Origin of the sequence: Actinopolyspora biskrensis, assembly GCF_013408175.1 — a bacterium.
Classification (GTDB): domain Bacteria; phylum Actinomycetota; class Actinomycetes; order Mycobacteriales; family Pseudonocardiaceae; genus Actinopolyspora; species Actinopolyspora biskrensis.
On sequence record NZ_JACBYW010000002.1, the window covers coordinates 461,372 to 519,042 of the forward strand.

Consider the following 57,671-nt stretch of genomic DNA (forward strand, 5'->3'; position numbering starts at 1 on the left):
ATCGACATGGACCCTCCCGGGCTGGTGATCGAGGACTTCAACATGACCTTCGAGGTCTACCAGAAAGGGCTCGGCAAGGTGGGGTTCACGCCGAAGGCGGTGGCGATCACCCAGGACCCGGACAACCTCGGGGACTACGTGCGTCAGACCAGGAGGTGGGCGCTGGGGCTGTGGCAGACGGTGCGTCGTCACCGGCCGCGGGTCAACCTGTTCAGCTGCATGCTGTTCCTGCTGCTGGTGGAACTGGTCACCAGCAGCCTGATGATGGTGCTTTTCCCCGTGGTGCTGCTGGTGCTGTTCCTGCCGAGACTGTTCCCCGTCGTGACCGGGGTCCCCGTGCTCGGCCCGCTCTACGAGACGGTCACCGGACACGTCTCTCCGCTGGGGCTGGTGCTCGGGGTGGTCGTGGTCGATCTGTCACTGAGCCTGCTGGTGGCGGTGGTGATGCGGAAACCGCGCTTCCTGCTTTTCGGGGGCTTCTTTCTGGTGCTGCGCGTGTTGGACTGCTCGCTGTCGCTGTACACCCTGCCGATGGCCTGGCTGACCAGGTCCACGGGGCGTTGGCGCAGTCCGGGACGGCGTGCTCCGGTGCGGAGGGGAGCAGCCGCGGCCGGACCGGATCCCACGGCGGGGGGCTGAGCACCGCCGGAGCGCCTCGGCTTGCCCGAGCCGCCCACTCGGGACCGAGACGCGGGTCCCGGAACGGGGTCTCAGGGGGCGCAGCGGAGCGCGGGGCCTCCTGCGGCGGCCCCTAGCACGTCGCCGCCGTCCGTGGCGACGTCCTGCGATCGTGGGTCACCTGCGGCAGAATCCGTTGTGTGACCGCTGCGAACGCGGGTGTTGAGCCTTCCTGGGGGCGAGAGAATGCTGCGCCTGTTGCTGTTGGACGAACAACGGATGTTCGTCGAGGCACTCGGGCAGTGTCTGTCCACCGTGCCGGATCTGTGGGTGGCCGGTAGCGCCGATCCGGCCCAGGTGGACCTGCCGGGTAAAGCGGCCGCGACGCGTCCGGACGTGGTAACGATCGACGTCGCTCCGTTCGGCGCCCGAGCGCCCGAAGTGCTGCGTTTCCTGGGCGAGACGTTCCCCGGGACTCCCCTGGTGGTGCTGGCTTCGCACTCGCGGCCCGCACTGGCCGTGGAGGCCGCACGCGCGGGCGTGGCCGCGTGGGTGCCCAAGGAACGCGGGATCACCGAGTTGGTGACGGTGATCCGTGGCGCGCACCGCGGGGAGGGGTGGTACCCCCCCGAGGTGCTGGGGATGGTGCTGCGCTCGTTGCGCGAGGACGTCAGGACCGCAGCCGCGGGCGGTGGACCGTTGGACGTGCTCAGCTCCAGGGAGCGCGACGTGCTGGACGGGATGGTCGAGGGGAAGCGTGCTTGGCGGATCGCCGAGGAGCTGTTCATCTCGGTGCAGACCGTGCGTACGCACACGCGCAGCATTCTGGGCAAGCTGAATGTGCACAGCCAGCTGGAAGCCGTGACGTTGGCCCGCTCCGCGGCGGACACCGCCGCGAAACCGAAGCCCGTTCAGGGGGCCGCCCGCGGGGACCCCGTATGAGCGGCGGACGTCTCGTGCGGGGGGTGCCCGGACGAAGGTCGAAACGCGTTCGGCGGCGGATTCCCGTGCCGGAGAACGGTGTCGCCACGGTGATCACGCGACTGGAGGGCGGGGCCGGGGTCGTGGCACTGCGTTCGGCGGTGGCCTTGGTCGAGAGGCACTGCCCGGTCACCATAGTCACCGGTGGGGGCGGGGCGTTGGTGGAACAGGCGCGGAAGGCGGGAGTTCCGGTCGTGATCGAACCGGCGCTGTGCAAACCCGTCCACCCCGGGTGTGACCTGTTGGCGCTGTGGCGCCTCCGCACGCTGTTCGCGGAGCGGGGGTTCGACGTCGTGCACACCCACACGGCCAAGGCCGGAGCCGTGGGCCGTGCGGCCGCGTGGTGGGCGGGGACGCGGCGCGTGGTGCACACCTACCACGGCTTTCCGTTCCACCCCTTTCAGAGCGCGCTCCGCCGGGGGAGTTACGTCCTCGTCGAGCGGGCCCTCGGTGGGATCACCGATGTGGCCCTGTGCGTCGGTTCCGCGGTGACCTCCGAGGCGCTCCGACGTGCTCTGGTCGGACCGGACCGGGTGCGCACCATCGGCGTGCCCGTTTCCCGGGCTGCTCCCCGCGCCGATCCGGTGTCCGGACGACGTGCCCGCCGCGCTCTGGGGATCTCCGACGACCGTCTGCTGGTCGGGGCGGTGGGGAGGCTCACCTACCAGAAGGCCCCGGAGGACTTCGTCACGGCGCTGGCCCTGCTGGGCCGCGACGACGTCAGCGGCGTCTGGGTGGGGGACGGGGACCGGCGCGCGCCGGTCTCCCGGTTGGTCGAGAGCGAACTCGCCGGGGACTTCATTCTGCTGGGGCAACGTTCGGACGTTCCGGAGCTGCTTCCCGCCTTCGACGTGTTCGTCCTGCCGAGCAGGTACGAAGGACTTCCGCTGGCCCTGGCCGAAGCGATGCGGTGCGGGGTTCCCGTGGTGGCCACGGACGTGAACGCGGTCCCCGATCTGGTGACGGCGGGAACCACGGGGCTGCTCGTCCCACCCGAGCGCCCGGAACTGCTGGCCGGGGCGTTGGCGAGGTTGCTGGACTCCCCCGCCGAGCGCGAGGCGATGGGGGCGGCGGGGAGAAAGCGGGTCGACGAGCGCTTCGACCTCGACACGCTCGTCCGGGTTCTGGAGGGGGTCTACGTGGACGGCGGACCCGAACACCGAACGAAGTGAATAAGTAACATAAAGTGCATGCGGTTCCGTGAACAGGTACAACTGGGGTATCGAATCCAACGAATCCGGTACGGACGGATCGATGCGCGGATGATCAGCTCGGCGCGTCGGTGTGGGAGGTCCGCCGGTTACGCCGGAACACGTCCGGTGCGGCTCGCTGGTGGAGTCGGTGGAGATCGGTTCCTCCGCGTGCGGTGTCGAGCCGCCTCGTGGAACGTGGCCTACGGCGCTGAGGGGGTAAGCGATGGCTCGACTGGTTCTCGGGGACGATCACACGGTTTTCGTGGACGCGTTGACGACCGTGTTGCCGCAACGAGGTATCGAGGTGGTGGGCACGGCGGACACCATCGAGGGCACATTGGAGATGGTGCGTGGGAACCGGCCCGATGTGTGCCTGCTGGACAGGTTCTTCGCCGACGGAGACGTGCTGGACTCGCTGGACGAGGTCGTGAAGGTGGGCGGCCCGCGGATGCGCCTGGTGCTGCTCACGGCTGACCGCGAGACCGCGGCGATTCGGCGTGCGATGCGCACGGGAGCCGCGGGGTACGTCAACAAGATGTGCGGACTGACCGCTCTGGTGGAGGCGGTTCGCAAGGTCTCGGCCGGAGAACCGGTGACCCGGCTGCCCGCGCTGGCGGTGGAGCGCAACGCGGACGGCGTGGCGTTCGGTGACGAGGTGCTGTTCGAAGAGCTCACTCCTCGGGAGCGGGAGTGCCTGCGGTTGCTGGTGAGCGGGGCGCACACGAAGACCATGGCCAGGGACCTGGGGGTCTCCGATGCGACGGTGCGGACTCATGTGCAGGGACTGCTGACCAAGATGGGAGTGCACTCGCGCCTGGAGGCGGTCAGTCTCGCCGTGCGCCACAGCCTGGTGGACGAAACCTAGTCGACCGGGAATCGGAGGAGTTTCCGGACGGGATCAGCTCCGGTGGCCCCCGATGTGCTCCAGCAGCAGTTCGTTGACCTGTTCGGGAGCTTCCTCCGCCATCCAGTGCGAGACGCCGTCCAGGATCTCGAACCGATACTCGCCCGCGACGTAGTCGGCGGTCGCCTCGGCCGCCCGTGCGCCCACGGCACTGTCCTCGGTGCTCCACACGTAGAGGGTGGGAACGGTGATACTGCCCACCGCGCCGCTGTGCCGCACGGCCCGGTACCAGTTCAGCGCCGCCGTGAGCGCCCCGGGCGTGCGCATTCTCTCCAGGTACGCCGTTACGTGCTCGTCGGGAACCCTGTCCCCGAACAGCTCGCGGATCCTGGCCGCGTCCTCGTCCAGCAGAGTGCGTTCCGCGTCCTCGGAGCGGAAAAGACGCATGTAGGCCGACCTGCGCTGTTGGTCCGGGTCGTGTGCGAGGGCCTGTCCGAAAGCCTCCGGATGGGGGATCGACAGGGCGGACAGCGTGGTCACCCGCTCCGGAACGGCCCCGGCAGCCGACCAGGCCACCGCGGCTCCCCAGTCGTGGCCGACCAGGTCGAAGCGCTCCCATCCCAGTCGGTCCGCGATGGCGAGAACGTCGCCGACGAGCTCCTCCATCCGGTAGTCGGTGACGCGTTCCGGCCGCACGTCGGGAGAGTAACCGCGCTGGTCCGGGGCGATCGCGTGATAGCCGGCTTCCGCGAGGGCGACGAGCTGCCGCTGCCACTGCAGCCCCGACTCGGGGAAGCCGTGCAGCAGCAGCACGCCGTGTTCGTCCGGGGGTCCGGCTTCGAGAGCGTCGAACTTTCCCGCGGCGGTGGGGATCGTGACGTGATCGGGCACACAGCCACCTTACGCGTGCGGGGCTCCGGAGATCCAGCAGCGGTCTCGGGGGGCCGGACCGGGTGTAGTGCCCGGTGGAGCCGCGGGCGCGAGACCCCGTGCCCGGAACGCCCCGGAACCCGCTCGTCCGCCGTGATCGAACGTGTCCGCACATGCGCGGAGAGTGCTGGTTTCGTCCGCCGGTCGGAGCGGTATGGCTCCGAAAGGACGGCGCGGTTAACTTGTGAGATCCGCCGCACGATCCGGTGCGGAAACGTTTTCGACTGTGGAGAGTGGTTGGGAATGGTCGAGACCACCGCGTTCGGGCCGTCCGACGTCGGAGAGGGGGAAGACAGCGACGACACGGCTACCGAGCAGTTCCGCCGGGCCAGGGACTTCCTGCTGCGGAACGGAGCGGACCACGAGGCGGCCCGCGCCGGGTTCCGCTGGCCCAGGCCCGAGCGGTTCAACTGGGCCCTGGACTGGTTCGACACCATAGGGCGGCGCACCGACCGCTTGGCGCTCTGGATCACACGTCCGGACGGCGGGGAGGACGGGGTGACCTACGCCGAGCTGACGAAGCGTTCCAACCGGGTGGCGAACTGGTTGCGCGGGCTGGGAGCCGTGCGCGGCGACCGGTTGATACTCATGCTCGACAACAGGGTGGAACTCTGGGAGACCCTGCTGGCCGCCATGAAGCTCGGTGTGGTGACCATCCCAGCCACACCGTTGCTGGGGCCGGGTGAGCTGCGGGACCGGGTGGAGCGCGGCCGGGCGAACCACGTGGTGACCGGTACCGAGCACGTCGCCAAGTTCGCCGACGTCGAGGGCGACTACACGCGGATAGCCGTCGGCGAGGAGACGAGCGGTTGGGTGAACTACGCCGACAGCGCGGGTTCCGACGAGCGGTTCGTCCCGGAAGGGGTCACCCACGCGGACGATCCGCTGTTGCTGTACTTCACCTCGGGGACCACCGCGCTGCCCAAGTTGGTCGAGCACACCCACGTGTCGTACCCGGTCGGACATCTCAGCACGATGTACTGGATAGGGCTGCGTCCGGGTGACGTGCATCTCAACATTTCCTCCCCCGGCTGGGCGAAGCACGCCTGGAGTTGCGTGTTCGCGCCGTTCAACGCCGAGGCGACCGTGTTCGTGCACGGTTACGAGCGCTTCGACCCCGAGCGGTTGCTCGACGAGATGTCCCGCTGCGGGGTCACGAGCTTCTGCGCGCCGCCGACCGTCTGGAGGATGCTGATCCAGTCCGACCTCGGACGTCTGAGCCGGCCTCCGCGTAGCGTCGTCAGCGCGGGCGAGCCCCTCAACCCCGAGGTGATCGAACAGGTCGCCCGGGAGTGGTCGGTGACGATCAGGGACGGGTTCGGTCAGACCGAGAGCAGCGTGCAGGTCGCGAACACCCCGGGGCTACCGGTCAAGGAGGGGTCCATGGGCAGGCCCCTTCCCGGCTTCGACGTGGCCCTGGTGGACCCGGCGACCGGGGAGCGCGCCGCGGAGGGGGAGATCTGCCTGGCGCTCGATCCGCCTCCCGTGGGGCTGATGAGCGGTTACTCCGACGAGGGGCAAACCGCCGAGGTGATGCGCGACGGCTACTACCACACGGGTGACGTGGGGCACGTGGACGAGGACGGATACATCACTTACGTCGGACGCACCGACGACGTGTTCAAGGCTTCGGACTACCGGATCTCGCCCTTCGAGCTGGAAAGCGTGCTCCTGCAGCACCCGGCCGTGGCCGAGGCCGCCGTGGTGCCCGCTCCCGACCCGGTTCGACTGGCCGTCCCGAAGGCCTATGTCGTGCTGACGGCGGGGTACCCGGGCGACAGTGACACGGCCCTGAGCGTGTTGCGCTACGCGCGGGAGCAGCTGGCCGCCTACAAGCGGATCCGCAGGCTGCAGTTCGACGAGCTGCCGAAGACGATCTCGGGCAAGATCCGTCGCGTGGAGCTGCGTTCGAGGGAGCGGGACGGCCCCGCGGAGGAGGGACGCGCCGCGGGCGCCGAGTTCCGGGAAGAGGACTTCCCCGAGCTGAAGGGGTGAGGCCGGCCGCCGTTCTCCGTGTCCGGCGCGACCGTGACGCGGGGAACGGTCCCCGGGGCGACGCCCGTTCGGCCCACGAGTAATCACGCACGAATCCAGCACAATCAATTATGCGGATTGTCGACAATTGAAAAGTAGAAAAGGAGAAGTCGTGGGCCGTCCGAAGAATTTCCTCAGGGGGCGCGAAGGGGGAGTCGCACGCCGGGACCGCCCCGGAAGTGCCGTGACCTGCGCGAAAGTCGGGCGCCGCGATTGGTGGTGGGGTGTCTCACCGTCATCGGAGCTTGAGCGTAACATCCGTGCTCTCGCTGCCGATGGAACGGGCAGCAGCGAATAAAGAATAGGGCGTGAAGTCGCGGTCCGGGGGCGTGATTCATCGAATCGTACGCTTGCACCCGGCGTGTCGCTTATGGTATATGCTGCGCACGCGCATTGTACGACAACTATCGGGCGATTGCCTTTGTCGGATCGTGACCCGGGAAGTGAATGAGTGAATCCTTCCAGGTGAGAGCGGATTTTTTCACCCTGGGTAACTGCTCGAATCACGCGATCATCCCATTTTTATGATTAGGGTCACAGCTATTTGCTGTTGCATTTTTCGTGAATGCGCCTAAGTTGGGTTCTCGGCGTACGGAATCTGCGCCGGGATCGGACGGCAAAGGTGCCGACCGAGTGTGCTGATCGATGCCAGCGCGCGGCCCGCTAGTCCGGCTGCCCGCATCGGTCCGGCGTGCCCCTTGTGTGAGGTGACCCGGCGCGCCCGTGAGAGCTCGGGGCGGCGAATTCGCCGCGGTTCCGAGCGATGCAGTGGCGCTTGACCAACGCGAGTGGGAGCTGAGTATGACCAAGAGCGTGGACGATCTTGTCCGTGGTGACCAGGAAGGGGACGATCAGGACCCGGTGCGCCGCGAGCAGCAGACGTTCGGCGACAATCCGTTGGAAGTACGCGACACTGATCACTACACGCATGAGTACGTCGGTGGTTTTGTCGACAAGTGGGACGATCTGATCGATTGGAAGAAGCGCTACGAAAGCGAGGGCAGCTTCTTCATCGATCAATTGCGCGCACGCGGTGTCAAGACCGTGCTGGACGCGGCGGCCGGGACCGGTTTCCACTCGGTCCGGCTGCTCGAGGAGGGGTTTGAGACCGTCAGCGCGGACGGCAGCCCGCAGATGCTGGCCAAGGCCTTCAGTAACGGACTGGCCTACAACGGTCACATTCTGCGTGTGGTCAACGCGGACTGGCGTTGGCTCAACCGCGACGTGCACGGCGAATACGACGCGATCATCTGCCTGGGCAACTCCTTTACCCACCTGTTCTCGGAGCGGGACCGGCGCAAGACGCTGGCGGAGTTCTACGCGATGCTCAAGCACGACGGTGTCCTGATCATCGACCAGCGAAACTACGACTCCATTCTTGACACCGGCTTCTCCAGTAAGCACACGTATTACTACGCCGGTGAGGACGTTTCCGCGGAGCCCGACCACATCGACGACGGACTGGCGCGGTTCAAGTACACGTTCCCGGACAAGTCCGAATTCTTCCTGAACATGTATCCGCTGCGGAAAGACTACATGCGGCGGCTCATGCGTGAGGTCGGTTTCCAGAGGATTGACACCTACGGTGACTTCCAGGAAACTTACGGAGAAGACGAGCCCGACTTCTACATCCACGTCGCGGAGAAGAGCTACCGCACCGAGGACGAGTTCGTCGACATGTACTCGAACGCGGTGCACACCGCGCGGGACTACTACAACTCCGAGGACGCGGACAACTTCTACTACCACGTCTGGGGCGGCAACGACATCCACGTCGGGCTGTACCAGACGCCGCAGGAGGACATCGCCACCGCCAGTGAGCGCACTGTCCAGCGGATGGCGAGCAAGGTTGACATCAGCCCCGAAACCAGGATTCTGGATCTCGGTGCCGGCTACGGCGGAGCCGCGCGGTACCTGGCCAGGACCTACGGCTGCCACGTCACCTGCCTCAACCTCAGCGAGGTGGAGAACCAGCGCAACCGCGAGATCACTCGTGCCGAGGGGCTCGAGCACCTGATCGACGTGACCGACGGTTCCTTCGAGGACCTTCCCTACCAGGACAACGCGTTCGACGTGGTCTGGTCGCAGGACTCCTTCCTCCACAGCGGTGACCGCGGCAGGGTCATGGAAGAGGTGACCCGGGTCCTCAAGCCGAAGGGTTCGGTGCTGTTCACCGACCCGATGGCCTCCGACTCGGCGAAGAAGAACGAGCTCGGTCCCATCCTGGACAGGCTGCACCTGGACTCGCTCGGCTCGCCCGGTTTCTACCGGAGGGAGCTGACGCGCCTCGGGTTGCAGAACATCGAGTTCGAGGACCTCAGCGAATACCTGCCCGTCCACTACGGCCGGGTTCTGGAAGTGCTGGAGAGCCGGGAGAACGAGCTTGCCGACTTCATCGGCGAGGAGTACCGAGCTCACATGAAGACCGGGCTGCGCAACTGGGTGCAGGCCGGCAATGGCGGGAGCCTGGCCTGGGGCATCATCCACGCCAGGGCATGACAGCCGTCGCGTACGAAGAACGATCCGAAGCAGTTAGCAGTGAGGTGAAGATCAGCCGTGACTGAGATGAACCGCAGGTTGTTCACCAGTGAGTCCGTGACCGAGGGCCACCCGGACAAGATGGCCGACTCGATCAGCGACGCGATCCTGGACGCGATGCTGGCTCAGGACCCCCGCTCCCGCGTGGCCATGGAGACCATGATCACCACCGGGCAGGTGCACCTGGCCGGTGAGGTGACCACCGAGGCCGACGTCGACCTGCCCGCGATCGTGCGGGAGAAGGTCCTCGAGATCGGCTACGACAACTCGGCCAAGGGCTTCGACGGAGACTCCTGCGGCATCAACGTCTCCATCGACGCGCAGTCGCCGGACATCGGGCAGGGCGTGGACTCCGCGCACGAGTCCCGCGTCGAGGGTGCTATCGACGAGATCGCCAGTCAGGGCGCCGGCGACCAGGGGCTGATGTTCGGCTACGCCACCAGCGAGACCGACGAGCTCATGCCGCTGCCGATCGCGCTGGCTCACCGCATGTCGCGTCGGCTGACCCGCGTGCGCAACGACGGCACGCTGCCGTACCTGCGTGCCGACGGCAAGACCCAGGTCACCGTCGAGTACGCCGGTGACCAGCCGGTGCGCCTGGACACCACGGTGCTGTCCAGCCAGCACGCCGAGGACGTCGACCTCGACAAGCAGCTGATCCCCGAGGTTCGGGACAAGGTCATCAACCCGGAGATCGAGAAGGTCGGGTTGGACACCTCGGACATGCGTCTGCTGGTGAACCCGACGGGTCGGTTCGTCACGGGTGGCCCGATGGGTGACTGCGGCCTGACCGGCCGCAAGATCATCGTCGACACCTACGGCGGGATGGCCCGCCACGGTGGTGGCGCGTTCTCGGGCAAGGACCCGTCGAAGGTGGACCGCTCGGCGGCCTACGCCACGCGCTGGGTGGCCAAGAACGTCGTGGCCGCCGGGCTGGCCGACCGCGTGGAGGTGCAGACCGCCTTCGCGATCGGCAAGGCCGCGCCGGTGGGCCTGTTCGTGGAGACCTTCGGCACCGAGAACGTGGACCCGGACAAGATCCAGGCCGCGATCAACGAGGTGTTCGACCTGCGTCCGGCGGCGATCATCCGGGACCTGGACCTGCTGCACCCGATCTACGCGCCGACGGCGGCCTACGGCCACTTCGGTCGTACGGATGTGGACCTGCCCTGGGAACGCACCAACCGCGTCGAGGCCCTGAAGAACGCCGCTGGCCTCTGACAGCCGAATACGCGACGTATCGTCGACGCCGCGGGGCGCGGGGGAGCCGCGCCCCGCGGCGTGGCGAGCAGTACCAGGTTCGCTCACCCCAGATGACCGCCGGCCGGTGGCGGACCACCGACATCGGCCTTGGTGAAGGAGTTTCGCAGTGCAAATTGCGGTGACCGGCTCGATCGCCACCGACCATTTGATGTCTTTCCCCGGCAAGATCGCCGACCAGCTCATCGCGGACCGGCTCGACCAGGTTTCGCTGTCGTTCCTCGTGGACGAGCTGGAGGTCCGCCGTGGTGGTGTCGCGGGCAACATCGCGTTCGGCCTCGGCCAACTCGGCGTGAAGTCGCTGTTGGTCGGTGCGGTCGGCGAGGACTTCGCCGAGTACCGCACCTGGTTGGAACGCCACAGCGTCGACACCAGCACGGTTCACACCTCGAAGACGGCCCACACGGCCCGCTTCACGTGCACCACGGACGAGACGCAGAACCAGATCGCCTCGTTCTACCCGGGCGCCATGTCCGAGGCGCGCGAGATCGAGCTCAAGCCGATCGCCGACCGAGTGGGCGGCCTGGATCTCGTGGTCGTCTCGGCGAACGATCCCGAGGCGATGCTGCGGCACAGTCAGGAATGCCGCGACCGCGGCTACGAGTTCCTGGCTGATCCGGGGCAGCAGCTCGCCCGCATGGACGGTCCGCAGATCCGTAAGCTGGTGGAGGGTGCCAAGTACCTGTTCACCAACGAGTACGAGCACAGCCTTCTGCTGCAGACCACCGGGCTCTCGCACGCCGAGGTGCTGCAGCAGGTCGGCATGTGGGTCACTTCGCTGGGCGAGAACGGTGTGCGCATCGAGTCCGCCTCCGCGAAGACGATCGAGATCGCGCCGGTGAAGCCGAAGCAGGTCGGCGACCCGACCGGTGTCGGCGACGCGCTGCGCGCGGGCTTTCTCGCCGGGTTGTCGAACGGGCTGGACCTGGAGCGTTCCATCCAGCTCGGCTGCACCCTCGCGACCACCTCCCTGGAGACGGACGGTCCCCAGGAATACGACGTGGAGAAGGGCTCGTTCGTGTCCAGGTTCGCCGAGGCTTACGGCAACCAGGCCGCGGGTGAAATCGAGTCCGTGCTTCGCTGAAGCGTTCGGAAGGCAGCGTGATGACGACACAGGAAGAATCGGGCCGTCGGGACAACGACCCGAGTGGGTTCCTCACGGCCATCGCCGAACGCGTGCTCGTCGGGGACGGCGGCATGGGTACGGCGTTGCAGGAGCACGACCTGACCCTGGAGGACTTCAACAACCTCGAGGGCTGTAACGAGATCCTCAACGAAACGCGTCCCGACGTCGTTCGTTCGGTCTACCGGGGCTTCCTGGAGAACGGCTCGGACGCCATCGAGTCGAACACGTTCGGCTGCAACCTGCCGAACCTCGGCGAGTACGGGATCGAGGACCGCATCCGGGACCTCGCCGAGAAGGGCGTGGCGCTGGCGCGGGAGTGCTGCGACGAGTACTCCACCCCGGAGAAACCGCGCTTCATACTGGGGTCGATGGGACCGGGGACCAAGCTCCCCACCCTCGGGCACGCGCCGTACGCCGATCTGCGGGACGCCTACCACGAGCAGGTGCTGGGCATGCTCGACGGCGGCGTCGACGTGATCCTGGTGGAGACCTCGCAGGACCTGCTGCAGACCAAGGCGTCGATCACCGCGGCCAAGCGGGCGATGGAGCAGCAGCAGAAGTGGGTGCCGATCATCGCCCACGTCACAGTCGAGCAGACCGGCACGATGCTGGTCGGCTCCGAGATCGGTGCGGCGCTGACGGCGCTGGAGCCGCTCGGCATCGACATGATCGGTATGAACTGTGCGACCGGCCCGGCCGAGATGACCGAGCACCTGCGGGTGCTGGCCGACCACGCGACCGTCCCGATCTCGGTGATGCCGAACGCAGGCCTCCCCGAACTGGGTCCGAACGGCGCCGTCTACCCGCTGCAGCCCCACGAGCTGTCCGAGGCGCTCGTCGACTTCGTCAACAACTACGGTGCCCGCCTCGTCGGCGGTTGCTGTGGTGTGACCGGTGAGCACGTGCGCCAGGTCGCCGAGGCGGTCCGCGGGATCAGCCCGACTCCGCGCGAGCCGGAGGTGGTTCCCTCGGTCTCGTCGATGTACCAGGCGATCCCCTTCGAGCAGGAAGCCTCGATCTTCAACGTCGGCGAGCGCACCAACGCCAACGGTTCCAAGGCGTTCCGCGAGGCGATGATCGAGCAGCGCTACGACGACTGCGTCGAGATCGCCAAGGGGCAGACCCGCGAGGGTGCGCACATGCTCGACCTGTGCGTGGACTACGTGGGCCGGGACGGCACCCACGACATGCGGGAGCTGGCCTCGCGGCTGGCCACTTCCTCCACACTGCCGGTCATGGTCGACTCCACCGAGCCCGCGGTGATCGAGGCCGGTTTGGAGCACCTCGGCGGTCGGTGCGCGATCAACTCGATCAACTACGAGGACGGCACCGAAGAGGGCGGGCGCTACGACCGGGTCATGAAGATGGCCGTCGAGCACGGCGCCACCATGGTCTGCACCTGCATCGACGAGGACGGCCAGGCGCGTGACGCGGAGTGGAAGCTGCGCGTGGCCGAGCGACTCATCGACGACCTCACCAACAACTGGGGTCTGGACAAGTCCGCGATCATCATCGACACCCTGGTCTTCCCGATCACCACGGGCCAGGAGGAGGTCCGCAAGGACGCCATCGAGACGATCAACGCGATCCGGGAGCTCAAGCGGCGGCACCCCGAGGTGCAGACCACGCTGGGGCTGTCGAACGTCTCCTTCGGGCTCAACGCCGCGGCCCGGCAGGTGCTCAACTCGGTCTTCCTCAACGAGTGCAGGGAAGCCGGGCTGGACAGCGCGATCCTGCACGCCTCCAAGATCCTGCCGATGAACAGGATCGACGAGGAGGCCCGCCAGGTCGCCCTGGACCTCGTCTACGACCGGCGCACGGAGGCCACCGAGACCGAGCCGGCCTACGACCCGCTGCAGAAGCTCATGGCGCTGTTCGAGGGCAAGTCGGCCGAGTCCAGCGGTGCGTCCAAGGCCGAGGAACTCGCGGCGATGCCGCTGTTCGAACGTCTGCAGCAGCGCATCATCGACGGTGAGATGAACGGTCTCAACGCCGATCTCGACGAGGCGATGAAGGAGAAGAAGCCGCTCGAGATCGTCAACGACACCCTGTTGGCGGGGATGAAGGTCGTCGGTGATCTCTTCGGCGCCGGGCAGATGCAGCTGCCGTTCGTGCTGCAGGCCGCCGAGGCCATGAAGACGGCGGTGGCCCACCTCGAGCCGCACATGGACAAGGACGACTCCGGCGGCAAGGGCAAGCTGCTGTTGGCCACGGTCAAGGGCGATGTGCACGACATCGGCAAGAACCTGGTCGACATCATCGTGTCCAACAACGGCTACGACGTGGTCAACATCGGCATCAAGCAGCCGATCAACACCATCCTCGAAGAGGCCGAGAAGAACAACGTCGACGCGATCGGCATGTCCGGACTGCTGGTCAAGTCCACGGTGATCATGAAGGAGAACCTGGAGGAGATGAACTCCAGGGGAATCTCCGAGAAGTACCCGGTCCTGCTCGGCGGTGCCGCTCTCACCAGGTCCTTCGTCGAGAACGACCTCGACGAGATGTACGAGGGCGACGTGCGTTACGCCAAGGACGCCTTCGAGGGGCTCAAGCTCATGGACCGCGTCATGCAGTCCAAGCGTGGCGACGCCCCGGAGGAGGACGAGGCGGAACAGGCGAAGAAGGCCGAGCGCAAGGCCAGGCGCGAGCGCTCCAACCGGATCGCCGAGAAGCGCAAGGAGGAGCAGGGGCCGGAACCCGACGAACGGGACGACAGCGTTCGCTCCGACGTCGACCCGGACGTGCCGGTGCCGACCCCGCCGTTCTGGGGTCCCAAGGTCGTCAAGGGCCTGTCCAGCAACGAGTACCTCTCGCTGCTCGACGAGCGGGCCACGTTCTTCGGACAGTGGGGGCTGCGCGGCGCCAAGAAGGGCCAGGGGCCGAGCTACGAGGAGCTGGTGGAGAGCGACGGACGTCCGCGGCTGCGTGCGTGGATGGACGAGCTGGCCACCAAGGGCATCCTCCAGCACGCCGCTCTGGTCTACGGCTACTTCCCCTGCGTGTCCGAGGGCAACGACCTGATCGTGCTGGACAAGGACGCCCCGGACGCTCCGGAGCGCTACCGCTTCAACTTCCCGAGGCAGAAGCGTGACCGCAGGCTGTGCCTGGCCGACTTCTACCGTTCGCGGGAGAAGGCGGAAGCAACCGGACAGGTCGACGTGCTCCCGCTGCAGCTGGTGACGATGGGACAGCCCATCGCCGACTACGCGAACGAGCTGTTCGCCTCCGACGCCTACAGGGACTACCTGGAGATCCACGGGCTCGGTGTGCAGCTCACCGAGGCGATGGCCGAGTACTGGCACCGCCGCATCCGCAGCGAGCTGCAGTGGTCCTCCGGTGAGACGGTCGCCTCCGAGGACCCGGCGAACGTCGAGGAGTTCTTCAAGCTCGGTTACCGGGGCGCCCGGTTCTCGCTCGGCTACGGTGCCTGCCCGGACCTGGAGGACCGCGCCAAGATCGTCGATCTTCTCGGTTCGGAGAACATCGGGGTCGAGCTCTCGGAGGAGTACCAGCTGCATCCGGAGCAGTCCACGGACGCGATCGTGGCCCACCACCCCGAGGCCAAGTACTTCAACACCTGAGCGGCGAAGGCGATACTGGCCGAAAAAGCTGCCCGATAGAGGAAACTAGGAAGGGAAATCATGAGCCCGAAGTTGCAGAAGGCAGGCGGCATCGAGTTCGCCATCGCGGATCCCAAGCTGGCCGAGTCCGGCCGTCACCAGATCCGTCTGGCCGAGCACGAGATGCCGGGCCTGATGGCGACTCGCCGGGAGTACGCGGACAGCAAACCGCTGAAGGGCGCGCGCATTGCGGGCTCGCTGCACATGACCGTGCAGACCGCGGTGCTGATCGAGACTCTCGTTGAGCTCGGCGCCGAGGTGCGCTGGGTTTCCTGCAACATCTTCTCCACCCAGGACGAGGCCGCCGCCGCGGTGGTGGTCGGTCCGAACGGCACTCCGGACAAGCCTGCCGGTGTCCCGGTGTTCGCCTGGAAGGGCGAGACGCTGGAGGAGTACTGGTGGTGCACCAACCAGCTGTTCCAGGGCTTTTCCAACGACCAGGGCCCGAACATGATCCTGGACGACGGTGGCGACGCCACCATGCTGGTCCAGAAGGGTGTCGAGTTCGAGACGGCCGGTGCCGTCCCGCAGCCCACGGAGGACGACCCGGACGAGTTCAAGGTCGTGCTGTCGGTGCTGCGCGAGAGCCTCGCCAACGACAAGCAGCGGTTCACCAAGGCGGCCAAGGAGATCAAGGGCGTCACCGAGGAAACCACCACCGGTGTGCACAAGCTCTACGAGCTGGTCAAGTCCGGTGACCTGCTGTTCCCGGCGATCAACGTCAACGACTCGGTGACCAAGTCGAAGTTCGACAACAAGTACGGTTGCCGCCACTCGCTGGTCGACGGCATCAACCGCGCCACCGATGTGCTCATCGGCGGCAAGGTCGCGGTCATCTGCGGCTTCGGTGACGTCGGCAAGGGCTCGGCCGAGTCGCTGCGCGGACAGGGCGCCCGGGTCATCGTGACCGAGATCGACCCGATCTGCGCGCTCCAGGCCGCGATGGAGGGCTACGAGGTCAAGACGATGGACGAGGTCGTCGAGACCGCCGACATCTTCATCACGACCACGGGCAACTTCGACGTGATCACCGCTGACCACATGAAGCGGATGAAGCACAACGCCATCGTGGGCAACATCGGCCACTTCGACAACGAGATCGACATGGCCGGCCTGGAGAAGACTCCCGGCATCAAGAAGACCGAGATCAAGCCCCAGGTGCACGAGTTCACCTTCACCGACGGTCACGCGATCATCGTGCTGTCCGAGGGCAGGCTGCTCAACCTGGGCAACGCCACCGGCCACCCCAGCTTCGTGATGTCGAACTCGTTCACCAACCAGACGATCGCCCAGATCGAGCTGTTCAACAAGCCCGACGAGTACGAGCGTGACGTCTACATGCTGCCCAAGCACCTCGACGAGAAGGTCGCCCGGCTGCACCTCGACGCGCTCGGCGTCAACCTCACCAAGATGACCAAGGCTCAGGCCGAGTACATCGGTGTGGACGTCGAGGGGCCGTACAAGCCGGAGCACTACCGCTACTGATCCGGTACGTGCACGAACGCGTGTGACGTGGGTGGCCACCGCTGATCGTGGTGGCCACCCACGTGTACCGGACCCCGCAACGACACAGTCGAGGAGGCTTGAACGTGACTCGGGTCGTGGACCGGCTACAGCCGGGCAGGACCGTGTTCTCCGTGGAGTTCTTCCCGCCGCGCAACGACGACGAAGAGCAGATCCTCTGGAAGGCCGTGCGCGAGCTGGAACCGCTGGACCCCGCCTACGTCTCGGTGACCTACGGCGCGGGCGGCTCCAGCAGGGACCGCACGATTCGCACGGTCGGGCGCATCGCCCGGGAAACCACCATGCTGCCGATGGCGCACCTGACCGGTGTGGACCACTCCAAGGACGAACTGCGCCACGTCGTCGGCTCGCTGGCCGACGAGGGCATCCGAAACATCCTGGCGATCCGAGGGGATCCACCTGGGGACCCGATGGGGCAGTGGATCCCGCATCCGGACGGAATCCTCTACGCGGACGAACTGGTGAGCCTGATTCGCTCCTGCGGGGACTTCTCGGTGGGCGTGGCCGCGTTTCCGCACATGCATCCGCGCTCCGCGGACCTCGAGACGGAGACGGACCACCTCGTCGGCAAGATCCGGGCCGGGTCGGAGTTCGCGGTCGCGCAGCTTTTCCTGCAGCCCGAGTACTTCCTGAGGCTGCGGGACCGGCTGGCGGCCCGCGACTGCCACGTTCCCCTGCTCCCCGGGGTCATGCCGATCACGACTCCCAAGGTGTTGAGCAAGTTCCAGCACCTGGCCGGGGTTCCCGTTCCCCCGGAGGTCTCCGCGGTGCTCGATCCCCTGGAGGACGACCCGAAGGCCTTCCGCGCCGCGGGAATAGACCTGACGACCAAGTTGTGCGAACGGTTGATCTCGGAAGGCGTTCCCGGACTGCACTTCTACAGCCTCAACCGGGCGAAGGCCACCCGTGACGTGGTGGACAACCTCGGCCTGGCCGAGGGAGTGCTCCAGCCCGCCTGAACCGTACGCGCCGGATGCCGCCCCGCCGCCGGGGCCCGAGGCACGGGTCGTCGGGAGGGCTCCCGGCGCGCGCTCCGTCGGCCGGAGCGACGGGTCGCCACAGCGCGGGAAACGCGACTCGCGGCCGGTGCCGTGTCCTTCTCGCCGAGACCGAGAAGTCAACCGCGGGCGGTCTCACGCTCACGTGCTCGTCACCTCCGTGCGATTCGGTGGAACTCGTCCCCGAAGACCCGTACTGGAGGATTCGTTGAGCCACGAGTCCAGCTCCCACCACCTCGACCGTCGCCGTTTCCTCGCCGCCACCGGCCTGGTCGGCGCGACCGGAGCGCTGCAGGCGCTGATGAGCAACACCGCCGCGGCGGCCGGGCCCGGTCGTGGCAACAACCGCGGCGTCCGCGCTGCGGACAACGGCGGGTACGGTCCGCTGCAACCCGCCTCCCCGGACGGTGAGCTCCTGCTGCCGGCCGGGTTCTCCTACGTCGCCTTCGGCGAGACCGGCAGCCTCATGCGGGACGGAACTCCGACTCCGTCGCGGCACGACGGAATGGCTGCCTTCGCCGCCGGCGACGGCGGGATCCGACTGGTCCGCAACCACGAACAGACCGACGGTTCGGCGTTCGCGCAACCGAACTACGATCCGTCCGGCGCGGGCGGGACGACCACCTCGGTGTTCGATCCGGACCACATGCGTCTGGTCGAGTCGTTCCCGACGTTGGCGGGCACGGTGCGCAACTGCGCCGGTGGCCCCACCCCGAGCGGATCCTGGTTGTCCTGTGAGGAAACCTTCACGGGGCTGGGCGGGCAGCATCCGCACGGGTACGTGTTCGAGGTGCCCGCCGACTCCGAAGGCCCCGTCGAGGCCGTTCCCCTGCCGGCCATGGGGCGCTTCACCCACGAGGCCGTGGCGGTGGACCCGGAGACCGGCACCGTCTACGAGACCGAGGACCGGGGCAGCGCCGGTTTCTACCGGTTCGTCCCGAACGATCCGGCCGACCTGTCCGCAGGCGGCAGCCTGCAGATGCTCGCGATCGTCGATCAACCCCGCTACGACACGCGCAACGGCCAGCGTCCCGGCGATCCGCTGCCGGTCGAGTGGGTCGACATCGCCGAGCCCGACCCGGACAGCGACGATTCGCTCGCGGTGTTCTACCAGGGCAGGGAGCAGGGCGGTGCGGTCTTCGCCCGGCTGGAAGGAGCCTGGTTCGGCGAGGGGTCGGTGTTCGTCAACTCCACCAGCGGTGGCGACGCGGGGCTCGGGCAGGTGTGGCAGTACCGGCCGGACGGATCCTCCGGCGGTCAGTTGATCCTCGTCTACGAGTCCACTGATCCCGAGCTGCTGGAAAGCCCGGACAACATCTGCGTCTCACCGAACAGCGGCGGGTTGGTGCTCTGCGAGGACGGCGGCGGTTCCGACATGCTGCGGGGCGTGACCACCGACGGCGAGATCTTCGACTTCGCCGCGCTGAACAGCTCCAACACCAGTGAGCTCGCCGGGGCGACCTTCAGCCCGGACGGCAGGGTGCTCTTCTTCAACGTACAGACGCCGGGGGTGACCTACGCGGTCACCGGCCCCTGGCACAACGGCGCCCTCTGAACGAGTGCCACCGCGTGGGCCGGACCCACGTGCCGGAACGGGAACGCCGTCGTGCCCGAACGGGGCGCGGCGGCATCCCGCTCGGCAGTTGTTTCAGAGCATCTCCAGGGCCGCCTTTTCGACACCGGCCTCGTCGAGCAGCACCCGGTAGGCGGCCTCACCGAGGGGGATGAAGGAGTCCTCACTGGTCACGCGGCGAATGCTTCCGGTGAAACCGGAGTCGATCAGCGCGGTGACCACGCGCTCCGAGATGCCGCCCGAGGTTCGCGTCTCGTCGGCGATCAGCACTTTCCCCGTGGCCTCGGCGGCCGTGAACAGCTGCTCGCGGGGCAGCGGCGCCAGCCAGCGCAGGTCCAGCACGCGCACCCCCACACCGCGTTGTGCCAGCCGCCGCGCGACACGAAGACTCATGGCCAGCCCGTTGCCCGTGGTGACCAGGGTCAGATCGGAGCCCTCGAAGTACTGCCGAGCGGTACCGAGCGGTACGTGGCCCGATCCGACGGCGGGATACCGTGCGGTCCAGCCCTCGTCGTCGTGCTCGTGCAGATCGCGGGTGTGGTACAGCGCTATGGGTTCGAGGAAGACGCAGACCCTGCCGTCGACGGCCGCCGCGGCCACGCAGGTGCGCAGCATGGCGGCCGCGTCGTCCGGCTTGGCCGGTGAGGCCACCACCAGCCCGGGGATGTCCAGCAGGGCCGCCACGCTGTTGTCGTTGTGGAAGTGGCCGCCGAACCCTCGTTGATAGGCGTAGCCGGGAACCCGCACCACCATCGGGTTGCTGTAGCGCCCGCTGGAGAAGAACCCCGTGGTGCTGGCTTCCCCCCGAATCTGGTCGGCCGCGTTGTGCAGGTAGGCCAGGTACTGGATCTCGGGAACGGGCAGCAGCCCGGTCAAACCGGCTCCCAGCGCCGTGCCGAGGATGCTCTGCTCGTCCAGCAGCGTGTCGAAGACCCGTCCCGCGCCGAACTTCTTCCACAATCCCCGGGTTACCCCGTACACGCCGCCCTTGCGGGCGACGTCCTGCCCGAACACCAGCACGCGCCCGTCCCGTTCGAGCTCTTCCTCCAACGCGCGGTTGATGCTCTGCGCCAGCGTCAGAGCGCTCGGCTCGGTGGCACCGCCCCGTTCCACGGGGGAGGACCGCTCGGCCGCGGAGGCGACGGGGGAGTGCGCCCTGGCGGCGATCCCCTCCGGGGTCTCCCGCGCGATCGGTGCGCTGATCTCCGCGCGGCTCGTCAGTTTGGGTCTGCCGAGCGCCCATTCGGCGGTTTCGGCGACCTCCGAACGTTTGGCCTCGTAGCGCTCGATCACCTCTCGGGGGCGCAGCACGCCGTCGCGCACCAGGGCTCTGCCCGTGGCGAGCAGCGGGTCCCTGCGGTGTTCGGCGTTGATCTCGTCCCGGCTTCGGTAGCCGGTTTCCACGTCCGAACCGGCGTGCCCCATCAGGCGGACCGTGCGCAGGTGCAGAAAAGCCGGTTTGCGGTGTCGGCGCACCCAGTCCGCGGCACGTTCGGCCGTGTCGAGGCACTCCACGGGGGCGTTTCCCTCGGCGGCGAAGTAGGGCAGGCCCGCGCGCGACCCGAAAGTCCGCTGTATCCACCCCTCGGGGGTGGGCACGCTGATCCCGATCCCGTTGTCCTCGCACACGAGCAGCAGTGGCAGGGGAATCATCCGGTAGGCACAGTGCAGCGCCGCGTTGATCGCGCCCGCGGCGGTGGAGTGGTTGGCCGAGGCGTCGCCGAAGCTGCACACCACGACGGAGTCCCGCGGCCATTCGCTCTCCACCCCCAGCTTCCCGGAGCGTTCGAGGCTGAAGGCCAGGCCCACCGCTCGAGGCAGGTGGGAGGCGATGGTGGAGGTCTGGGGCAGTACGCTCAGCTCGGCGTTGCCGAAGACCTTGTGCCTGCCGCCCGCTATCGGTTCCTCGGCCGCCGCGACGACTCCGAGCAGCACGTCGCGCAGCGGCGCCGTTCCCGACCGTTGCGCGGCTCGACGCAGGTAGAACCCACCGGAGCGGTAGTGCAGCAGCGCCGGGTCGGTGGCGCGCAGCGCGGCGGCCACCGCGGCGTTCGACTCGTGCCCCGAGGACCCGATGCTGTAGTAGCCGGATCCACGTCTGCCCAGCTCACGCGCGGCGAAGTCCAGGTGCCTGCTCCCGGCCTGACTGTCGAAGAGCTCCAAGAGCCCGCTCCCCCTCCCGGATCCCGGTTCCGGTCCGGGAGGGGGAGCGCCCTGCTCCAGGCCGGACACCTCCCGGAGGAAGTTCTCGTCGACCGGTTCGCTGCGCTGCGGGTTCATCCTTCTCCGATCGGGGGGGTCGGTTGTCGTGTGGCGGGTACGCCTCTCGAACGGCTCCGGTGCCGCAGACGGCCGGAAAGCCGGGCCGCGCTCGGTGAGCGGTGTCCCCGTGGACCGCGGGGCCAGCGGGTCAGTCCCGCACGGAGCCAGCTCTCCGCCCGCCGCAAGGGTGTGCCCAGTCCGCGGACAGGGCGGCGCAGGACTTGGCGAGGTGGTCCAGCGCCAGCGGAAGCAACGGGTTGGTGTTGTTCGGCCGGTAGATCGCCTTGACCCTGCGACGGGGCTGCTCCCCGGCCATCGGCTTGGTCCTGATCCCCGCACCGGTCACTGCCAGGGCGGGTAACAGGGCCGGACCGAGTCCGCGAGCCACCAGATCGCGGATCACCCCGTAGTCGTTGCTGCGGAACACGATGTTCGGAACGAACCCGGCGGCCGCGGCCAGGCGCACCAGCACCCGTCCTCCCGACGTGTCGTCCCTGGTGCAGATCCACGATTCCTCGGCGAGCTCACCCAGCTCGACCGAGTCGCTCCCGGCCAGCCGGTGCCGTTCCGGCAGGGCCAGCCAGAGCGGTTCCGCGATCAGCTCCTCGGTGCGCAGCTCTGCGGGCCAGCAACGTGGATCCAGGTCGTACTCGAACACCACGGCGGCGTCCACGACCCCTTCGCGCACGTCGTCGATGACCTCGTCCGGCTCGCCCTCGTCGAGTTGCACCCGCGCGTTCGGGCGTTCGGAGACCACCGCCGCCAGCACGTCGGGCAGCACCCGCGAGTTGGCCGTGGCGAAGCTGGCCAGGCGGAGGCCGCCCTCGTCCCCGACGGCCACGGCCCTGATCTCGCGTTCGAGCGTGTCCAGCTCGCCGAGCACCTCCCCACCCCGGTGAGCCAGTCGTTCGGCCAGGGGGGTGAGGTGGATGCTGCGTGCCGTACGTTCGAACAGGCTCGCTCCGAGCGTGCGCTCCAGCAGCACCATCTGCTGCGACACGGCCGAGGCCGTGTAGCCGAGTATCCGCCCCGCCTCGGCGAAGGAGCCGGTACGCACGCACTCCCGCAGGGTGCGCAGATGTATCGGGTTGAGCACTTCGACGCTTCTCGGGGCGGGGTCAGCGGTGTCCGCGGAGGTCGGCCGGCAGCCGATAGTCCAGCTCGGGTTCGACGGCGCCGACGTCCATCTGGGCCTTTTGCAGCTTCCCGGAGAAGTCCCAGTTCAGCGACTGCCACCGCGTGAACTGGTCGATCACCCACATGCCGGAGAGCCTGCTCCCGTTCCCCGATCTGCCGTTGCCGCCGAACGGAAGGTGGGCCTCGGCGCCCGAGGTGGAGTTGTTGGCGCTGACCATCCCGGCACCGATCCCTTCGCGGAAGCGGAAGGCCGTAGCCGGATCGGTGGTGTACACGGCGGCGGAGAGTCCGTAGCCGGGGAGATTGCCCAGCTCCACGGCCTCGTCGAGGGTCTCGAAGGTGGTGACGCCGACGATCGGGCCGAATGTTTCCTGCTGGAAGAGGAAGTCGTCGCGGCGCAGCCCGTCCACCAGCACGGGGTGGTAGTAGAGCCCGGTGGAGTGGTCCCCGCGGAAGCCCTTGCGCGGGTTGGCGTCGGTGATCCGCCCCGTGGACTCCGAACCGAGCACCCGGTGGTGCGGTGCTATCTCACCGAGGATGTTCTCGAAGTTGTCCGCGAACTTGCGGTCCAGCATCGGGCCGTAGAGCACGTCCTGTGCCGGGTTGCCGATCACGGCTTCCGTGAGCGCGGTGTTCAGCCGTCGCACGAACTCGTCGTGAACATCCCGGTGCACGATGATGTTGCCGAGTGAGGTGCAACGCTGCCCGCCCGTTCCCCAACCCGAGAACAGCGCCCCCTCGACGGCCAGCTCGAGATCGGCGTCGGCCGCGACGACCATGGGGTTCTTCCCGCCGAGTTCCAGGCAGGGAGTCTGCAGGTGCCTTCCGCACAGCTCGCCGATGTCGCGCCCGACCCGGCTGGAACCGGTGAAGCCGACCTTGTCGACGACTCCTTCCTCCAACGCGGCCCGCAGCCCCTCGAAGGTGGACTCGCCCTCCGCGTAGACGAGGTTGAGCACTCCTTCCGGAACCCCGGCCTTCCAGGCGAGCTCCGCCAGTGCGCGTGCGGTGGCCGCGGCGTACTCGGCCGGTTTCCAGACCACGGCGTTGCCGCAGACGAGAGCGGGAGCCAGATACCAGGAGGGGACCGCTACGGGGAAGTTCCCCGCCGTGATGACGGTGGCCACCCCGACCGGGGCGCGGAAGGTGAAAAGTTGTTTGTCCGGCATCTCGGAGGGAACGGTCTGACCGTACAGCCTGCGGCCCTCGCCGACGAAGTAGTCACAGGTGTCGATGATCTCCTGCACTTCGCCGAGGGCCTCGGTGTAGGGCTTGCCGATCTCGCGTGTGACCAGGCTCGCCAGCGCTTCCTTGTTGGATTCCACGAGCCTGCCGAAACCGGCCACGACCCGCCCCCGGACCGGAGCCGGTACGCGGGCCCAGTCCCGCTGCGCCTGGCGTGCGCTACGCGCGGCGGCGAGCAGCGCGTCGGGGCCTTCCAGGCGCACCCGCGCCACCACGTCGTCCAGCTCGGCCGGATTCCGCGAGAGATACTGACCGTGATCGTTCCGGCCCACCGCGTCCGGTGCGGACTCGGTGGCCCTGTCCGTCGAACCGATCACAGAACCGCACGTCCTCGCCTCCACCTGGCACCCCTTTTCCAGCGGCGTGTTCGGACAACCGGGCGACGTGTCGTGGCGCACGCCCGTGCCGTCACCGTAGACCGTATTCGGCGCTCCGCCGAGGACCAGAAGCATGATTCCTGCTCGTGTCGAGCCACAGAATCGCTTTCTCTCGGGTTGCTTCCTCGACGGCGGGAATGTTTTCTTGAAAGCAACAGTTTTTTCAGTGTTGATCGAAATAATATCGAGGAGACGTCCGACCGCCACTTCCGCGAGCAGTGCTCAACCGTCCGCGCTGTGTACCACCCGGCCGCCGACCATGGTCAGTTCCACCCCGGTGTGGCCGATCTCCGAGCGCGGCAGCTCGAACGGGTTGGTCTCCAGCACGGTCAGATCGGCGCTCTTGCCCGGCGCTATCGAGCCCGTGTGCTCGTCCAGCAGGTGTGCTCGTGCGCTGCCGATGGTGGCCGCGGCCAGCGCGTCCGTAAGATCGACGGCCTGTTCCGGGAGCAGCGGTGGGGCCTCGTCGCCGGGCTCGCTGCGGTTGACGGCGACGTGCACGGCACGCATGGGGGCCGCTTCCGAGACCGGCCAGTCACTTCCGGCGGCGAGGAGCGCGCCCGAGTCGCGCAGCGATCTGAACGGATACTGACGCCTGTAGCGCTGTTCGCCGAGGTAGGGGGCGGTCAGCTCGGTCATCGCCGTGTCGTTGTGCGCCCATTCCGCTTGGAGGTTGGCCACGATCCCGAGCTCGGAGAAGCGGGTGACGTCCGCGGGATGCACCACCTGCAGGTGAGCTATCTGGTGCTGGTTGTCGGTGGTGCCGTTGGTCCGCCGCGCGGCCTGGACCGCGTCCAGCGCCTGACGCACGGCGAGGTCGCCGACCGCGTGGAAATGCACCGAGAACCCCTCCGCGTCCAGCGCGCACACGGCCTCGGCGAGCTCGTCCGAGTCCATATAGGAGATACCGCTGCCGTGTCCGTGCAGGTAGGGACGCAGCATCGCCGCCGTGAAGTTCTCGCAGACGCCGTCGAGCATGATCTTGACCGAATGCGCGCCCAGGCGCTTTCCGGCGGCGAAGGCTCGTCGGCTGATCAGCCCGGGGATCTGCTCGGTCCCGCGTGTTCTGTCCCACCACAACGAACCGGTCACTCGTCCGGTGAGCAGATCCGCGTCGTCGAGTTCGCGATAGTAACCGAGTGGATCGGGATACCCCAGGTAAGCCCCGAGTATCGCGTCGTGCCACGCGGTGACCCCTTGCTCGTGCAGGTGGCGTTGTCCTTCCAGCAGGGCGCGCACGTACTCCGCGTCGGGGGTGGGGGGAACGTGCCGGCCGACCAGGTCGACGGCGTTCTCGTGCAGCGTTCCCGCCGGCCTGCCGTGTTCGTCGCGCTCTATGCGCCCTCCCGGGGGGTCGGGAGTGTCGCGGCGCACACCGGACAGGCGCAGTGCCGTCGAGTTGGCCCAGGCCCCGTGCTGGTCCTCATTGATCAACAGGGCGGGGCGGTCCCCCGTCACCTCGTCCAGGGACGAACGGCTCGGACAGCCTCCGGAGAACAGCCCCATCTCCCAGCCACCGCCGAGAACCCACCCCGATCCGGGGTTCGCGGCGACGTAGTCGGCGACCCTTCGGAGGCACTCGGCCTCGCTCTCGCTGTCGGTCAGATCGCACCTGATCCGCTGCAGACCACCGTAGAGCGGGTGCACGTGCGCGTCCTGCAGACCGGGAAGCAGCAGACGTCCCCGCAGGTCGACGACTTCGGTCCCTCCGGAGACGAGTTCGGTGACGTCGGCCCGACCGGTGGCGATGATCTCGCCTCCGCGCACGGCCACGGCGTCGGTGAAGGAACCCACCGGATCCATCGTCGCGACCGGCCCTCCGAGGAATGCCGTCTCGGCGTGGCGCATCAGGTTCGCTGTTCTTCCGTTATGGCGGTCACCGCCAGTTCGCGTGCCCCGTCGTCGACGTGGGGGAGCTGGAAGTCCCGTGCGCGTATGTGATCCACCAGCTCGGCCTGAGGGGTGAGGTCGTGGGTACGAAGGTAGTAGCCGACCGCGCCCGGCCAGATCCAGCTGCCGTCGGTGTGGAAGGTCATCGGCACCGAGGAACTGGCAGAGGGGGAGAGGCGGTCGCTGTCGTAGCCACGCGCGGCCAGGACGACGGGGGCCCGTTCGAGGTACTCCAGAACTCGGTTCTTTTCCTCCGGGGGGAGCTCGGGGCGATTGGTCACCGGGCGCCCCACGGCGTCGGTGCCGTCGAAGACTTCCGCCTTGCGGAGCTGGTCGGCCGTGGTCGCCGATTCGGGAGGCTGCATGCCCGCGCGTTCGGCGAGCCAATCGGGAACGTTGTGCCCGGCACGTGGATACCGCTCCAGCTCGGTCGCGTATTCGGTGTGCGGCGGTTGCCGCTCCCAAGCGGGTTCGTGGTCACCGTCGAAGTCCACGCTGTAGCTGGACGGTCTGCTTATCTGGTAGGTCGCGCTGAGCCATGTCCCGCGATGTCGCTGATACATACCGTGCCGGAGGTTCGCGAACAGCTCGCCCACCTCCCCTGGTGGGGAGAGCGGGATGCGCGTCCCGTTCGGTGCGATCAGCTCCGCCTCGAGCTCCCGGTGCGATCCGACGGCACGGTACTGGACCCTGGCCTGCTCCCATCCAGGCGGCAGCGCCTGTACGAGAGTGCGGCCGATCCGCTGGATCATTTCCTGCTGTCCCTGCTGGTCCAGGGACCCGGCCGCGTCCGTTCCGGCGGTACTCGGTGATTCCGGCTGGCTCATACCTGCATCCTCCCAGTCGAATGGCCGAATGCGGTTGCTCCCGCGAATTCTCGTGAATCGGTGTGCGGCGGGAACAGCCCGTTCGGAAGCTTAGGACGTCGCCGAGCGGAGCCGCGAGGGGTGGCGACCGTCCGGAGGCCGGAGGTGGGTGAGATTTCCTGCTCAGCCCTCGCGATCACCCGTTCTGCGTGGGGCGCGCACTCCGGCGGCGAACCGCTCCGAAAGGTCCCCGAACTCTCCGTGATCGAAAGAAGGGGCCGAATTCACTCATATTTGTGAGGCCGAACGGGGTAGGGTGCGGGTCGCTGCTGTCGATCGGCCTGCGAGGTGTCGTGCCCTTGCGAGTGTTCGTGATTGGGGCAACCGGTGTGATCGGTCGTCCGCTGCTGCCGATGCTGGCCGAGAACGGCCATCACGTCACGGCTCTCGTGCACGAGAGCGAGGCCGGGGACGTTTCCCGTTTCGCGGAAAAGGTGGTTCGCGGGGACCTGCTCGACGAGGAGCGGCTGCGTCCGCTGCTGGACGAGGCGCGTCCCGAGGTGGTGCTGCACCTGGCCTCCGGTTTCCGGGCGGAGGAACGAGCGCTCGGACTGCGCAGAACGGCGTTGTTGCGTAGACGGGGCACGAGCAACCTGGTTTCCGCGGCCGCGGCCGCGGGGGTGCGACGCGTGGTGGCCCAGAGCTCGGCCGCGGCCTACGATCCGGACACGCCCGGCATCCTGGACGAGCAGGCGCCGCTGTACACCCGGGCGCCCGGCCACTGGGGAGAGACCTTTCGAGCCGTGGACGCGTTGGAACGGGAGCTGTTCGAGAGCGCCGAGCTCGAGGGGCTGGCCCTGCGCTTCGGCGTGCTGTACGGCGCGGACACCTGGTACGGGCCCGCGGGAGCCGTCCACGATCTCGTGCGGGACAGCGCGTTGCCGCTCGTGGAGCAGGGGGGCGGCATCACTTCTTTCACCCACGTGGAGGATGCCGCGGCAGCCGTGCTCGAAGCGCTGGGCGATCTGGAGCCGGCCGCCTACAACGTCGTGGACAACGAACCGGCGGAGAGCACGGAGTGGTTACCCACCTACGCCAGGATGATCGGGGGACCGGAACCGGTCTCCCTCACCCTCGAACAGGCGAGGCAACAGCTGGACTGGGGGACGGTCCACCAGCTGACCGAGCAGTGCGGGGCCACGAACTTCCGCTTCCGGGAAGCAGCAGGGTGGCGTCCCCGCTGGCCGAGCTGGCGCGAGGGCTTCGCCGAGTTGTTCGGCTTGTGGCCTGTTTAGAGGGTCGACGGGTTGGTTTGCTCGGGTGGCTGCGTTTCCGGTGCCGGGAACGCCGCAGGAACACCAGCGAGCTGCCACGGCCGAACGGGCGCACCAGGACTTGAACGAAGTCCTGGTCGGATCCGCAGCGGACCTGTGCGTCCGGCCGGGGGCCGGGACGTGCGTCGTCGGGGCGAGGCGAGAACTCAACCGTGGTCGTAGTCGTCCTCCTCGGGAACGGCGATGTCCTGCTCGGCGAGGTCGGCCGGATTGGCGTCCTGGGTCAGGTCCGGACCGGTGCTGTCCTCGTTCGTGGCTTCGTCCGCCGTCTCCTCGTAGACCTGGGACTGTTCGACGGCGTCGCCTTCCGGGGTTTCGAAGTCCATGGTTCTCACTCCCGTCAACGATGCGCGGATCGATCGACAAGGTACTGCGCACAAGAGCGTGCTCGTCCGACTCGCCCCGACGGTCCCGGGCGGTGCGACGCTCCGGGCCCTCGCACCCGCTGAGTCAGTCCAGCGGGGGAAAGTACGGCTCGCCCCGGTGCCGTGCGCCACGTGCGGGTTCCGTGCGACCGCTTCCACGTAGCGCAGCCATCATGCGGTTGTGGGCCTCCGAGGCCACGATTTCCGTACCCGCCTCCAGCCCACTGTAGACCTGTTGCTTGATCGTCGCCATCGCCGCGGGCGAGCGTTCCCGCGCCAGTGTTCTGGCGTAGTCCATGGTCCGGGCCAGCATCTCTTCCCCGGAGAAGACCCGGTCGACCAGTCCCAGCGCATGGGCCTGCATCCCGGTCATCTTCCGTGCGGCCAGCAGGAGGTCCATCGCCCGGCCGAGCCCCACCAGTCTCGGCAGCAGCCAAGCTATCCCGTGCTCGGCCACCAGCTCCGCCCGGCTGAACGCCGTGGTGAGGCTCGCCCCGGGGGTGGTGAAACGTATGTCGGTGAACAGCGCGGCCGCCAGCCCCGCACCTGAAGCGGTCCCGTTGATCGCCGAGATCACGGGCTTGCGCAGTCGCATGCTCAATGCCAACCTGTGCCGCGCGTCCTGCCCGGGGAGAAGCCCGTCGGGCTGCAGTGCCGTGATGTCCGAGCCCGCGCAGAAACCGTTCCCCGCGCCGGTCAGCACCACGACCCGGACAGCTGGGTCCCGATCGGCGTTCTCGAGCAGTTCGCAGTAGCGATGCCGCATCGTCGGCGTCCACGCGTTGAGCCGAGCGGGACGGTTCAACGTCAACAGCAGTACCGTGTCGTGGTGCTCGGCCAGGATCTCGTCGGCATCCGACATGCGATCACCTCCGCCGGGACTGGTCGAAACCTACCCAGCAATGGGATGAATCACAAGTCCGTTACCTCCGGTCGGGTGAGCGGAACGGGCAGAAGACCGCACCGGTTTCACACGTCGTGCGACCGTCCCGCCGGTACGGCCGTGTTCGTCTGCCGAACACTGTTCAGCCGACCGAGCGACCGGCGTACTCGGGGAGGGGCTCGACGAGTTCGGCAGCCCGCCGGGCCACGTGCTCCGGAAGCTGCGTCGCCCGGCCCGATGCGCCGTCCACGTGAACGGCGAGGACCTCCTCGGTGGCGACGAGCCGGCCGTCCACGCTCATCTCGTGGCAGATGCGCAGCTTCTTTCCCGCCGCTGCGACGACTCTGCTCGTGACCTCCAGCTCACCGTCCGGACCGACCTCGTGCAGGTAGCGCACGTGGGCTTCGACGGTGTACACCGAACACCCCGTGGTGCTCCGGTACCGCGCGTCGACACCGATCTCGTCCAGAACCGCGTCGGTGGCGAAGCCGAACACCAACACGTAGTAGCCCTCGCTGAGGTGCCCGTTGTAGTCGATCCACTCGGGGCGGACCCGGTACTGGGAGTGCAGGCTCATTCCGTTCCCTTCCGGGCCTCGCCCACGGCGCGGAGCACGGAGATGATCGCGCGGTCCCGGTCACCGACCAGTTCGGTGATGCTGCGCCCGGCTGCCTCCTCCTCGCATCCCCGGACCATCGCGTCCCGGAGCTCCCCGGTGAGCTCGGGAGCGTCGAGCCTGGTCCACGGCGACTTCAGGGAAGGACCGAACTGATCCAGCATGTGTGCCATGCCGCCCTCGCCGCCGGCCAGGTGGAAGGTCATGCACGGTCCGAAAAGCGGCCAGCGCAGGCCGGGCCCCTCGGTGATGGCCGTGTCGATCTGTTCGACGGTGGCTTCGCCGTTGTCGACCATGTGCAGCGCCTCGCGCCAGAGCGCCTCCTGCAGCCTGTTGGCGACGAACCCGGGGACCTCGCGGTCCATGGTTATCACCGATTTGCCGGTGATCTCGAAGAACTCCGCGGCCCAGCGAGTCGCCCAGGCGGCGGTGGAGGTACCGCCGACCACCTCGACCAGCGGAATCAGGTAGGGAGGGTTGAACGGGTGCCCGACCACGAGCCTGCTCGGATCCGCGCAGTCGCGTTGCATGTCGGTCATCTCGTAACCGGACGTGGAGGAGGAGATCACCACACCGGCGGGGGTGGCCGCATCGATCCGGGCCAGCAGGTCGCGTTTGACTTCCAGCTGCTCCGGGGCGCTCTCCTGAACGAACTGCGCGTTCGCGACCGCCTGTTCGAGGGTCGGTGCGACGGTGAGGTTCTCCCGCGCCGCTTCGTCGGACAAACCGAGTTCCCGCAGAGCCGGCCACGCCGCGTCGACGAGCCGTTCGAGGCGGGACTCCGCGTCCGCGGCCGGGTCCCAGGCCGTGACCCGGTACCCCCGCGCCAGGAAGTGCGCGACCCAGCCGCCGCCGATCACCCCGGCCCCGATGCAGGCTATTCTGCTTACCTCGTTCGGAGCTGTCCGTTGCTCGTTCAAGTAGTGCCTCCGGTCGACGTGTTGTTCGGAAGTGCGGGTCGGTGCCGCGGTCAGTTCCGCAGCCCGAGCTTGTGCCTGGCCCGCGCGGGCGAGGCCACGGTTCCGCCCATGCTTTCCAGGATCGTCACGGCGCGTTCCACCAGCTGGGCGTTGCTGGCCTTGACGCCCTTGCGCAGGTAGAGGTTGTCCTCGAGTCCCACCCGCACGTGTCCGTCGAGCACCGCGGACTGCGCGACCCAGGGCAGCTGGTCACGCCCGATCGCGAAACTGGCCCAGTTCGACCCCTCCGGAAGCATGTTGACCATCGCCTGCAGCACGCCGGGATCGGCCGGGGCTCCGTAGGGGATCCCCATGCAGAACTGGAAGAGGGCCGGCTTGTCGATGACGCCCTCGGAGATGAGCCTGCTCGCCAGCCACAGCTGTCCGGTGTCGAACACCTCGAGCTCGGGTTTCACCCCGAGCTCCTGGATGCGCCGGGCACCGGCCCGCAGCATGTCCGGGGTGCTGATGTAGAGCTGGCTGCCGTCGCCGAAGTTGAGGGATCCGCAGTCCATCGTGCAGATGTCCGGCAGCAGGCTCTCCACGTGCGGCAGGCGGTCGAGACCGTTGACGAGGTCGGTTCCGTCGACCGGTTTGAGCGGGTCCTCCTGGTCGATGAACAGGTCTCCGCCCATGCCCGCCGTCAGGTTGATGACCACATCCGTCCCCGTCTCGCGGATCCGGCGCACCACCTCGGAATAGAGCTTGGTGTCCCGGGAGGGTTCGCCCGTCTCGGGGTCGCGGACGTGGATGTGGACCACGGCGGCGCCCGCGTTCGCCGCTTCCACCGCGGACTGGGCGATCTGCTCCGGGGTCACCGGTACGTGCTCGCTCTTGCGGGGGGTGTCGGCCGCACCGGTGAGCGCGGCAGTGATTATGATCTCGTCCTGCATTTCTCGTGACCTTTCTCGTACAGCGCAGCACTCACCGGGTCGCGTCAGTACGCGACCGGGAGCCGGAAAAATGTTCTGTAAAACTGTTCTGCCCGGATGTCAGGAACGCACGATTTCTCTGTCCACGAAGTCCTGCAGAACCTTGTGCATCCCGTCGACGGTGCGGCCGGGCCTGTCGGTGATGACCTGGATTCCCAGGCCGTCGATGAGCGCTGTCAGGGTCATCGTCAGTTCCTCGGGGTCGGTTTCGACGAAGACTCCCTGGTGCTGTCCCTCCCGGATGGTACGAGCGATCGTGTCGTGCCAGCGCTTGTAGGAATCGCTGTGCAGAACGCGCAATTCCGGACGCAGCGTGCTCTCGTTCCAGACCTGCATCCAGACCGACCATTCCAGGCGCAGAATCCCCGGTGTGGGAAGTTGCAGTTCCACCAGGCGCAACAGTCGCTGGTACGCGTCGGTTATGGCGTGCAACTCGGCGACCTGCCGGTCGAAGGCCAACCGCACCGAGTAGCGCAGCGTCTCGGTCAACAGGTCGTCCCTGCCGGGGAAGTAGTAGTGGATCGTGGCGGCGCTCGTGCCGCAGACACGAGCGACATCGGACACCCGGACCGAGTGGTACCCGCGCTCGGCGATCAGCTGCCACGCGGCGTCGAGAATCTGCTGATAGCGTCCCGCCTCGCCGGAGATCCCCGCTCCGGACTCCACGCGCGCACTGCGCTTGGGAGCGGCGGCCACCGTCTCGATCTCGTCGCTGCCGTTGATCAACCAGTTGACCGTGACGTTGCCGGTTTCGGCGATGCGGGTGAGCTCGCTCGGTGTGAACCTCCTGGTTCCGGACAGCGACTTGGACAGCTTGGTCGCGTCCAGGCCGATCTGTTCGGCGAAGGCTCGTTGACTGAGCGGGCTCTCGCGCAACACCGCGCGGACCCGATCACGAAGCTCGTCCGTGGACCCTTGCACGAGTGAGAACCCTACCAATGCGATTGCGATTATCGCAATACCGGGGGAAGCGTTGCGATGCTGATCTTGTTTTTGTCCGTGTTTACAAGTGGACAGTATGGGTTTGACCAGCTGTTATTTAGGTGGCACTTGACTTGTTTCGGCTGTTGCGTCCAAGGTAGTGCTTCGTTGAATGACTGGCACGTCAGTTGAATCGCAACGGTTTTCGTCGGTGGTTTCGCCGTGACGTCCCGCGAGGCGCCCCGACGGAGAGGCTCGAACCGCCCGTTGCCGAGCCCGGCGGATCCCCGTGGGCGAGGAGACCCGTCCGCGGAACGCGCCGGGTTCCGCACGTGCCACCACGGCGGCCGGTGCGCCGCTCCAGTGCCGGCCGCACGACTTTGGAGGTGCTTTCGTCATCGCTGCCACAACCGGAACGGTTCGGGTGGACAGACAGGTCTTCTGGTCGGCTCTGCTGCTCATCGGGGTTATCTGCGTCCCCGTGATGCTGGCTCCCGAGCGCGGTCAACAAGCCCTCGACGCGGTGCTCGGCCTGCTGACCGGCAAATTCGGGTGGCTGTACCTATGGTTCGCCGCTGCCGTGTTCGGATTCCTGGTCTGGTTGGCCTGCAGCAAGTACGGCCGAGTCAGGTTCGGTGCGGAGAAGGACCGGCCGGAGTTCTCCACGCTGAGCTGGATGGCGATGATATTCACCGCCTCGATCGGAGGCGGGATCATGTACTGGGGCGTCATCGAATGGGCCTACTACTACAACGACCCCCCGATGCAGATGGCTCCGGGGAGTGTCGAGGCCGCGCACTGGGCGGCGACCTACCCCATGTTCCACTGGGGTTTCACCGCCTGGGGACTGTTCTGCCTGCCCGCGCTCGCGCTGGCCTACGTCTACCACGTGCGCAAGCAGCGCACCCTCAGGCTCAGCGATGCGTGCCGGGGAGTGCTCGGCGACCGGGCGGACGGTTGGCTGGGTCGGCTGATCGACGTGCTGTTCATATTCGGCCTCGTCGGAGCGGCCGGGACCTCCCTGGGGCTCGAGGTGCCCGTGGTCTCGGAGGGGATGGCCCGGATCACGCCCCTGGAGCAGGGAAGCGTGCTCGACGTCACGGTGATCGCCGTGTGGACCCTGCTGTTCGGGGCCAGCGTCTTCTTCGGTCTGCAGAAGGGGCTGCGCAGGCTCGCCGACGTGAACATCTGGCTGGCCTTCGGTCTCGGGGCCTTCATCCTCGTGCTGGGGCCGACCGTGTTCATGATCGACACTTTCACGAACAGCATCGGACTGCTCTTCCAGAACTTCGTGAAGATGAGCTTCTACACCGACCCGGTCGGAGGCTCCGGCTTCGAGGAGGACTGGACCGTTTTCTACTGGGGGTGGTGGATCTCCTACGCCCCGTTCGTCGGACTGTTCGTGGCGCGCATCTCGAAGGGCAGAACCATCCGGGGCATGATCTCCGGAATGTGCCTAGCGGGAAGCGCGGGATGCTGGGTGTCGTTCGCCCTGCTGGGCAACACGGCCATGTTCTACCAGGTCTCGGACGTGCTCCCGGTCGCGGACATCGTCAGCTCGCAGGGTGACACCGCAGGGATCATGGCCGCGTTGTCCCAGCTGCCACTGGGCGGACTGGTCGTGGCCGTGTTCGTGCTGCTGGTGGTGCTCTTCCTGGCCACGACGCTGGACTCCTCCGCCTACACCATGGCCGCCGTCTCCTCCAGGGAATTGCCGAGGGGAACCGAGCCGGCACGCTGGCACCGAGTGTTCTGGGCCGTGGTGCTGGCCGGAGTGTCGATCGTGCTGATGTACGTGGGCGGGCTCGAGGCGCTGCAGACCCTGTCGATCATCACCGCTTTCCCGCTCATCTTCGTGCTGGCGCTCGTGCTCGAGTCGCTGCGGCGCTGGTTGGTCGCCGACCGACGGCAGCGGAACCGGTCCGACGAAGCGGAGACGGACACGGGCACGGACGCGGACACCGCAACAGCGGACTCCACGGCAGCGGAGGGAACCGAGTCCGCGGAGCCACCGAGCGTGAGCGCGCTCCGGAACGGCGCGTAGGCGCCGTCACACGGCGTCGTGCGCAGCGCGGGGGCACGACATCCCGTTCAGCGCAGCGAGGTCCTTCCCGCGGCTCCCGCTTCCAGGCGGGCGGAATCGGACAGTCCGGACCCGCGAACGACCCGACGGGCGGGGCCCGTTGCTCCGTGATGAGGTGGAACGGCCAGTCGATGTCCACTGATGGGGTGAGTAGTGAGTCGAGCTGAGACCGGACCGTCCTCGACGGAGGGGGAGGAGGAGGGCCACGCCCACCGCTGGCGCATTCTCGCGTTGTGCCTGCTGGCCGGGTTCATGACCTTGCTGGACGTCAGCATCGTCAACGTCGCTCTGCCCTCCATCCAACAGGGTCTCGGAGCTCCGCACACCGCACTGTCCTGGGTGGTGTCCGGATATGCCCTGACGTTCGGGCTGGTGCTGGTCCCCATGGGCAAGCTCGGCGACGTCCACGGTCGAGGCAGGATGTTCTTGATCGCGCTGGCCGCGTTCACCGCGGCCAGCGCCCTGGCCGGGATGGCGGTCAGTCCGCTGTGGCTCGTGATCGCCCGCCTGCTGCAGGGCGCCGCGGGAGGGATGCTCAATCCGCAGGTGATCGGACTCATCCAACAGCAGTTCCACGGCCGGGAGCGCGGAACGGCGTTCGGGATGTTCGGCGCGGTCGTGGGGTTGTCGACCGCCGTCGGCCCCCTGCTGGGGGGTTTGATCATCGAACTCGCCGGTGCGCAGCACGGTTGGCGGTGGGTGTTCTTCGTCAATCTGCCCATCGGTTTGGCCGCACTCGCGATGGCCTTCCGGATCATGCCCCGGGCGACCGGTTCTCGGGAGCTGCGCGGTGCCGACATACCCGGGGTGCTGCTGCTGGGAACCGGGGTGGTCTGTCTGCTGCTGCCCCTGGTCGACCGAGAGGGGGTCGGGGAGTGGAGCTGGCTGCTGTGGAGCGCAGCCCCGGTCCTGCTGCTGCTCTTCGTCGTGTGGGAGCACCGCTACACCAGGAAGGACGGCTCCCCGCTGATCGACCTGAGGTTGTTCCGGATCAGCAGCTTCACGTTCGGCTCGACCCTCGGGATGCTGTACTTCGCGGGCTTCACCGGCATTTTCTTCGTGCTGGCCGTGTACTTCCAGCGCGGATTGGAGTACTCCGCGCTGCAGGCAGGACTCGCCCTGACCCCGTTCGCGGTGGGATCGGCGCTTTCCTCGGCCCTCAGCGGGCGGGTCGTACACAAACTGGGGCGGAGCGTGGTGCTGCTCGGGTTGAGCGGGGCACTGCTCGGCCTGTTGGCCACGGAGCTGCTGTTGGCCCGTGATCCCGGGCGCTCCGCCGGGTTGATCACGGCGTTGCCGCTGCTGGTCGCCGGTGTGGGCAGCGGTATGGTCATCTCGCCGAACCAGACCGTTACTCTCAGTCAGGTGGAGGTGTCCCGCGGAGGGACCGCGGCGGGAGTGCAGCAGACCGGGCAGCGGATCGGTACCGCCATCGGTACCGCCACGGCTTCCGGGCTGTTCTTCGCGCAGTTGCCCGGCGACTACGATGCGGCGATCTCCCACGGCCTGGTGGCCTCGGTCTCCTTCGTCGGGGCCGCGCTGGCGGTCGGTGTGGTCGAGCTGGTACTGGGACCGCGGTCGAGGCGATGACCGGTGCGCGGGTACGGACACGCGTGTCCGTACCCGCGCACCGGCGGTCACGTTTCGGTTCCGCGTGGCATGTGCTCGACGAGCAGCCGTGCCAGCTCCTCCACATGGGGGGAGCGCAACATCGAATAGTGATCTCCGGGGGAGTTCGCTATCCGCATGGTGGGAGCGACCGTCCGCCAGGAAAGCTCCGGTCGCTCGTGTTCCTTCGCCGCTTCTTCGGTGGCCCGTACGTACAGCAGTCGACCCTGGTGGGTGGGAGACTCCGATGGTTCGTACTCGTGTAGAGCCGTCGTGTGATGCCGATGAAGCCGGTACAGTCCTTCGCGGACTTCGGAGGGTGCCTCCTGCTCCCCGGGGAGTCCCGTGTGAGTGTCGGTTTCCTCCAGGGGGACGTCGGGCGGCCACGGAGAGTCGATCAGTACGGTGAGCGCTGGAGGGGTCCCGCCGCGTTCCAGCACACGAGCCATCTCGAAGGCCACCACTCCTCCGAAGGAGGACCCTCCGAGACAGAACTCGGAACCGGACAGTTCATCCACGAGTTCCTCGGCGTAGGCGTGCGCCATATCGACGATTCCACTCCGTGGGGTCGCGTCACTGCCGTGGAAGCCGCGTGCGGTGAAGCCACGTACGGAGCACGATGACCGGAGGCACTCGGACAGCTCGCGGTAGACCAATGTTCCTCCCCCGATCGGATGCACGAGATAGAGCGGCGGACACGGCAGGGACCGCGGCTCCGGATGATCGTGCAGTGTTGTCAGATGTCCGGGGGAGGAACAGGGCTTTTCCCGGGGACTCTTCGCCATCTCCGCGGAGAGCCCCCGAGGGGTGGGGGTGCGTAGCATGTCCTGCGGCCGGATCTCGGTACCGAGTTCCTCGTTGACGGCGGAGGAGAGCTGAACGGCCATGAGGGAGTCGCCGCCGAGAGCGAAGAAATCGTCCTCAGGCGAGATCCCGGAAACGTCCAGTACCCGTTCCCAGATCCGAACCAGACGTGCTGGTGCGTCCTCGCTATCAGGTCGCGCGAGTTCGGCTTCCGTGCTTCGTGGAGGGGCGGTTCGTGCGGCGGCATGCTCGGATGACCGTCCGACCCAGTGCACGGTGCGTTCGAATGGGTGAGGCGGTAGCGGGACTTTGCTGGCTCCGTGTTCCTGTTGTAGAGTCGCACGGTTCACGTTGACTCCGTGTTCCCAGAGCTTTCCCACACTCTCCAACAGCCGGCGATAGGGCGGAGTCGCTTCCTCCGCCCCTCCCAGGGTGGGAAGTACCCGGCTCGTAGAAGCGGTGGCGGGATGCCTGGACGCCCAGGAGCCCATCGTGCGGCCGGGGCCGACCTCCAGCAGCAACGAGTGATCCGTGCTCGCCAGCGCGGCGAGGTCCTCGTCGAGACGAACCGTCATTCTCAGCTGCCGCACCCAGTGCTCCGGGTCGGTGGCTTCCTCCGCGGTGACCCAGGTTCCGGTGACGTTCGAGAGGTATGGAACACGGGGAGGGGAGAGGTCCAGCGTTCCCACGAAATCGCCGAACTCCTCCAGAATCGGATCGAGCTCGGCTGAGTGTCCCGCGTACCTCACGGGAACGATCTGGCACCCCGTTCCCCCGGTCTCCAGTTCTTCCCGAAGCTCCCGAACATCGTCCTCCGGTCCGGAGACCAACGAGCGATCCGGGCCTATCTCGGCGGCGACCGTGGTGTTCCGGTTCAACCTGCCGTGAAGTTCCGCCCCGGACATCGCAACACTGAGCATGGCCCCCGGAGGCAGGGAGTCCAACAACGATCCTCTGCGGGCGGCCAACCGGAGGCCGTCCCGGAGGCCGAGCACTCCCGACACACAGGCGGCAACGCATTCTCCGAGGCTGTGACCGAGCAACGCGTCCGGAACCACCCCCCAATGCGCCAGCAGCTCGGTGAGCGCGTATTCCACGGCGAAGACCGCGGGCATGGCCAGCGAAGTACGGCGCAGTTCCTCGTGGGAGCCCGCCGGAGCCCCGGGAACGGGATGTAACAGTTCACCGAGGTCCTTGCCAAGGACCGGTAGGAGAATCCGGCGGCATCGATCCAGCTCGGTCCGGAACACCGGCTCGTGAGCACAGAGCTCCGAGGTCATGCCTGCCCGAAGGGAGCCGGGCCCGGGAAGGAGGAAGGCCGTGCCCGGATTCGGTGTGGCCGAGCGCTGATTCCTGTCTTCGATCCTCCGCAACGCCCCGCGAGCTTCCGAAACATCGTCGGCCACCGTGGACCAGCGTTGCGTGAACTCACCACGTCCGGTGAGCAGAGTCCGTCCCGCCGAGGGCAGCGAAACGTCCGGGAGCACCTCGGCTGTGTGCGTTCCCAGGCGGGACAAGGAGGCCCGGTCCCGCGCGGACAGCAGTAACGGTTGGTGGGGACGGGACCGTTCCTCGTCCTCGAGCTCGGGAGCCTGCTCCAGCACCACGTGCGCATTGGTTCCTCCGATCCCGAAGGAACTGACCGCCGCCCGTCTGGGATGTCCCGGAGAGGACCACTGTTCGGCGGTGCCGGGCAGCCGGAACGGGCCGTCGTCTTCGGACAACTCCTCGTTCGGCTCGGTGCACAGCGCCGGTGGAATCGTCCGGTGACGGAGGCTCAGCGCTGTTTTGATCAGCCCCGCGACGCCTGCGGCGACGTCGAGGTGGCCGATGTTGGCCTTCAAGGTTCCCAGGGGCCAGGTCTCCCCGGGGACGGATTCCGTCCGGAGGGCACGGCGAAGGGCCGCGAGTTCCATGGAGTCCCCGAGCGGCGTGGCCGTTCCGTGCGTTTCCACGTAGCCGACCCCGGTGGGCTCCACTCCGGCACGTTCGTGTGCGGCGGTGATCACCTTGACCTGTCCGTCGATCGCGGGGGCCGTGTAGGAGAGCTTCCCCCCGCCGTCGTTGTTCACGGCCGATCCCTTGATCACGGCGTGGATATGGTCGCGATCGGCCACTGCGTCCGAGACTCGTTTGAGCAGCACCACTCCGGCTCCGCTCGACGGCACCGTTCCGCTCGCCTCCGCGGAGAAAGGACGACAACGGCCGTCAGGAGAGAGAATCCCCCCGGGTTCGTGGAGATAGCCGACCCGATGCGGTACCCGGACGGAAGCTCCTCCCGCGAGTACAGCGTCGCTGTCCCCGTGCAGCAGGCTCTGTACGGCCAAATGCACGTTCACGAGCGAGGTGGAGCAGGCGCTCTGGGCAGTTATCGCCGGTCCGCGCAGATTCAAGCGATGGGAGATCCTGGTGGCGGCGAAATCCTTGTCGGAGGTGATCAGCCTGAGCGTGTCCTCCGCCCTTCCGAGGTTGAACGGGGATTCGTTTCCCTCCAGCAGGAGGTAGGAGGAAGCCCCGACACCGACGAACACCCCGACGTCCCCGGGAAAGGAGTCCGGAGGACAGCCCCCGCTCTCCAGTGCTTCCCAGCAGCATTCCAGCAGGACTCGTTGCTGGGGGTCCAGCAGGTCGGCCTCTCGTTTGCCGATGCCGAAGAAACCGGAATCGAACAACTCCACACCGTCCAGCACCCCGGCGCGGGGAACGTAGTTACGCAGGTCCGTAACCTCCGGCCCGACCCCCGCGGTGTGGGTCTCGTCCACGGTGAGCGCGGACAGCAGCTCTCTTCGTTGTTCCACGGCCGACCACAGCAGGTCGGGAGAAGAAGCTCCGGGGAAGCGTCCGGCCATGCCGACGATCGCTATGTCCTCGTGCATCATGACTCCTTCTCCGGAACGTGGTGGTGCAGCAGTGCTCCCAGAGCGCGGGGGGTCGGGTTCTCCAGCAGGTCCAGCAGGGTGATGCTCGTGTAGCCCTGGGTGTGGAGTTCGGCGCGTACCTTCAACAGCAGCATCGAGTTACCGCCCACTTCGAAGAAGCCGTCCTCGGGGCCGAACTCGTCGCTCCGGAGGACCTTCTCCCAGACCCGCAGCACCGCCCGTTCGTGAGGACTCGTCTCTTCCGCCGCGGCGACCGGTTCCGTGTGCTCGGGGAGCGGTTCGGGCAGTGCGCTGCGGTCGAGTTTCCCGTTGGGCAGCTCGGGGAATCCCTCCAGCACCGCGATGCGCCCGGGAATCATGTGGCGGGGAATCCGCTTCAGCAGCAGTTTCCGCACCAGCGGGGCCACAGAGTCGTCCGCGTCGTCCGTGGATATCCAGGCGACCAGGGACGGTGTTCCTTCGGAGGGGTCGGTCCGGACATCGGCCAGTGCGTCGTTGACGATCCGCAGCTCGCGCAATGCAGCCTCGACCTCACCGAGCTCGAGACGGTTCCCGTGAATCTTCACTTGGCGGTCCTGCCGACCGAGGAACTCGATCGCTCCGTCCGTTCTGCTTCGTGCGAGATCTCCGGTCCGGTAGAGCCGATCTCCGGGAGGGTCGGCGCGCGGATCGGGCAGGAAGCGTTCCGCCGTGGTCGCCGGGCGGTTGAGATAGCCGCGGGCGAGCTGCGGACCGCCGAGGAATAGCTCGCCCCGCTCTCCTCGCGGGACTTCGTCGAGTGTGTCCGGATCCAGCACGCGAGCACGTGTGTGTCCTAGGGCAGCTCCGATCGGTACCCGGGACCGTTCGGTGTCGGCCGGACCGCAACGGTGGGTGAGGGTTGCCACTGCGGCCTCCGTCGGCCCGTATGCGTTGATCACTTCCGCCTTCGGCAGCCGCCTCCGGCACTCCCGCAGCAGTTCTACCGGGAGATCCTCGCCCACGGTGAACACACGTCTCAGTGAGCCACCCCGGAAGGTATCGAGTTCGCGCAGGAAATAGGGGAGCTGTGTCGGAACGAAGGTGATGTCCGTTACGCCCTGCTCCTCCACCGTCTCGGCAAGGTCGGCGGGGTCCTGGTGCCCCTCGGGATCGGCGAGCACCAAACGTGCTCCGGACAGCAGTGGCCAGAACATCTCCAGTACGGAGACGTCGAAACCGAACGGAGTTTTGACCAGAACCCTCGAATCCCCGCTCAACGGGAACTCGTATTCCATCCAGCGCAGCATTTCGACGACCGAACCGTGGGTGTTGACCACTCCCTTGGGTTTGCCGGTCGAGCCGGAGGTGTACATCGCGTACAGCGCGTTGTCGGTGGACAGCATGGGGAGTTCGGCTTCGCTCCCGGTGTCGGGAGCGGATGATTCGTTGATGTCGACCACCACCGGATTTCCGGGGTCCCGGCCACCGGAGAGCTCCGCCAGGGGAGTGGCCCGCGGGCCCCGCACCACTCCGGACGGAGCGGAGTCCTCGTATATCTCCGCCAACCGGGGGGACGGATAAGCGGGGTCCAGTGGAACATAGACTCCTCCGGCCCCGACGATTCCCAGGGTTGCGATCACCAGCTCCGGACAACGACACATGTTGACGCCGACCAGCTGCTCCGGTCCGATACCCGCCGACAGCAGCCGCCGGCTCAACCGCGTGATCCGCTCTGCCAGCTGTCCGTAGGTGAGTTCTTCCCGACGTGTCGCCACGGCGACTGCCTCCGGAGCGCTCGCCGCCCGGTTCAGCACCGCTTCGTGCAGCAATTCCGGAGCTCCTGATGTCCCTGGACGATTCGCTATGACATCGGTGGTTTTTCCGGTTTTCTTCGACTTCATGTGCCGTTCTCCTCCCAGCCGGTCCTCGACCACGGTGCGAGAGAGGGACTCGTGCGGAGAAGATCCCGTTCCGCTGTGCGGAACGAAAGCGTGAGAAGTGGCGAACCGCCGTATAGGTTGACGAATGAACAGTTCTTCCGTGCTGGAAAGCGAGAACGAAGATGAACGGTCCCGATCACGAAAACCGGTTCTCCGATGGTTTCCCCCTGTGCCAGGAGGTTCTCGGCGAGCTGGACCCCCCGTTGAACGGTTACGACAACGAATTTGCTCGCTTGGTCGGTTCCGGTGACGTGGAAAACACGCACTATTCCAGGTTGGTCCGCTATCTGGACCTGTCGTTGGACACGCAGGTGGCAGGATACGCCTCCGGGGTCGCTCGGTTTCCTCGCAAGACGGCGGCGGCTCCTTTTATGGAATTCGCAGAAATAAAGCTGAACGCGCGGGTCCTGATGCGCAGGGCTATTTCCGCGATCGGGGGTGAGGTGGAGCCCGAGGGGACTGTCGCCCTTCCCTTCGACGCCTACAGTATGCCCTGGTACTTCCTCTGGCTGGGTACTATGGGGAACAGGGCTCAGTCCGGGTTGGGGGCCTATGCCGGAATGCTGGTTTGGCACCATGTCTGTGTTTCGCTCGTGGAGCGACTGTCGACCCTGGAAAACCCTCCACCGGAGGATTTCACCGTGATTTTCAGGAGATTCGAGGAGGCTCCGGAGCGGATGCTGCGAGTATGTCTGGAGGCGGCGGAAGAAGGGTTGCACGCGGGTGACGACCAGCGTGCTGCTCTGGTGTCCGCGCGGTTGGCCGAAATCAGTTTACTGCGCTTCATGTCCGCCCCCGTGCAGTGAGCCGGACGATTCTGGCGGGAGGGAAGAGATCGTGTCGACGAGTTGGCGTCCGCTGCATTGTGAGTTCGAGCTTTGGGCGGCCGAGTACCCCGATCGCATCGCTGTCACCGAGGAGAGCGGATCCGTTTCCTACGGCGAGCTGAACCGGATGGCCAACAGGCTCGCCCACCGACTCTCACGTGCGGGGGCGGGACCGGGACGCCTGGTTGGTGTCCTGGCCGAACGCGGTAGTGGTCTGATCACGGCACTGCTCGCCGTGCTCAAGACCGCGAGTGGTTATGTCCCCCTCGATCCTGTCCACCCTCCGCAGCGGATCCGGTGGTTGATCGAGGAGTGCGGAACGGGTCTGGTGGTGGGGTCGAATCGATATCGGGACACGGTTCGGGAGGACCGGACGGAATTCGTGCCTCTGGACGATCGCGACCTTCTGGCGGAGGACGAGCACGATCCGAACACGGTTCCCGGTCCGGGCTCTTCCATGTATGTGATCCACACTTCGGGGTCGACCGGAAAACCCAAGGGGGTGGACGTCCCGCACTCGAATCCGGTGCGGCTCTTCGCGCACACCCGGGACAAAATGGGGATCACCTCCTCGGACGTCTGGACGGCTTTCCACTCGCACGCCTTCGATTTCTCGGTCTGGGAAATGTGGGGAGCACTCGCTCACGGGGGACGCCTGGTGATCGTGCCGCACGAATTAACCCGTGACCCGGAGCTTTTCTGGGCACAGCTGTTGCGCGAGCGGGTTACCGTGCTCAACCAGACCCCCACTGCCTTCGCACGTTTGATCGATGCGGCGCTTCGGGAGGGTTTTCCCCAGAACGCGCTGCGGCTGGTCGTTTTCGGAGGAGAAGAGCTCACTCCGGAGCTGCTGGGGCCCTGGTTCGAGGCTTATGGTGATGAGCGTCCGCGACTGGTGAACATGTACGGGATCACCGAAGCGACCGTTCACGTAACCTTCCGCCCGCTCGACGTGCACGACGTCGAAGCCTCGGAGAGCCCCCTCGGGACTCCGCTCGATGACCTGGTACTGAGACTGCTCGACCAGGAACTCCGACCCGTGCAGTGCGGAGAGACCGGGGAGTTGTACGTGGGTGGAGAGGGAATCGCGCGCGGCTACTTGGGACGACCAGCGCTGACGGCGGAGCGGTTCCTTCCGGATCCCTACGGCTCCCCGGGAAGCCGGCTGTACAGAACGGGGGATCTGGCCCGGAGACGACCGGACGGCGACCTGGTGTTCCGGGGAAGAGCGGACCGGCAGGTCCAGTTGCGCGGGTTCCGGGTGGAACCCGGTGAGATCGAAACCGCTCTGAGGGAACTTCTCGAAGTTTCGAGGGCCGCGGTGGTGGCACGCGAGGATCCCCGTGGGGACCTCGCTCTGATCGGTTATGTGGTTCCGGCCGAAGGGGTCGGAATCGAACCGCGCGAAGTTCGGTCCCGTCTGTCCCGACGGCTGCCGTCCTACATGCTGCCCACCGCCGTGCTCACGGTCGACAGTCTTCCCATGACGGTTCAGCACAAGTTGGACGTGGACGCGCTGCCGTTGCCGTGGTCCGGCGCGGGAAAACCGCCGAGTTCGGGGGGTCTCGGTGACCACGACGCGTCCACAAGGGCTCTGGCCGAAGTGATGGCCGAGGTGCTGGACCTTTCCGCGGTGGACCCGGACGACGACTTCTTCGCTCTCGGTGGTGATTCCATTCGCGCGGCTCGATTGGTGGGGCTCGCGAGACAGCGAGGGGTGGAGTTGGGCGTCACAGATGTCTACACTCGCCCCACGGCCCGACGGTTGACAACGAGTGATCCCCTTCCCGCCCCAGGGGATGGCTCCCTCGCGGAGGAGAGCACGAAGACCCCCGCACTCTCCAGTGGTCAGCAGGGGATTCTCTATGAGTGCGAGCTGATCGACGATCCGACCCTGTACAGGGTGCTCGTCGCGGTACAGCTGAGCGGACGTATGGATGTCGCCGCGCTGAAGAGGGCGTTGGCGGACATGGTGGAACGTCACGAGGTGCTCAACGGGTTCTTCGAGCTCGACGAACAGGGGACGTTCCGGTGGTGTGCTTCCCCGTGCCCCCGCATCCCGGTGTCGGTTTCATTCGGTGTGGGGCGAGGAGAGGACTTCCGCGCGCGCCTGGTCCGGGAATGGGAGAGGAAGTGGTCCGGACACGTCACACGGGATCGAGCCCCACCGTTGCACTGCCACGTACTTCCACGGTTCGACGGGGACTGGTATCTGGCACTGGTCGTGCACCACGCTTTGCTCGACGGATGGAGCACGGCCGTCCTGGGGACGGAACTGTTGCACAGCTACCGGGTGCACATCGGGGAGACGGAGGAACAGCTGCCAGAGGTGTTCTCACCGAGTCCCTGGGAACACGTCGAGAGAGAACGAAGAGCTGGGAAGGACGAGCGGACCCGTCATTTCTGGGAGCAACGTCTGCCCCGGCTCGATCCCGGCCCTCCGCCTCCGGGAGGCGGTGATGTCGGAACCGCTGGTTCCCCTGCGGAGGCGGCGATGGAACTGGACTCGGCCACTGACGGCACCGTGCGAAGCATAGCCGCCCGTCTCTCGGTTCCTCCGAAAACCGTTTACCTGGCTGCGGGGTTGTGGGTAACGGCGGCGTTGACGGGACATCCGAGCCCGGTGATCGGTACCGCCACCCACATGCGTCCGGAAAGTCGGGACGGCGACCGGCTTCTGGGGATGTTCCTCAACGTGCTCCCCGTTGGGGTGTCTCTCGCGGAGAGCACCAGATGGGAGGAATTGATCTGCGAGGTTTTCGAGCAGGAGGTGTCGTTGCTGCCCCACCGCTGGATGCCGCTGGCGGATCTGGTTTCCAGGAAGGGAAGCGATTTGTTCCACGTTGTGCTCAATTACACTGACTTCCGCGTTCTGGGTGGTTCGGATGGGGTCGATCCTCGTGAGCGCGGTTGGACTTTCGTGAACAGGACCAACTTCCCCCTGTTTATCGAGGTGCAGCACGGCCCGATCGATGACTCCACCGTCGTGACCGCACGATCCGGTATGACCTCTTCCGTGTCGCTGTCCACTGTGCGAAAGGCGCAGAGGCTGATGCGTGAGGCGCTTTTTTCGATATTTTCGGATCCCGAGGGGGAGATTCCCGAGGTACCCAGCTCGGGCGAGCACTGATCGAGAGGATGAACCGTGTCGGATTATTCTGCCGGACAGCGTTATTTGGTGGTCGTCAACAACCGGGGCCAGCACTCCATCTGGAGATGCGATCGACGGGTTCCCCCGGGATGGATGTCCGCGAGTTTCGACGGAACCAGGGAAGAGTGTTTGGACTACATCGATCGTTCCTGGGCTGACATGAGGTCTCCCCGGTCTGCTTGAGCGCGATCGTGCCGGTCGAAACATTCCTGAAGAGCCCGGAGCGGTTCCGTACCCGCTCGCCGGAACCGTCTCCGGGCCATAGGTGTGTACTTCTTCACCATCAGTCGTTCAGGCGGGAATGCCCGCGGTGTCCCTGCTCCACACCCGGTGGCCCGCGAGTGTCTCGGCGAAGTCGGAGAGGAAGCCCCAGGGCAGTGATCCGCCGGTCTCCGCGACCGTGACCACTCCGCTGTCGGTGACCACGTCCTGCCCCTCGGCGTACCTCACGTCGATGCCCGCTTTGCGAAGCAGTGTCGTGCCCTCCCCGCTCGCGGCGACCGGTTTGGCGTGCTTGTAGGCCTCGGCCGCGAAGTGCACGGCATAGCCGTCCGCGTTCAGGGTCTCGACGCTCGCGGAGCCTCCCGGCACGACCACGGCGTCGTAGAGCACCGAAGCCACCGTGTTGACGGCCCTGTCCACGGGGACCTCGGTGGAGTTGGAGGACTGCAGCGTTCCCTCCCGCGGAGCCAGTATCTCCGCGACGGCGCTCCGCTCGGCGAGGTAGCGACGTATCTGGTCGACCTCTTCGGCGTGCACCCCGTCGGCAGCCAGCAGCGCCACTTTCCTGGTCGCGATGGAGTCGGTCGCCGAGTTCGCCTGACTCAGCGCGGGAGAGCTTCCTCCGTGGTTGGTGACCGCGGGGGAAGCGGGAGGGGTCACGCCGATTCCGGTGGCCACGCGGGTCGCCAGATCGTGGTCGACATGGTTCAGGTGGTCGACCGTGCGTTCCCGTATGTGCTTGTGCTCCACCTTGTTCAGCTCGAAGCGGAAAGCGGCGACGATGTGCTCCTGCTCCCAGACGGCCATGCTGTTCCAGAAAAGCGTCGCCTGGCTGTAGTGGTCCTGGAAGCTCTCGCTGCGTTTGCGGATCTTGGAGCCCTCGACCTTTTCCTGGTAATGGGAGAAAGCGCCGTTGTCGGTTCCGGCCAGGGCGGGGCACCCCCCGGATATGCTGTTGTCGTAGTAGCTGGTTTGCCCCCGGTGGATGCGCATCTGGTTGAAGCCGTCCCGCTGGTTGTTGCTCACTTCGGCGACCGGGCGGTTGATCGGTATTTGCGCGAAGTTCGGCCCACCGAGCCGGATGAGCTGCGTGTCCAGGTAGGAGAAATTGCGCGCCTGCAGCAGGGGATCGTTCGTGAAGTCGATTCCGGGGACCACGTTCGCCGTGTGGAAGGCGATCTGCTCCGTTTCGGCGAAGAAGTTGTCCGGATTCTTGTCCAGAGCCATCTTGCCGACCGGCTGCACGGGAACCTGCTCCTCCGGGATTATTTTGGTCGGGTCCAGCAGGTCGAAGTCGAAGTCGAACTCCTTCGACTCGTCGACGAGTTGCACACCGAGTTCCCACTCGGGGTAGTTGCCGGCCGCGATGGCCTCCCAGAGGTCTCCGCGGTTGAAATCGGGGTCCTTGCCCGCGGCCTTCTGGGCCTCGTCCCACACCAGCGAGTGCGTGCCCAGGACCGGTTTCCAGTGGAACTTGACGAAGGTTCCCCTGCCCGCCGAGTTGACCAGGCGGAAGGTGTGCACCCCGAAGCCCTGCATCATGCGGTAGCTGCGCGGAATGGCGCGGTCCGACATCAGCCACATCATCATGTGCATGGTCTCGGGCTGCAGCGAGACGAAGTCCCACAGCGTGTCGTGGGCCGAGGCGCCCTGGGGGATCTCGTTGTGCGGTTCCGGCTTGACGGCGTGCACGAAGTCGGGGAATTTTATCCCGTCCTGGATGAAGAAGACGGGCATGTTGTTGCCGACCAGGTCGTAGTTCCCCCGGTCGGTGTAGAACTTCGTGGCGAATCCGCGTACGTCGCGCACGGTGTCGTTGGATCCCCTGGAGCCCTGAACCGTCGAGAAGCGGACGAAAACCGGTGTCCTCTTCTGCGGGTCGGTCAGGAAGTCGGCGGTGGTGTAGTCGGCCAGCCAGTCGTCGTACGGCCGGAAATGCCCGTACGCCCCGGAGCCCCTGGCGTGTACGACCCGCTCGGGAATTCGTTCGTGGTCGAAGTGAGTGATCTTCTCCCTGGCGTGGAAGTCCTCCAGCAGGGTCGGGCCACGTTCGCCGACCGTCACCGAGTCGTCGGTGTGGTCCACCCGGACGCCCTGCTGAGTGGTCAGGTAGCTGTCGTGCGGATCCTCGCGGACGTGGTCGAGCTGGCTCTGCTTGTCGTCCTGTTGATCCTGTGACGCCATGGTTACCTCCGAACGCGGACAGTCTGCGTCGGCAGGGTTCCCGGTTGGCTCACCGACTATGCGTGCTCGTTCGGATTCGTTCCGTTCGTTGCCCCGTTCGCGTTCCGCGCCAGCCGGTCGCGCGGGTCCGGGACGGAACGCGCCGTGCCCGGGAGAACCGGTAAGGACTTCGCCCGGTGCGAGGGCGACCGGTTCCCGACGAGGGGACGGCGTGCCCCGGAGCGGACCGGGACACGCCGTGCGGGGGTCTTCGCCGCTCGATCAGTCCTCGGGCCAGGGGATCTGTTCCGAACGGTAGAAATCGATGCCCTGCTCCTGCCAGCTCGCCGCCTGACCGGCCAGGCGTTCCCGGAAGGAGGACCAGTCGTGCTTGGACTGCGGGGACCATCCCAGCTCGGCGATCGCGGGCAGCCGGGGGAAGGCCATGAACTCGATCTCGTTCGACGTGGTCAGCGTTTCGCTCCACAGCGGAGCCTCGACTCCGGCGATCGCCTCTTCGGGAACCGAGTTCATATGTGAGCCCGGACGCCAGTCGTAGGACTCGCGGACCGTGGTCGGCCCGGCCCAGTCCAGACCGAGCTCGGTCTCCTCGTTGTACTTCTGGTCCAGGTAACTCCTGTTGGCGGGGGAGAGCAGGATCTCGTTCCCGCGCTCGGCGGCTTTCGAGACCTCTTCGTTGGAGTTCGAGGTGCCCCAGTACTGCACCATCGCGTCCGAGGAGGGTTCGGCCTTGGCGTACTCGTGCCAGCCCAGCGGGGTCTTGCCGTACTTCTCCACGATCGGCAGCACTCGGGACATGAAGTGCCGGTAGCCCTCCTCGGTGGTCGAGTCGGCCTCGTCACCGCCGATGTGCAGGTACCGGCCGGGAGTCATCGCGGCCACCTCGCGGATGACGTCGTCGACGAACCGGTAGGTGACCTCCTTGTCCACGCACAGCGAGCTGAAACCGACCTCGATGCCGGTGTAGAGCGGCGGTGCCTGCCCGTCGCAGTTCAGCTCGGCGTAGGAGGACAGTGCCGCGTTCGTGTGCCCGGGCAGGTCGATTTCGGGGACGATGGTGATGTTGCGCGTGCTCGCGTAGTCGACGATTTCGGCGTATTCCCGTTTGGTGTAGTAGCCGCCGTCACCACCACCGACCTCGGTGCTGCCCCCGTGGGTGGTCAGCTTGGGCCAGTCGTCGATCTGGATGCGCCAGCCCTGGTCGTCGGTCAGGTGCAGATGCAAGTAATTGATCTTGTACTGCGCGATCTGGTCGATGTAGCTTTTGACCTGCTCGACCTCGAAGAAGTGCCGTGCGACGTCCAACATCGCCGAGCGGTGCTCGAAGCGGGGCTTGTCCACTATCTCACCGGCCGGCACTTTCCACGGTCCGTGCCGTGGGGAACCGCTCTCGGCCTCGGCGGGCAACAGCTGCCGCAGGGTCTGGACTCCGTGGAACAGCCCCTCCGAGGTGGTCGCGTGGATCGTCAGCCGCTCCTTGTCCACGTCCATCCGGTAGCCGGAGTCACCGAGGCGCTGCTCGGATCCGTCCAAGCTCAGCACCATGTCGCCCCGCCCGGGGCTGCCCCGGTTTATCAGCAGTCCGTACCCCGTGGAGGGGCGTAACTGCTGTTGGAGGTAACGGGCCACGCGATCCGCTTCCGCGTTGCCGCGGGGTGCGTGGATACCGGTGTTCCACTTTACGCGGAATTTCGCGCCGCGCTCCGGTTCCACCGAGGTGGGGGCCGGGATCACGTCGCTCAGTGCGGAGGCGGTCTTGTCGGCGCCGTGGTCCTCCGCCTGGGGAGCGGAGGGCTGGGAAGCGGCGGCGGAGACGGTGCCGCAGGCCAGCGTCACAGTGGTGGCCAGGGCGAGCGCCGCCGGGAGTCTGCTGTACGGGCTCCGGGTGCTTTCCCGAGTGCGTTTCATGCTGGTCTGTACCTCTCGTCGGAAACGGTGGAATAAGGTATAGACCAAAATTGCGGGTGGGGTATATCACCTGTTCGGAGTATGCGTGTTCCCGCGAAAGCACTCGGCCCCCGTCGCTGCGGGCAGCGACGGGGGCCGAGTGCGGCTGCTCGAGGCCGGGCACCCGCTCGAGGGAGGGGCGGTTGCACCGAGGTCCCGCGGCGGAGCCTTGCTCGACAACCGAGTTGACGGGTTCCTACCGGGCCTGGGCGGCCGAGAGGGGCTCCTCCTGCTCCGGGGTCTCCTCGGTCAGGTCGTTGCCCCACCGCGTGCGTTCCGGAGTGTCCGGCTCCAGCGCGGCCATCGGAACCGGAGCGTTCTTGCGTCGCGTTATCGCGGACACCACCAGTATGGTCACGAGCGAAGCGACCATCGCCACCGTGCGGAACGGGAACTGCACCGCCCCGTCCTCGTACCAGGGCCAGGGCAGGAACGGTGCGAGCCCGAAGAGGTCCTCACCGGCCGAGAGCCGCAGGAACACCGCGACCACGAAGCCGGACACGGCACCGATGCGATTGGCCCACGGCACGAACAGGGCGCACACCAGCAGCGGGAAGAGCATCACGAAGATCAGGTCGCTGGCCAGGTACCACAGGTCGTAGACACTGCTGGCCTGCAGCGCCATCAGGGTCGCCGCGGCGCCGATGATCACGATCAGCCTGCGGATCACCTTCTGCACCTGGTCGGCCCCCGCCCGCGGGCTCAGCAGACGTCGGTAGACGTTCCACCCGGTCAGGGAGGAGGCCGAGAGCACGGAGGAATCGACGCTGGACATCACGGCGGCGGCGAGCACTCCGAGTCCGAGCGCCGCTACCCCCGTCGGCAGCAGGTAGCGCAGCACGTAGGGCAACACCATGGAGGGGTTGTCCAGCGGAGGCGCTCCTTCGGCCTGGAAGTTGGCCGCCGTGGCGATGACGCCGATGAGCACCGGCGGAATGGCCGCGAGCACGCACATCACGCTCGCGCCGACCGACAACCTGCGGGCGTTCTTCGGGCTGCTGGAGGAGAGCACCCGCTGGAAGTACACCTGCCACGGGATGCCACCCAGCACCAACGCGAGCCCGGAGTCCCACCAGTTCCAGTAGGCGTGACCCCAGCCGGGGTCGTCCCAGCCGGTCAACGGCGGGAACAGCGAGGCGTAGGACTCGAAGTCGAAGTTGGCCGGGTACGAGCTCCACGCCTCTCCCAGGCCGCCTACGGCCGAAGCGGCGAACGGCACGGCGACGATCAGCCCGATGAAGATGAGCACGACCTGGACGACATCGGTGATGGCGACCGACCACATGCCGCCGACAACGGTGTAGGCGATCGCGATGATCGCGGACAGGACGATCGAGATCGTGAAGTCGAGACCGATGATGGTCCCGAACGTGGTGCCCAGAGCGGTGAGGATGGCGCCGGTCCAGAAGACCTCGCCCAGGATGGCCGGGATCGAGCCGAGTCCCGCGACGTGTTTGCCGAACCTGATGTCGATGGGGTCCAGCATCGTGGTGAACCGGCCGCGCCGCATCTTCTTCGCGAAGAACATGCCTCCGATGAGCAGGCTCAACGCGTATCCCCACGGGGCCTGCGCCCAGGCCATGCCGGTGCTGAACGTGCTCTCGGCGGTGCCGCTGATGTAACCGCCGCCGACCCAGGTCGCCGTCATCGTGAACACGCCGATCCACAGCGGCATGTTGCGGCCGGCGACCATCGTGTCGCCCAGCCCGCCTCCGCGTCGGGCGGCCACGAAAGCACCCAGCCAGTAGAACAATGCGTAGAACACCAGCATGGCGATCAGCCCTGGCCAGGAAACATTCGGTTCCGCGATGGCCACGTAGCCGAGCGCGAAAGCCAGAACGACCGCGAAGATACCGATCTTCAGCATGCCGCTTTTGCCGCGCCGGGCAGCGGATGGTCGGGTGCTGTCGTCACCGTTCGTACGTGTTTCGGCAGGCACGTTCATCCTTCCGTGTCGCTGTCAGAACGATTCGGAACCATAGCCAGAAATCGCTGAGATGTACAGATGTACTAGTTACATCGGGATAACGAACCGTGGTCGCCGCTCAGTCCGGCCGGTGCGGCGACCAAGCGGTTCCGCGATCGGGCCCTACATACAAAATAGCAGGTCATAAAGCTTCTTGTTCGCATTCCGGGAGTGAGATCCTTCGCTGTTCCTGCGGCGGGATCCGGCGGACCTCTCCGGGGGAAGTGTTGGCGGACTCACTGCGTAATCGGGTTTGTGTTTTGCATCACCGAAGGGTGAAAAAAGTGTTTCGCGGGGGCCTGGCGGCATGGGTGAATCGGTTGTTTCGGCACGTGGCGTGTTTGTCCGATTACGTTGAGTTTTTTGATTTTCCGCTTTCGGAAGGGCGTGTTCAGGGGGGTGTGACCGGAGGGGGTGGCTCGTTTTGGTCGCCCGCGAATTCGTTGCCGCCGGTGGTTCGGAGATCGGAACGATCGAATCGTGCGAGGGCGAACAAAAATTCGCTCGGATTGTTGACAATTGATTGATGGGGAGATCCGCGTCCTTCTTTCCGCCCCCTGGGGTGGTGATGTGGGGAGCACCGCTCGGCGCTGCGCGCCGCCACGCCGAGCGGTGCGCGGTCCTCCGTGCGCCCATAGGCGCGGCGGATCGTCCGGGCGGTCGGCGGTGTCGACTCGGCGCGTCCCGGTGACCGCCCGGCGCAGCGCGCTCTTCGCGGCGGGACAGGTGGTCGAGCGGCGCGCACAATCGGCGGTGAAGGGAAGACCCCTCACATCGAAACGGTCGGGGACCGTCCCGGCGGAGGTGTTGACTCAGATGCGCGGTGACACATCAGCGGAATCGGGGTCGGACAACGGTGCCGACCCGGGGGCCACGGCCCTTCCCACCGCTCCTTGCTCCGTCGTGTGGAGTGGTGGTCACCCGTTCGTCCTCGAGGGCGTCGGGGGGCGTTCGCGCTGGGTCGGTGTGGACGACAAGGGGCGTCCGCGCTTTCTCAGCGACTCCGAACTCCAACGCAGGGGGTGGAGACTGCCCGCACGTTGAGGAGGCCGATTGGCCGGGTGATGCCCGGCCTCGGCCGCGGGGTCGCTCCGAGCAGGCCGTCTCGCCCCCGCCCGCGGTGCCGTGGCGGAGGAGGCGGGGAGCGTATGGCACCCTGAGCAGGCAGGTAAGGTGGCACGTCCGGGCGTGACCGCGGAGGACGTCGTCACGGACGGTGGGACCGCTCCGCGAGGGTGCGGCCCGCCCGCTTACAGGGGGAGGATCTCGTGGTGCAAGACGCCGACGGCACCACTACGGGATCGGCTTCGAACCCTCGGGACGACCGACAACCCCCCGAGCAGGGGATGGAGCGTATCAAGGAGGTCGCCGCGGACGTCTGGAGCGATCCGTGGTGGACCGCTCCCAACGCGCTGAGCGCGTTGCGCCTGGCTGGGGTCCCCGCTTTCCTGTGGTTGCTTCTCGGGCCGCAGTGGGACCTGTTCGCCCTGCTGGTCCTGGTGTTCAGTGGCGTCACCGACTGGTTGGACGGCAAGCTGGCCCGCTGGCTCGGCCAGTACAGCAGGGTGGGGCAACTGCTCGATCCCGCCGCCGACAGGTTGTACATAGTGGCGACGCTGGTGGCCTTCGTGCTCCGGGGGGTGGTTCCCTGGTGGGCCGCCGCCGCGTTGATCACGCGTGACCTGCTGCTGACGTTGTGCCTTCCGGTGCTGCGCTACCACGGATTCGAACCGCCCGATGTGCACTACCTGGGCAAAGCGGCCACCTTCTGTCTGATGTACGCCTTTCCGCTGCTGCTGCTGGTGCAGGGGGACTTCGCGCTGGACTGGATCGCCCAGCCACTGGCCTACGCGTTCACGTGCTGGGGAGGGGTGCTGTACCTGTGGGCGGGTGTGCTCTATCTGGGGCAGGTGATCAGCGCGGTACGATCGTCTCGGGCACGTAGTTGACCCGGGTGGCCCTGTTCCACGGGGGCGTCAACGTGATGTGCCGCCGGTTCGTCCCCGGTCCGGGTCCCGATCAGCGCCGGGGTCGTGGTGGCGAGCCGGCTCGCAGGTGTGATCTTCGTTGCGACTGCTGTGGGAATAGGGCGGTGATCTCGGTATGAACCGGTATGGAAATCGGGACAGGCCGTCTGGCACTCTGCGTGGCGCGGTACGTTTGATGGCACTGGTACGACCCATGCGCAGGAGGAGAGCTCAGGTGAGCACCAACGACGGGCCCGGCGACGTACCGCCGGAGCAGTCATCGGAGACCACGTCGGTCTTCAAACCCTTCCTCTCGGAGCAGGAGAACGCCGAGAGCGCGCCTTCGGAAGCCTCCGCGTCCGGCGTCGACGCGCTGCCGGCCGGATCCGCCCTCCTGGTGGTCAAGCGTGGGCCCAATGCCGGATCACGGTTTCTTCTCGACCGGGAGACGACCAGTTCCGGACGGCATCCCGACAGTGACATCTTCCTGGACGACGTCACCGTTTCGCGCAGGCACGCCGAGTTCCGGAGGGAAGGGGCCGAGTACGTCGTCGTCGACGTGGGAAGCCTCAACGGAACCTACGTCAACCGTGAGCCCGTGGACACCTCCGTGCTGGCCAACGGGGACGAGGTGCAGATCGGAAAGTTCCGCCTGGTGTTTCTGACCGGCCCGGCGGAGGGGCAGCAGGCAACCCGGTGACCGGTCCGTTCCCCGGGGCGGCTCCAGCGGTGCCGCCCCCGGAGGCGAGGGACCGCCGATACGGATGCCGGGCGTCGCGAACCGTCCCGGTCCGGGGGTTCGCGAGATGTGCTCCACCGGAGTTCCGTCGGTACCGTTCACCCGGTGTGCTCCGCTGTTGTCCGGACACCGTGGGACGATCGGACGCGGTCCCGTCGGGTGGTTCGGGAGTCGATGGAAGTAGTCGGCGCTCGTATGGGCGGCGTCCTCGCCGTATCGCGGGTAGCGTCGAAGGCGTCGGTGCGCGATCCTCGGAGGAGATGTCACGCTTCGGCGCGCTGGAGGAGGCGATTTGACGATGAGCAGCGAGATGCGCGTCGTCGGCGTGCGAGTGGAACTGCCGGCCAACCAGCCGATCCTGTTGTTGCGCGAAACCGACGGCGAACGGTACTTGCCGATCTGGATCGGGTCGGTCGAAGCGACCGCGATCGCGTTGGAGCAGCAAGGGGTGCGACCAGCCAGGCCGTTGACCCACGACTTGCTCAAGGACGTGGTCGGAGCTCTCGGACGGGAGCTGGAGCAAGTGCGGGTCACCGATCTTCAGGAGGGAACGTTCTACGCGGAGCTGGTCTTCGACGGGGACGTGCGGGTCTCGGCGCGGCCGAGTGACTCTGTCGCGCTGGCACTGCGTACGGGGGTTCCGATCCACGCCGAGCAGTCCGTGCTCGACGAGGCCGGACTGTTGATTCCCGACGAGCAGGAGGACGAGGTCGAGAAGTTCAAGGAGTTCCTGGACTCGGTCTCTCCCGAGGACTTCCGCGGGGCGGATACCTGACGAGCAGGCTCGACGAGGTCGGACACGGCGGCGTTCGGTGGAACGAGTCGCCGTGTGACCGGCCGCACCGCGGGGGAGAGGTTCCGGTGCGGCTGTCGTGGAGGGCGCTCCTTCGAGCGCGGAACCGTCCCCGCGCGTCGCGTTGACCGTGCTCACCGGCGGGTCTACCGTCGAAGGACACGCGGTGGTCGTGCGCGCGGTGTTCAGAGCGGACGGGGGCTACGACAAGCCTGGTTCCGGGGCCGAGGGAGGTTGTTTCGCCTCCTCCTGATCGAGTAGCCGCCGGTGCAGCGGCCGAGGGGAGGCGCGCGTGGTCGAGAACGCATCATGGTTCGAGACGGACGAGGAACGAGACGAACTTTTTCCGGACGCCGCGTTGCCGGACGAGTTGGTCGGTTATCGCGGACGTGCGGCGTGTCAGATCGCGGGCATCACTTACAGGCAGCTGGACTACTGGGCACGCACGGACCTCGTGGGGCCCTCGATCAGACTGGCCGAGGGGTCCGGATCGCAGCGGCTCTATTCGTTCAAGGACATTCTCGTCCTCAAGATCGTCAAGCGACTGCTGGACGCGGGAGTGTCGCTGCACAACATCCGGATCGCCGTGGACCACCTGCGCAGCAGGGGAGTGCGCGATCTGGCCGGAGTCACGCTGTTCAGCGACGGCACCACCGTCTACGAGTGCACCTCGGCCGAGGACGTCGTCGATCTGCTCCGTGGCGGGCAGGGCGTCTTCGGGATCGCGGTCAGCGGGGCCATGCGCGAGATAAGCGGCACGATAAGCGACTTCCCCGCGGAGCGGGCCGACGGTTCCGACGAGTCCGCGGCGGACGAGGACGAGCTGTCACGTAGGCGGCGGACCCGCCAGCCGGAGAGCTCCTGACCGCTGCTTCGACCGTTCGGGGATCCGACCGTATCGTGGGAAACGAGGGCCCCGCGCGTTCTCGGACAATTCCTGAACGGCACGAGATGAGGTACGCTCGCATCCGTCGCCGACCCCGTACGGGAGAGACCACTCCGAAGCGATCTCGGGGTGGCGCCGAAGGAGCAAACCCTCCCCGACAACCTCTCAGGCCATTGGGACCGTACGGGCGAGATACCTCTGGAAAGAGGGCTTCGCCACAGTGTCGTGGTGAAACCCCGCCGACGGTGCAAGCCCGATTCGCAGGGCGAAGCTCTCAGGCGTCCGCTACGCGGGCATTGACAGAGGGGGAGGCCAGCACTTCCGCAGGGAGTGCTGTCTGCCCTGTCCGAGATGCCCGCGATGAGTGAGGTTTTGGCGATGACCGACGACCGTATACCGCTGGCCGCTCTGGAGCACGGAACCCCGTTCGCAGAACGCCACGTCGGCCCGATGCCCGCCGAACTGGCCAGCATGCTCGACGCGGTGGGAGTCGGTTCCCTCGAAGAGCTCGGTGAGCACGCGGTTCCCGCCGGTATTCGCGAGCGCGACTCGCGGCTCAGGCTGCCGGAGCCCGCTACCGAGGCCGAGTCGTTGGACGAGTTGAGTGAGCTGGCGAGCCGTAACACGCCCCATGTCGAGATGATCGGGCTCGGCTATCACGCCACCGTGACCCCCCCTGTCATCCGCCGCAACGTACTGGAGAACCCCGCCTGGTACACGGCTTACACCCCCTACCAGCCCGAGA

The 57,671-nt window shown here is 66.9% G+C and carries 41 protein-coding genes and 1 riboswitch (2 of these 42 running past the window's edge); of the genes, 24 read left to right on the plus strand and 17 right to left on the minus strand.

Features of this window, described 5'->3' with window-relative positions; all coding sequences use genetic code 11:
* The 4 genes from FHR84_RS07755 to FHR84_RS07770 form a co-directional block, all read left to right on the plus strand.
* Nucleotides 1-639, plus strand: the final stretch of a protein-coding gene (locus FHR84_RS07755; protein ID WP_343075191.1) for a glycosyltransferase family 2 protein. 762 nt of this gene lie to the left of the window's left edge; 639 of the gene's 1,401 nt are visible here — the last part of the coding sequence; the start codon falls outside the window, past its left edge; it ends in the stop codon at nucleotides 637-639.
* Nucleotides 640-864: 225 nt separating this feature from the next.
* On the plus strand, nucleotides 865-1,560 hold the full coding sequence (locus FHR84_RS07760; protein WP_179534769.1) for a LuxR C-terminal-related transcriptional regulator: 696 nt from the start codon (nucleotides 865-867) through the stop codon (nucleotides 1,558-1,560).
* Between the two features lie 65 nt (nucleotides 1,561-1,625).
* Nucleotides 1,626-2,771: a glycosyltransferase gene (locus tag FHR84_RS07765; protein ID WP_179534770.1), complete on the plus strand. Its 1,146-nt coding sequence runs from the start codon at nucleotides 1,626-1,628 to the stop codon at nucleotides 2,769-2,771.
* Between the two features lie 244 nt (nucleotides 2,772-3,015).
* Entirely contained in the window at nucleotides 3,016-3,657 is a 642-nt protein-coding gene (locus tag FHR84_RS07770) for a LuxR C-terminal-related transcriptional regulator (RefSeq protein ID WP_179534771.1), read from the plus strand.
* 33 nt (nucleotides 3,658-3,690) lie between these two features.
* Here FHR84_RS07770 and FHR84_RS07775 read toward each other — a convergent pair whose 3' ends face one another.
* Entirely contained in the window at nucleotides 3,691-4,527 is an 837-nt protein-coding gene (locus FHR84_RS07775; RefSeq protein ID WP_179534772.1) for an alpha/beta fold hydrolase, read from the minus strand.
* Between the two features lie 282 nt (nucleotides 4,528-4,809).
* Here FHR84_RS07775 and FHR84_RS07780 point away from each other — a divergent pair, with 282 nt between their 5' ends.
* The 8 genes from FHR84_RS07780 to FHR84_RS07815 all read left to right on the plus strand — a co-directional run bounded on the left by FHR84_RS07780 (nucleotide 4,810) and on the right by FHR84_RS07815 (nucleotide 19,224).
* A complete protein-coding gene (locus tag FHR84_RS07780) occupies nucleotides 4,810-6,561 on the plus strand; it encodes an AMP-binding protein (RefSeq protein WP_179534773.1) in 1,752 nt (583 codons plus the stop codon).
* 840 nt (nucleotides 6,562-7,401) lie between these two features.
* Nucleotides 7,402-9,099, plus strand: coding sequence for a glycine/sarcosine N-methyltransferase (locus FHR84_RS07785; RefSeq protein ID WP_179534774.1), 1,698 nt, complete (start codon nucleotides 7,402-7,404; stop codon nucleotides 9,097-9,099).
* Between the two features lie 66 nt (nucleotides 9,100-9,165).
* Entirely contained in the window at nucleotides 9,166-10,359 is a 1,194-nt protein-coding gene (metK, locus tag FHR84_RS07790) for a methionine adenosyltransferase (protein ID WP_179534918.1), read from the plus strand.
* Nucleotides 10,360-10,507: 148 nt separating this feature from the next.
* Nucleotides 10,508-11,482, plus strand: a complete 975-nt coding sequence (locus FHR84_RS07795; RefSeq protein ID WP_179534775.1) for a PfkB family carbohydrate kinase — start codon at nucleotides 10,508-10,510, stop codon at nucleotides 11,480-11,482.
* A gap of 20 nt (nucleotides 11,483-11,502) precedes the next feature.
* Complete coding sequence (metH, locus tag FHR84_RS07800; protein WP_179534776.1) at nucleotides 11,503-15,108, plus strand: methionine synthase; 3,606 nt, start codon at nucleotides 11,503-11,505, stop codon at nucleotides 15,106-15,108.
* A gap of 60 nt (nucleotides 15,109-15,168) precedes the next feature.
* Entirely contained in the window at nucleotides 15,169-16,632 is a 1,464-nt protein-coding gene (gene ahcY, locus FHR84_RS07805) for an adenosylhomocysteinase (protein WP_179534777.1), read from the plus strand.
* A gap of 104 nt (nucleotides 16,633-16,736) precedes the next feature.
* The gene (locus tag FHR84_RS07810) at nucleotides 16,737-17,630 is read left to right on the plus strand and encodes a methylenetetrahydrofolate reductase (protein ID WP_179534778.1); all 894 of its coding nucleotides are present in this window, start codon (nucleotides 16,737-16,739) and stop codon (nucleotides 17,628-17,630) included.
* Between the two features lie 247 nt (nucleotides 17,631-17,877).
* Nucleotides 17,878-19,224, plus strand: a complete 1,347-nt coding sequence (locus FHR84_RS07815) for an alkaline phosphatase PhoX (protein WP_246300318.1) — start codon at nucleotides 17,878-17,880, stop codon at nucleotides 19,222-19,224.
* A 93-nt stretch (nucleotides 19,225-19,317) separates the two neighbouring features.
* Here FHR84_RS07815 and FHR84_RS07820 read toward each other — a convergent pair whose 3' ends face one another.
* From FHR84_RS07820 to FHR84_RS07840, 5 genes are all read right to left on the minus strand, one after another.
* Nucleotides 19,318-21,522 carry a thiamine pyrophosphate-dependent enzyme gene (locus FHR84_RS07820; RefSeq protein ID WP_179534779.1) on the minus strand — a complete coding sequence of 735 codons (2,205 nt, stop codon included), beginning with the start codon at nucleotides 21,520-21,522 and terminating at the stop codon, nucleotides 19,318-19,320.
* Nucleotides 21,523-21,652: 130 nt separating this feature from the next.
* On the minus strand, nucleotides 21,653-22,600 hold the full coding sequence (locus tag FHR84_RS07825; protein ID WP_179534780.1) for a LysR substrate-binding domain-containing protein: 948 nt from the start codon (nucleotides 22,598-22,600) through the stop codon (nucleotides 21,653-21,655).
* Between the two features lie 22 nt (nucleotides 22,601-22,622).
* Nucleotides 22,623-24,338, minus strand: coding sequence for an aldehyde dehydrogenase family protein (locus FHR84_RS07830; RefSeq protein WP_218862349.1), 1,716 nt, complete (start codon nucleotides 24,336-24,338; stop codon nucleotides 22,623-22,625).
* Between the two features lie 147 nt (nucleotides 24,339-24,485).
* The gene (locus tag FHR84_RS07835) at nucleotides 24,486-26,111 is read right to left on the minus strand and encodes an amidohydrolase (RefSeq protein WP_179534781.1); all 1,626 of its coding nucleotides are present in this window, start codon (nucleotides 26,109-26,111) and stop codon (nucleotides 24,486-24,488) included.
* Nucleotides 26,111-26,980: a hypothetical protein gene (locus FHR84_RS07840; protein WP_179534782.1), complete on the minus strand. Its 870-nt coding sequence runs from the start codon at nucleotides 26,978-26,980 to the stop codon at nucleotides 26,111-26,113. Before FHR84_RS07840 ends, FHR84_RS07835 begins: the two co-directional genes overlap by 1 nt.
* A gap of 332 nt (nucleotides 26,981-27,312) precedes the next feature.
* On the opposite strand from FHR84_RS07840, the gene FHR84_RS07845 reads away from it, so the two are divergent.
* Nucleotides 27,313-28,254, plus strand: coding sequence for an NAD-dependent epimerase/dehydratase family protein (locus tag FHR84_RS07845; RefSeq protein WP_179534783.1), 942 nt, complete (start codon nucleotides 27,313-27,315; stop codon nucleotides 28,252-28,254).
* Nucleotides 28,255-28,439: 185 nt separating this feature from the next.
* On the opposite strand, the gene FHR84_RS07850 is transcribed toward FHR84_RS07845, so the two are convergent.
* From FHR84_RS07850 to FHR84_RS07875, 6 genes are all read right to left on the minus strand, one after another.
* Nucleotides 28,440-28,619 (minus strand): hypothetical protein, encoded by a 180-nt coding sequence (locus FHR84_RS07850; protein WP_179534784.1) that lies wholly within the window; start codon nucleotides 28,617-28,619, stop codon nucleotides 28,440-28,442.
* 124 nt (nucleotides 28,620-28,743) lie between these two features.
* Nucleotides 28,744-29,520: an enoyl-CoA hydratase-related protein gene (locus FHR84_RS07855; RefSeq protein ID WP_179534785.1), complete on the minus strand. Its 777-nt coding sequence runs from the start codon at nucleotides 29,518-29,520 to the stop codon at nucleotides 28,744-28,746.
* 163 nt (nucleotides 29,521-29,683) lie between these two features.
* On the minus strand, nucleotides 29,684-30,118 hold the full coding sequence (locus FHR84_RS07860) for a thioesterase family protein (RefSeq protein WP_179534786.1): 435 nt from the start codon (nucleotides 30,116-30,118) through the stop codon (nucleotides 29,684-29,686).
* Complete coding sequence (locus tag FHR84_RS07865; protein ID WP_179534787.1) at nucleotides 30,115-31,077, minus strand: 3-hydroxyacyl-CoA dehydrogenase NAD-binding domain-containing protein; 963 nt, start codon at nucleotides 31,075-31,077, stop codon at nucleotides 30,115-30,117. Before FHR84_RS07865 ends, FHR84_RS07860 begins: the two co-directional genes overlap by 4 nt.
* A 50-nt stretch (nucleotides 31,078-31,127) precedes the next feature.
* Nucleotides 31,128-32,009: a beta-keto acid cleavage family enzyme gene (locus FHR84_RS07870; RefSeq protein WP_179534788.1), complete on the minus strand. Its 882-nt coding sequence runs from the start codon at nucleotides 32,007-32,009 to the stop codon at nucleotides 31,128-31,130.
* Between the two features lie 99 nt (nucleotides 32,010-32,108).
* Nucleotides 32,109-32,969, minus strand: a complete 861-nt coding sequence (locus FHR84_RS07875; protein WP_179534789.1) for a TetR family transcriptional regulator C-terminal domain-containing protein — start codon at nucleotides 32,967-32,969, stop codon at nucleotides 32,109-32,111.
* Nucleotides 32,970-33,393: 424 nt separating this feature from the next.
* Here FHR84_RS07875 and FHR84_RS07880 point away from each other — a divergent pair, with 424 nt between their 5' ends.
* Entirely contained in the window at nucleotides 33,394-35,013 is a 1,620-nt protein-coding gene (locus tag FHR84_RS07880; protein ID WP_343075192.1) for a BCCT family transporter, read from the plus strand.
* Nucleotides 35,014-35,205: 192 nt separating this feature from the next.
* Nucleotides 35,206-36,642 (plus strand): DHA2 family efflux MFS transporter permease subunit, encoded by a 1,437-nt coding sequence (locus FHR84_RS07885; RefSeq protein WP_179534790.1) that lies wholly within the window; start codon nucleotides 35,206-35,208, stop codon nucleotides 36,640-36,642.
* Nucleotides 36,643-36,689: 47 nt separating this feature from the next.
* Here the strand turns inward: FHR84_RS07885 and FHR84_RS07890 are convergent, their stop codons facing one another.
* Both FHR84_RS07890 and FHR84_RS07895 read right to left on the minus strand, forming a co-directional pair.
* The gene (locus tag FHR84_RS07890; RefSeq protein WP_179534791.1) at nucleotides 36,690-40,340 is read right to left on the minus strand and encodes a type I polyketide synthase; all 3,651 of its coding nucleotides are present in this window, start codon (nucleotides 40,338-40,340) and stop codon (nucleotides 36,690-36,692) included.
* The gene (locus FHR84_RS07895; RefSeq protein WP_179534792.1) at nucleotides 40,340-42,133 is read right to left on the minus strand and encodes a non-ribosomal peptide synthetase; all 1,794 of its coding nucleotides are present in this window, start codon (nucleotides 42,131-42,133) and stop codon (nucleotides 40,340-40,342) included. The genes FHR84_RS07890 and FHR84_RS07895 overlap by 1 nt, the downstream gene beginning before the upstream one ends.
* A gap of 233 nt (nucleotides 42,134-42,366) precedes the next feature.
* On the opposite strand from FHR84_RS07895, the gene FHR84_RS07900 reads away from it, so the two are divergent.
* Genes FHR84_RS07900 through FHR84_RS23200 form a run of 3 tightly spaced genes read left to right on the plus strand, consistent with a single transcriptional unit; the run spans nucleotide 42,367 to nucleotide 46,405 of the window.
* Nucleotides 42,367-43,050: a hypothetical protein gene (locus FHR84_RS07900; protein WP_179534793.1), complete on the plus strand. Its 684-nt coding sequence runs from the start codon at nucleotides 42,367-42,369 to the stop codon at nucleotides 43,048-43,050.
* A gap of 31 nt (nucleotides 43,051-43,081) precedes the next feature.
* Nucleotides 43,082-46,201, plus strand: coding sequence for an amino acid adenylation domain-containing protein (locus FHR84_RS07905; RefSeq protein ID WP_179534794.1), 3,120 nt, complete (start codon nucleotides 43,082-43,084; stop codon nucleotides 46,199-46,201).
* 48 nt (nucleotides 46,202-46,249) lie between these two features.
* Entirely contained in the window at nucleotides 46,250-46,405 is a 156-nt protein-coding gene (locus FHR84_RS23200; protein ID WP_425489876.1) for an MbtH family NRPS accessory protein, read from the plus strand.
* 108 nt (nucleotides 46,406-46,513) lie between these two features.
* Here FHR84_RS23200 and FHR84_RS07915 read toward each other — a convergent pair whose 3' ends face one another.
* The 3 genes from FHR84_RS07915 to FHR84_RS07925 all read right to left on the minus strand — a co-directional run bounded on the left by FHR84_RS07915 (nucleotide 46,514) and on the right by FHR84_RS07925 (nucleotide 52,520).
* Complete coding sequence (locus FHR84_RS07915; RefSeq protein WP_179534796.1) at nucleotides 46,514-48,628, minus strand: catalase; 2,115 nt, start codon at nucleotides 48,626-48,628, stop codon at nucleotides 46,514-46,516.
* Between the two features lie 261 nt (nucleotides 48,629-48,889).
* Nucleotides 48,890-50,536 carry a beta-N-acetylhexosaminidase gene (locus tag FHR84_RS07920; protein ID WP_179534797.1) on the minus strand — a complete coding sequence of 549 codons (1,647 nt, stop codon included), beginning with the start codon at nucleotides 50,534-50,536 and terminating at the stop codon, nucleotides 48,890-48,892.
* A 235-nt stretch (nucleotides 50,537-50,771) separates the two neighbouring features.
* A complete protein-coding gene (locus FHR84_RS07925) occupies nucleotides 50,772-52,520 on the minus strand; it encodes a high affinity choline transporter 1 (protein ID WP_246300319.1) in 1,749 nt (582 codons plus the stop codon).
* An 837-nt stretch (nucleotides 52,521-53,357) separates the two neighbouring features.
* On the opposite strand from FHR84_RS07925, the gene FHR84_RS07930 reads away from it, so the two are divergent.
* From FHR84_RS07930 to gcvP, 6 genes are all read left to right on the plus strand, one after another.
* On the plus strand, nucleotides 53,358-53,585 hold the full coding sequence (locus FHR84_RS07930; RefSeq protein WP_179534798.1) for a cysteine peptidase family C39 domain-containing protein: 228 nt from the start codon (nucleotides 53,358-53,360) through the stop codon (nucleotides 53,583-53,585).
* 224 nt (nucleotides 53,586-53,809) lie between these two features.
* Entirely contained in the window at nucleotides 53,810-54,490 is a 681-nt protein-coding gene (gene clsA / locus FHR84_RS07935) for a cardiolipin synthase ClsA (protein WP_179534799.1), read from the plus strand.
* Nucleotides 54,491-54,743: 253 nt separating this feature from the next.
* Nucleotides 54,744-55,208 carry a glycogen accumulation regulator GarA gene (gene garA, locus FHR84_RS07940; RefSeq protein WP_142076483.1) on the plus strand — a complete coding sequence of 155 codons (465 nt, stop codon included), beginning with the start codon at nucleotides 54,744-54,746 and terminating at the stop codon, nucleotides 55,206-55,208.
* Between the two features lie 337 nt (nucleotides 55,209-55,545).
* Nucleotides 55,546-56,022 carry a bifunctional nuclease family protein gene (locus tag FHR84_RS07945; protein ID WP_026152307.1) on the plus strand — a complete coding sequence of 159 codons (477 nt, stop codon included), beginning with the start codon at nucleotides 55,546-55,548 and terminating at the stop codon, nucleotides 56,020-56,022.
* Between the two features lie 310 nt (nucleotides 56,023-56,332).
* On the plus strand, nucleotides 56,333-56,905 hold the full coding sequence (locus FHR84_RS07950) for a MerR family transcriptional regulator (protein ID WP_179534800.1): 573 nt from the start codon (nucleotides 56,333-56,335) through the stop codon (nucleotides 56,903-56,905).
* A gap of 110 nt (nucleotides 56,906-57,015) precedes the next feature.
* Nucleotides 57,016-57,118: riboswitch (glycine riboswitch) on the plus strand.
* A gap of 186 nt (nucleotides 57,119-57,304) precedes the next feature.
* Nucleotides 57,305-57,671, plus strand: partial view of an aminomethyl-transferring glycine dehydrogenase gene (gene gcvP, locus FHR84_RS07955; protein WP_179534801.1) — the 5' end (the start) only. Its footprint extends 2,528 nt past the window's final position; the window shows 367 of its 2,895 coding nt (coding positions 1-367); its start codon is at nucleotides 57,305-57,307; the stop codon falls past the right edge of the window.

Coding starts and splice junctions, on each gene's coding strand:
- FHR84_RS07760 (WP_179534769.1), top strand. CDS start 865: ATGCTGCGCCTGTTGCTGTTGGACGAACAACGGATGTTCGTCGAGGCA.
- FHR84_RS07770 (WP_179534771.1), top strand. CDS start 3,016: ATGGCTCGACTGGTTCTCGGGGACGATCACACGGTTTTCGTGGACGCG.
- FHR84_RS07780 (WP_179534773.1), top strand. CDS start 4,810: ATGGTCGAGACCACCGCGTTCGGGCCGTCCGACGTCGGAGAGGGGGAA.
- FHR84_RS07785 (WP_179534774.1), top strand. CDS start 7,402: ATGACCAAGAGCGTGGACGATCTTGTCCGTGGTGACCAGGAAGGGGAC.
- metK (WP_179534918.1), top strand. CDS start 9,166: ATGAACCGCAGGTTGTTCACCAGTGAGTCCGTGACCGAGGGCCACCCG.
- metH (WP_179534776.1), top strand. CDS start 11,503: ATGACGACACAGGAAGAATCGGGCCGTCGGGACAACGACCCGAGTGGG.
- ahcY (WP_179534777.1), top strand. CDS start 15,169: ATGAGCCCGAAGTTGCAGAAGGCAGGCGGCATCGAGTTCGCCATCGCG.
- FHR84_RS07820 (WP_179534779.1), bottom strand. CDS start 21,522: ATGAACCCGCAGCGCAGCGAACCGGTCGACGAGAACTTCCTCCGGGAG.
- FHR84_RS07830 (WP_218862349.1), bottom strand. CDS start 24,338: ATGCTTCTGGTCCTCGGCGGAGCGCCGAATACGGTCTACGGTGACGGC.
- FHR84_RS07835 (WP_179534781.1), bottom strand. CDS start 26,111: ATGCGCCACGCCGAGACGGCATTCCTCGGAGGGCCGGTCGCGACGATG.
- FHR84_RS07840 (WP_179534782.1), bottom strand. CDS start 26,980: ATGAGCCAGCCGGAATCACCGAGTACCGCCGGAACGGACGCGGCCGGG.
- FHR84_RS07850 (WP_179534784.1), bottom strand. CDS start 28,619: ATGGACTTCGAAACCCCGGAAGGCGACGCCGTCGAACAGTCCCAGGTC.
- FHR84_RS07855 (WP_179534785.1), bottom strand. CDS start 29,520: ATGTCGGATGCCGACGAGATCCTGGCCGAGCACCACGACACGGTACTG.
- FHR84_RS07860 (WP_179534786.1), bottom strand. CDS start 30,118: ATGAGCCTGCACTCCCAGTACCGGGTCCGCCCCGAGTGGATCGACTAC.
- FHR84_RS07870 (WP_179534788.1), bottom strand. CDS start 32,009: ATGCAGGACGAGATCATAATCACTGCCGCGCTCACCGGTGCGGCCGAC.
- FHR84_RS07890 (WP_179534791.1), bottom strand. CDS start 40,340: ATGCACGAGGACATAGCGATCGTCGGCATGGCCGGACGCTTCCCCGGA.
- FHR84_RS07900 (WP_179534793.1), top strand. CDS start 42,367: ATGAACGGTCCCGATCACGAAAACCGGTTCTCCGATGGTTTCCCCCTG.
- FHR84_RS07915 (WP_179534796.1), bottom strand. CDS start 48,628: ATGGCGTCACAGGATCAACAGGACGACAAGCAGAGCCAGCTCGACCAC.
- FHR84_RS07920 (WP_179534797.1), bottom strand. CDS start 50,536: ATGAAACGCACTCGGGAAAGCACCCGGAGCCCGTACAGCAGACTCCCG.
- FHR84_RS07925 (WP_246300319.1), bottom strand. CDS start 52,520: ATGAACGTGCCTGCCGAAACACGTACGAACGGTGACGACAGCACCCGA.
- FHR84_RS07930 (WP_179534798.1), top strand. CDS start 53,358: ATGCGCGGTGACACATCAGCGGAATCGGGGTCGGACAACGGTGCCGAC.
- FHR84_RS07945 (WP_026152307.1), top strand. CDS start 55,546: ATGAGCAGCGAGATGCGCGTCGTCGGCGTGCGAGTGGAACTGCCGGCC.